This is a genomic window from Mucilaginibacter sp. (assembly GCF_025362475.1).
Classification (GTDB): Bacteria; Bacteroidota; Bacteroidia; order Sphingobacteriales; family Sphingobacteriaceae; genus Mucilaginibacter.
Genome location: NZ_JANYGH010000058.1, coordinates 346027 through 403697 on the forward strand (window position 1 = coordinate 346027; position 57671 = coordinate 403697).

General features: G+C 40.3%; 52 protein-coding genes (2 of these 52 only partly in view). 28 read left to right on the top strand and 24 right to left on the bottom strand.

The window, feature by feature from the left end:
• Both Q0R88_RS20140 and Q0R88_RS20145 read right to left on the bottom strand, forming a co-directional pair.
• Positions 1 to 1642 carry the 5' portion of a TonB-dependent receptor gene (locus tag Q0R88_RS20140; protein ID WP_295719646.1) on the bottom strand. Its footprint begins 830 nt before the window's first position, so only the first 1642 of its 2472 coding nucleotides appear in the window; the start codon lies at positions 1640 to 1642; its stop codon lies off the left edge, out of view.
• 266 nt (positions 1643 to 1908) lie between these two features.
• The gene (locus Q0R88_RS20145; protein ID WP_295719648.1) at positions 1909 to 2322 is read right to left on the bottom strand and encodes an EamA family transporter; all 414 of its coding nucleotides are present in this window, start codon (positions 2320 to 2322) and stop codon (positions 1909 to 1911) included.
• 174 nt (positions 2323 to 2496) lie between these two features.
• Between Q0R88_RS20145 and Q0R88_RS20150 the strand changes: the two genes are divergently transcribed.
• From Q0R88_RS20150 to Q0R88_RS20190, 9 genes are all read left to right on the top strand, one after another.
• The gene (locus tag Q0R88_RS20150) at positions 2497 to 3174 is read left to right on the top strand and encodes a response regulator transcription factor (RefSeq protein WP_295719651.1); all 678 of its coding nucleotides are present in this window, start codon (positions 2497 to 2499) and stop codon (positions 3172 to 3174) included.
• Positions 3171 to 4418, top strand: coding sequence for a HAMP domain-containing sensor histidine kinase (locus Q0R88_RS20155; RefSeq protein ID WP_295719653.1), 1248 nt, complete (start codon positions 3171 to 3173; stop codon positions 4416 to 4418). Before Q0R88_RS20150 ends, Q0R88_RS20155 begins: the two co-directional genes overlap by 4 nt.
• A 79-nt stretch (positions 4419 to 4497) precedes the next feature.
• Positions 4498 to 5733 carry a TolC family protein gene (locus Q0R88_RS20160; RefSeq protein ID WP_295719656.1) on the top strand — a complete coding sequence of 412 codons (1236 nt, stop codon included), beginning with the start codon at positions 4498 to 4500 and terminating at the stop codon, positions 5731 to 5733.
• Position 5734: 1 nt separating this feature from the next.
• Positions 5735 to 6688: an HlyD family efflux transporter periplasmic adaptor subunit gene (locus tag Q0R88_RS20165; protein ID WP_295719658.1), complete on the top strand. Its 954-nt coding sequence runs from the start codon at positions 5735 to 5737 to the stop codon at positions 6686 to 6688.
• Entirely contained in the window at positions 6688 to 9789 is a 3102-nt protein-coding gene (locus Q0R88_RS20170) for an efflux RND transporter permease subunit (RefSeq protein WP_295719660.1), read from the top strand. The genes Q0R88_RS20165 and Q0R88_RS20170 overlap by 1 nt, the downstream gene beginning before the upstream one ends.
• Before the next feature lie 58 nt (positions 9790 to 9847).
• A complete protein-coding gene (locus tag Q0R88_RS20175) occupies positions 9848 to 10849 on the top strand; it encodes a hypothetical protein (RefSeq protein WP_295719662.1) in 1002 nt (333 codons plus the stop codon).
• Between the two features lie 120 nt (positions 10850 to 10969).
• Entirely contained in the window at positions 10970 to 11974 is a 1005-nt protein-coding gene (locus tag Q0R88_RS20180; protein WP_295719664.1) for a fatty acid desaturase, read from the top strand.
• 200 nt (positions 11975 to 12174) lie between these two features.
• Positions 12175 to 13002 carry a sterol desaturase family protein gene (locus tag Q0R88_RS20185; RefSeq protein WP_295719666.1) on the top strand — a complete coding sequence of 276 codons (828 nt, stop codon included), beginning with the start codon at positions 12175 to 12177 and terminating at the stop codon, positions 13000 to 13002.
• A 165-nt stretch (positions 13003 to 13167) separates the two neighbouring features.
• Positions 13168 to 14073, top strand: a complete 906-nt coding sequence (locus tag Q0R88_RS20190; protein ID WP_295719667.1) for a hypothetical protein — start codon at positions 13168 to 13170, stop codon at positions 14071 to 14073.
• A gap of 99 nt (positions 14074 to 14172) precedes the next feature.
• Here the strand turns inward: Q0R88_RS20190 and Q0R88_RS20195 are convergent, their stop codons facing one another.
• Positions 14173 to 16401, bottom strand: coding sequence for a putative Ig domain-containing protein (locus tag Q0R88_RS20195; protein WP_295719670.1), 2229 nt, complete (start codon positions 16399 to 16401; stop codon positions 14173 to 14175).
• Between the two features lie 599 nt (positions 16402 to 17000).
• Positions 17001 to 19013, bottom strand: a complete 2013-nt coding sequence (locus Q0R88_RS20200) for a glycoside hydrolase family 127 protein (protein WP_295719672.1) — start codon at positions 19011 to 19013, stop codon at positions 17001 to 17003.
• Positions 19014 to 19232: 219 nt separating this feature from the next.
• On the opposite strand from Q0R88_RS20200, the gene Q0R88_RS20205 reads away from it, so the two are divergent.
• The 4 genes from Q0R88_RS20205 to Q0R88_RS20220 all read left to right on the top strand — a co-directional run bounded on the left by Q0R88_RS20205 (position 19233) and on the right by Q0R88_RS20220 (position 21805).
• Positions 19233 to 19670 carry a hypothetical protein gene (locus Q0R88_RS20205; protein ID WP_295719674.1) on the top strand — a complete coding sequence of 146 codons (438 nt, stop codon included), beginning with the start codon at positions 19233 to 19235 and terminating at the stop codon, positions 19668 to 19670.
• Positions 19671 to 19911: 241 nt separating this feature from the next.
• The gene (locus Q0R88_RS20210) at positions 19912 to 20265 is read left to right on the top strand and encodes a hypothetical protein (RefSeq protein WP_295719676.1); all 354 of its coding nucleotides are present in this window, start codon (positions 19912 to 19914) and stop codon (positions 20263 to 20265) included.
• Between the two features lie 203 nt (positions 20266 to 20468).
• A complete protein-coding gene (locus Q0R88_RS20215; RefSeq protein WP_295719678.1) occupies positions 20469 to 20942 on the top strand; it encodes a hypothetical protein in 474 nt (157 codons plus the stop codon).
• 242 nt (positions 20943 to 21184) lie between these two features.
• On the top strand, positions 21185 to 21805 hold the full coding sequence (locus Q0R88_RS20220; RefSeq protein ID WP_295719681.1) for an L-threonylcarbamoyladenylate synthase: 621 nt from the start codon (positions 21185 to 21187) through the stop codon (positions 21803 to 21805).
• Positions 21806 to 22053: 248 nt separating this feature from the next.
• Here Q0R88_RS20220 and trpA read toward each other — a convergent pair whose 3' ends face one another.
• From trpA to trpD, 3 genes are read right to left on the bottom strand one after another with little or no spacing between them, the layout of a single operon-like run.
• Entirely contained in the window at positions 22054 to 22824 is a 771-nt protein-coding gene (trpA, locus tag Q0R88_RS20225; RefSeq protein WP_295719683.1) for a tryptophan synthase subunit alpha, read from the bottom strand.
• Between the two features lie 9 nt (positions 22825 to 22833).
• Positions 22834 to 24642, bottom strand: a complete 1809-nt coding sequence (locus tag Q0R88_RS20230) for a bifunctional phosphoribosylanthranilate isomerase/tryptophan synthase subunit beta (protein ID WP_295719686.1) — start codon at positions 24640 to 24642, stop codon at positions 22834 to 22836.
• A gap of 2 nt (positions 24643 to 24644) precedes the next feature.
• Complete coding sequence (gene trpD / locus Q0R88_RS20235) at positions 24645 to 25634, bottom strand: anthranilate phosphoribosyltransferase (protein ID WP_295719688.1); 990 nt, start codon at positions 25632 to 25634, stop codon at positions 24645 to 24647.
• A 390-nt stretch (positions 25635 to 26024) separates the two neighbouring features.
• On the opposite strand from trpD, the gene Q0R88_RS20240 reads away from it, so the two are divergent.
• Positions 26025 to 26966 carry an ion channel gene (locus Q0R88_RS20240; RefSeq protein WP_295719691.1) on the top strand — a complete coding sequence of 314 codons (942 nt, stop codon included), beginning with the start codon at positions 26025 to 26027 and terminating at the stop codon, positions 26964 to 26966.
• 108 nt (positions 26967 to 27074) lie between these two features.
• Here Q0R88_RS20240 and Q0R88_RS20245 read toward each other — a convergent pair whose 3' ends face one another.
• The 11 genes from Q0R88_RS20245 to Q0R88_RS20295 form a co-directional block, all read right to left on the bottom strand.
• The gene (locus tag Q0R88_RS20245; RefSeq protein ID WP_295719693.1) at positions 27075 to 27890 is read right to left on the bottom strand and encodes an SDR family oxidoreductase; all 816 of its coding nucleotides are present in this window, start codon (positions 27888 to 27890) and stop codon (positions 27075 to 27077) included.
• Positions 27877 to 28710: a glycosyltransferase family 2 protein gene (locus Q0R88_RS20250; protein WP_295719696.1), complete on the bottom strand. Its 834-nt coding sequence runs from the start codon at positions 28708 to 28710 to the stop codon at positions 27877 to 27879. Before Q0R88_RS20250 ends, Q0R88_RS20245 begins: the two co-directional genes overlap by 14 nt.
• A gap of 3 nt (positions 28711 to 28713) precedes the next feature.
• Positions 28714 to 29331: a recombination mediator RecR gene (recR, locus tag Q0R88_RS20255; RefSeq protein WP_295719698.1), complete on the bottom strand. Its 618-nt coding sequence runs from the start codon at positions 29329 to 29331 to the stop codon at positions 28714 to 28716.
• 118 nt (positions 29332 to 29449) lie between these two features.
• The gene (locus Q0R88_RS20260) at positions 29450 to 30304 is read right to left on the bottom strand and encodes an AMP nucleosidase (protein WP_295719700.1); all 855 of its coding nucleotides are present in this window, start codon (positions 30302 to 30304) and stop codon (positions 29450 to 29452) included.
• A 143-nt stretch (positions 30305 to 30447) separates the two neighbouring features.
• Positions 30448 to 31686 (bottom strand): ATP-dependent Clp protease ATP-binding subunit ClpX, encoded by a 1239-nt coding sequence (gene clpX / locus Q0R88_RS20265; RefSeq protein ID WP_295719702.1) that lies wholly within the window; start codon positions 31684 to 31686, stop codon positions 30448 to 30450.
• 164 nt (positions 31687 to 31850) lie between these two features.
• Positions 31851 to 32582 carry an ATP-dependent Clp protease proteolytic subunit gene (locus Q0R88_RS20270; RefSeq protein WP_295719705.1) on the bottom strand — a complete coding sequence of 244 codons (732 nt, stop codon included), beginning with the start codon at positions 32580 to 32582 and terminating at the stop codon, positions 31851 to 31853.
• Between the two features lie 262 nt (positions 32583 to 32844).
• Positions 32845 to 34200 carry a trigger factor gene (gene tig / locus Q0R88_RS20275; RefSeq protein WP_295719707.1) on the bottom strand — a complete coding sequence of 452 codons (1356 nt, stop codon included), beginning with the start codon at positions 34198 to 34200 and terminating at the stop codon, positions 32845 to 32847.
• Positions 34201 to 34302: 102 nt separating this feature from the next.
• Positions 34303 to 35292, bottom strand: a complete 990-nt coding sequence (locus Q0R88_RS20280; protein ID WP_295719709.1) for a cytochrome C — start codon at positions 35290 to 35292, stop codon at positions 34303 to 34305.
• Positions 35293 to 35332: 40 nt separating this feature from the next.
• Positions 35333 to 36055: a head GIN domain-containing protein gene (locus Q0R88_RS20285; RefSeq protein ID WP_295719712.1), complete on the bottom strand. Its 723-nt coding sequence runs from the start codon at positions 36053 to 36055 to the stop codon at positions 35333 to 35335.
• A gap of 124 nt (positions 36056 to 36179) precedes the next feature.
• Positions 36180 to 36785, bottom strand: a complete 606-nt coding sequence (locus Q0R88_RS20290; protein ID WP_295719715.1) for a DUF2807 domain-containing protein — start codon at positions 36783 to 36785, stop codon at positions 36180 to 36182.
• Positions 36786 to 37090: 305 nt separating this feature from the next.
• Positions 37091 to 37558 (bottom strand): hypothetical protein, encoded by a 468-nt coding sequence (locus Q0R88_RS20295; protein ID WP_295719717.1) that lies wholly within the window; start codon positions 37556 to 37558, stop codon positions 37091 to 37093.
• Positions 37559 to 37974: 416 nt separating this feature from the next.
• On the opposite strand from Q0R88_RS20295, the gene Q0R88_RS20300 reads away from it, so the two are divergent.
• On the top strand, positions 37975 to 38490 hold the full coding sequence (locus Q0R88_RS20300) for a hypothetical protein (RefSeq protein WP_295719719.1): 516 nt from the start codon (positions 37975 to 37977) through the stop codon (positions 38488 to 38490).
• 94 nt (positions 38491 to 38584) lie between these two features.
• Here the strand turns inward: Q0R88_RS20300 and Q0R88_RS20305 are convergent, their stop codons facing one another.
• The 3 genes from Q0R88_RS20305 to Q0R88_RS20315 form a co-directional block, all read right to left on the bottom strand.
• Positions 38585 to 39325, bottom strand: coding sequence for an SDR family oxidoreductase (locus tag Q0R88_RS20305; protein WP_295719722.1), 741 nt, complete (start codon positions 39323 to 39325; stop codon positions 38585 to 38587).
• Between the two features lie 36 nt (positions 39326 to 39361).
• A complete protein-coding gene (locus Q0R88_RS20310; RefSeq protein WP_295719723.1) occupies positions 39362 to 40198 on the bottom strand; it encodes an oxidoreductase in 837 nt (278 codons plus the stop codon).
• Between the two features lie 92 nt (positions 40199 to 40290).
• Positions 40291 to 40881 carry a TetR/AcrR family transcriptional regulator gene (locus Q0R88_RS20315; protein WP_295719724.1) on the bottom strand — a complete coding sequence of 197 codons (591 nt, stop codon included), beginning with the start codon at positions 40879 to 40881 and terminating at the stop codon, positions 40291 to 40293.
• A gap of 198 nt (positions 40882 to 41079) precedes the next feature.
• Here Q0R88_RS20315 and Q0R88_RS20320 point away from each other — a divergent pair, with 198 nt between their 5' ends.
• Positions 41080 to 42021, top strand: coding sequence for a TIM barrel protein (locus Q0R88_RS20320; RefSeq protein ID WP_295719726.1), 942 nt, complete (start codon positions 41080 to 41082; stop codon positions 42019 to 42021).
• Here the strand turns inward: Q0R88_RS20320 and Q0R88_RS20325 are convergent.
• Positions 42014 to 42934 (bottom strand): hypothetical protein, encoded by a 921-nt coding sequence (locus Q0R88_RS20325; RefSeq protein ID WP_295719728.1) that lies wholly within the window; start codon positions 42932 to 42934, stop codon positions 42014 to 42016. The two genes, Q0R88_RS20320 and Q0R88_RS20325, sit on opposite strands and share 8 nt — an antisense overlap.
• Positions 42935 to 43021: 87 nt before the next feature.
• Here Q0R88_RS20325 and Q0R88_RS20330 point away from each other — a divergent pair, with 87 nt between their 5' ends.
• From Q0R88_RS20330 to Q0R88_RS20350, 5 genes are all read left to right on the top strand, one after another.
• Entirely contained in the window at positions 43022 to 44179 is a 1158-nt protein-coding gene (locus tag Q0R88_RS20330) for a M28 family peptidase (RefSeq protein WP_295719730.1), read from the top strand.
• A 7-nt stretch (positions 44180 to 44186) separates the two neighbouring features.
• Complete coding sequence (locus Q0R88_RS20335) at positions 44187 to 44354, top strand: hypothetical protein (protein WP_295719732.1); 168 nt, start codon at positions 44187 to 44189, stop codon at positions 44352 to 44354.
• Entirely contained in the window at positions 44351 to 44734 is a 384-nt protein-coding gene (locus Q0R88_RS20340) for a GNAT family protein (RefSeq protein WP_295719733.1), read from the top strand. The genes Q0R88_RS20335 and Q0R88_RS20340 overlap by 4 nt, the downstream gene beginning before the upstream one ends.
• A gap of 141 nt (positions 44735 to 44875) precedes the next feature.
• Complete coding sequence (locus Q0R88_RS20345; protein ID WP_295719736.1) at positions 44876 to 45094, top strand: hypothetical protein; 219 nt, start codon at positions 44876 to 44878, stop codon at positions 45092 to 45094.
• A 238-nt stretch (positions 45095 to 45332) separates the two neighbouring features.
• A complete protein-coding gene (locus Q0R88_RS20350) occupies positions 45333 to 45626 on the top strand; it encodes a hypothetical protein (protein WP_295719738.1) in 294 nt (97 codons plus the stop codon).
• A gap of 14 nt (positions 45627 to 45640) precedes the next feature.
• Here Q0R88_RS20350 and Q0R88_RS20355 read toward each other — a convergent pair whose 3' ends face one another.
• Entirely contained in the window at positions 45641 to 46108 is a 468-nt protein-coding gene (locus Q0R88_RS20355; protein ID WP_295719741.1) for a CYTH domain-containing protein, read from the bottom strand.
• 160 nt (positions 46109 to 46268) lie between these two features.
• Here Q0R88_RS20355 and Q0R88_RS20360 point away from each other — a divergent pair, with 160 nt between their 5' ends.
• The 7 genes from Q0R88_RS20360 to Q0R88_RS20390 all read left to right on the top strand — a co-directional run bounded on the left by Q0R88_RS20360 (position 46269) and on the right by Q0R88_RS20390 (position 56916).
• Positions 46269 to 47213: a hypothetical protein gene (locus Q0R88_RS20360; RefSeq protein ID WP_295719743.1), complete on the top strand. Its 945-nt coding sequence runs from the start codon at positions 46269 to 46271 to the stop codon at positions 47211 to 47213.
• A gap of 250 nt (positions 47214 to 47463) precedes the next feature.
• A complete protein-coding gene (locus Q0R88_RS20365) occupies positions 47464 to 48738 on the top strand; it encodes a TolC family protein (protein ID WP_295719745.1) in 1275 nt (424 codons plus the stop codon).
• Positions 48739 to 48755: 17 nt separating this feature from the next.
• The gene (locus Q0R88_RS20370; protein WP_295719747.1) at positions 48756 to 49856 is read left to right on the top strand and encodes an efflux RND transporter periplasmic adaptor subunit; all 1101 of its coding nucleotides are present in this window, start codon (positions 48756 to 48758) and stop codon (positions 49854 to 49856) included.
• A 152-nt stretch (positions 49857 to 50008) separates the two neighbouring features.
• The gene (locus Q0R88_RS20375) at positions 50009 to 53149 is read left to right on the top strand and encodes a CusA/CzcA family heavy metal efflux RND transporter (RefSeq protein ID WP_295719748.1); all 3141 of its coding nucleotides are present in this window, start codon (positions 50009 to 50011) and stop codon (positions 53147 to 53149) included.
• A gap of 119 nt (positions 53150 to 53268) precedes the next feature.
• On the top strand, positions 53269 to 53685 hold the full coding sequence (locus tag Q0R88_RS20380) for a hypothetical protein (protein WP_295719750.1): 417 nt from the start codon (positions 53269 to 53271) through the stop codon (positions 53683 to 53685).
• Positions 53686 to 53815: 130 nt separating this feature from the next.
• Positions 53816 to 56407: a GH92 family glycosyl hydrolase gene (locus Q0R88_RS20385; protein WP_295719752.1), complete on the top strand. Its 2592-nt coding sequence runs from the start codon at positions 53816 to 53818 to the stop codon at positions 56405 to 56407.
• Between the two features lie 155 nt (positions 56408 to 56562).
• Positions 56563 to 56916 (top strand): hypothetical protein, encoded by a 354-nt coding sequence (locus Q0R88_RS20390; RefSeq protein WP_295719754.1) that lies wholly within the window; start codon positions 56563 to 56565, stop codon positions 56914 to 56916.
• 46 nt (positions 56917 to 56962) lie between these two features.
• Here Q0R88_RS20390 and Q0R88_RS20395 read toward each other — a convergent pair whose 3' ends face one another.
• A protein-coding gene (locus Q0R88_RS20395) for a polyphosphate kinase 2 family protein (RefSeq protein ID WP_295719756.1) crosses the window boundary here: on the bottom strand, positions 56963 to 57671 show its 3' portion. The gene runs 170 nt beyond the window's last position; 709 of the gene's 879 nt are visible here — the last part of the coding sequence; its start codon lies off the right edge, out of view; it ends in the stop codon at positions 56963 to 56965.

The following is a 57671-nucleotide window of genomic DNA, read 5'->3' on the forward strand; positions in this document are numbered from 1 at the left end:
TAATTTTATGTGAGAACACCAGCGACGGCACCAATATGTTATAATTAGGAATGTTTGTATTCTTAAAATCGGCCGTAGTTACTGTGTATTCGTCTCTCAAGCCTGCTTTAATATCCAAAAAGTTATTGAACACCGATGTAGTTGCCGATAAATAATAGGCATATATCTTACGGTCATAAGTAAAGCCGTAGGTTTGGTTATAGTTGGGTACATTGCCGCCATTAAGCAAGGTATCGGTAACTACATTGTTATTGATGTGGTTAAAATCGAGTTTACCACCCGTTTCGATGGTAAAGTTTTTACTTACCGGATGCGAGTAATCTACAGATATATTGGTTTCCCTATCCTTGCCCGGGTTGCTATTGGTGATACCTGTAGGTATGGTGCCCGGCTGCAAATTCTGCAATAACTGCGATGAGCTAAAACTGTTGTTACCAAAGCTGGATGAATACAATATATCAAGCTCCTGCCCTTCTTTATCAAATGTTTTTTTGTAGGCTAAACTTACGTCTGTGGATGTTCCGCTAAACTTACTGCTGGATGTGCGGAGGGTTTTAAGATCAGAAAGTTGGGTGCCATCGGCGCTCACTGTATTTTCGTCCTGGTTGGTTAAGCCATTACCATGATTGCCAAAATGATTGAAGCCCACAGATGCGGTAAGATCGTCATGCTTGCTGATATTCCACGTAAAATTCAGGCCCGATTGATAACCGTTACGTTTAAAATTATTGCTCCCCTGCTGAAACAAAGTTGTGGTTTTGCCCAATGAATCTTTAGATACACGATTGCTCGTGTTCGGTGAGTTACTGTTAATCTGGGCGTTGCCGCTAAAAAATGCATTTACGCCAAAGTTACCTTTACGTACATTGAGGTTAAATGACCCGTTTTCGCGACGGGTACCAGCCGATAGGTTAACGCTGCCGTTTACTCCTTCAACTTTACTGTCTTTTAAAATAATGTTGATGATACCTCCAGTACCGGCGGCGTCATACTTGGCACCTGGACTGGTAACTACCTCAATGCTTTTGATCTGGCTGGCCGGGATACTTGCCAATGCATCGGCAAGGCTGGCGCCAAAGATGCTTGATGGTTTTCCGTTTATTAAAAAGCGGATATTGGCGTTCCCCTGCAACTCAACATTACCATCAATATCTACAGTAATTTGAGGCACTTTTTTCAATATATCGATAGCTACACCGCCTTGCGCGCTCAGGTCGTTTTGCGGGTTGTATACCATTTTATCTATCTTGTTTTGAACGGTTGGCGTTGTAGCGGTAATATTTACATCCTTTAACTGGTGCGGCGAGGGCGATAATAATATTTCGCCTAAATTGATGGCAGCCCCATCTTTAACTATAATATGCTCCAGGGTAGCACGCTGATAGCCTAAAAAATCGGCAGTAACTTTATATTCGCCTGCAGGTATTTTATCAACCGTAAAATTTCCTTTAGGATCGGTACTAATACCGTTAAATGGCGATTCAACTCCTTGTTTATAAACAGATATAGTTGCATAATCAACCGCTTGTTTGGTTGTAGCATCGGTAACTTTACCAATTATTTTACCCTTGCCGGCAGGAGCCTGAGCATGTAAATTTATTGTAAACAGAATAAAAATAAATAATATATAGTACGCTTTCATTATCCTTAAAAAATCCATGATTTGGGTGCGAATTTGAAAAGAAACTTTGGATTAATTCTGATTACTGGTGTGTTTGTTACAATAAGGTTAACTTATCAACATACTTGTTACAATATGAGACGGATGGACAAAAGATAAATGACGAATGGACAAAGGACTATCAGACAATGGACAAAAGATAAAGGACGAATGGACAAAGGACTATCAGACAAAGGACGAAAGATAAAACTTTATGGCAGTGTTGAATTTTGATTCTTAATTCTGCCTCAAAAAATCAGGACCAGAGTGCCTGCGATGATTAATAAGGCACCAATACCATTTTTTAAGGTAAGCGGTTCGCCCAAAAACACAACGGCTAAAACAATGGCCAATGCCACGCTCAATTTATCAACCGGTGCCACCTGGGATACTTTACCCAATTGCAAAGCCCGGAAATAGCAGATCCAGGATAGCCCTGTTGCACAGCCAGACAGGATGAGGAATGTCCAATTCAGGCGGGTTAAACCTTCAATCCCTTTATTGCTGCCTTTAAACAACACAATAGCCCAGGCCAGTATTAATATTACTACCGTGCGTATGGCGGTAGCTAGGTCGGTATCAACCCCTTTTATACCTATTTTGGCAAAAATTGCAGTAAGCGCGGCAAATAAAGCCGATAGTAGAGCGTATATCCACCACATAATTTTAAAGTTTTAAGTTTTACCCTGTATTTTTTAATTTAACGTTAACATTATAAACGCAAATTTGCTTTATCAAACTGTAGTAAATCTGGTTAAATCCAAAATGTGTACAAAATGGATGGCTACCTTTAGCCGGAATATATAAGTTGCATATCAAGTAAACAGATAGCCCAAATGAAATTACTGATTATTGAAGATGAAGAAGGCCTGCGGGAAAGTATTGAAGAATATTTTGCCGAAGCAGGAAATATCTGTGAAACAGCCGCTACCTATTCTGCCGCCCTAACCAAGGTTGAGTTATATCGTTATGATTGTATCCTGCTGGATATTACTTTACCCGGCGGCAATGGCATCAGCATCCTCAAAAAATTAAAAGAAAATAATTTTACAGATGGTGTGCTTATCATATCTGCCAAAAACTCACTTGATGACAGGCTGCAGGGCCTTGACCTTGGCGCGGATGATTACCTGGTGAAACCATTCCACTTATCCGAGTTAAAGGCACGCGTATCTGCCATCATCAGGCGTAAAATGTACAATGGAAGCAACCTGTTGGTCTTTAACGAAATCAGTATCGATCTGCAGGCCAAAACAGTAAGCGTACATGACACCCCTTTAAAATTTACCCGCAAGGAATTTGCGCTGCTTATTTATTTTATAGCCAATAAAGGAAAGGTAGTCTCTAAAAACGCCATAGCCGAACACCTTTGGGGCGATGGTATAGACCTTGCCGATAATTTCGACTTCATTTACTCGCACATCAAAAACATACGCAAAAAGCTGGTAGAGGCTGGCGCTAATGATTATATCCAGGCTGCTTATGGCATGGGCTATAAATTCTCAGGCCAATGAAGCTGCTTACCTTATATAACCGCGTAAACATCATCACAACAGTAGTTGTAATGGTGATAACCGGAATCATCTACTACCAGGCTATTAGCTGGATATTGAATGATCAAAATGACAAGGCTTTAAAGGTAGAGGAAGATGAGGTTTTTGATTATGTAAAACTTAACCACCAATTACCACAGGTATTTGAATCCAAAGATCAACAGATCACTTTTAGCGAGGCTAAGCCAAATTCAATAACGCGCGAATTTATCAATACCGATTACCGCAGGGATAAAAATGAATACGAGTCGGGCCGGGGACTGATCAGTTCTATCACCGTAAACGGCAAATACTACAAGATACTTATTGTAGAATCAAAGGTAGAAACTGAAGATCTCATACAAATCATTTTCGGTATCACCATTGGCGTTATTTTGCTGTTGATGCTGGTATTACTTATTGCCAACCGTTTAATTTTAAATCGTTTATGGCAGCCCTTTTATAGCATTTTACGCGAAATAAAGCTGTTCAATATTACCGATAGCCGCGAGATACCCCAAACTACTACCCGTATTACTGAATTTGTGGAGTTAAACCAGGCTGCAGCTGCAATGACCACCAAAGCAAAATATGACTATAAAGAACTCAAAACCTTTACAGAAAATGCTTCTCATGAATTGCTTACCCCTATCGCGGTCATCAACTCTAAATTGGATACCTTAATACAATCCGAAAACTTTAACGACAGGCAAAGCAAACTTCTTAATGATCTGTACAGCGCGGTTGCGCGGTTGAGCCGGCTTAATCAATCGCTGTTACTATTGGTTAAAATAGAAAACAGGTTACTAACCGACCAGCAAAATATTAACCTGCGCCTGTTAATTGAAGAAATGGTTTTGCAATTGGAGGATATTTTTAGTGATAAGCAAATAACGGTAACGGTTGAACTGGAGGACAAGGAGGTCCTGGCAAGCCGGTACCTTATAGAGATATTGCTCAGTAACCTGGTCATTAATGCAGTAAGACATAATCATGCCAACGGTAATATTATCATTAAATTAACAGCCCATAATTTTTTTATCAAAAACACTGGAGATAGCAAACCATTGCCCGATGATAAAATTTTTACACGATTCCATAAATCATCCAACTCTGATGGCAGCGGGCTTGGGCTTACCATCAGCAAACAAATTTGCGAAAACTTCGATTTTTCACTCTCCTACCAATACCAGGCCCATTATCACACTTTTATTGTAACTTTTTAAATTGGCATTTAGCATCCTAAATTTTTACAGAATTTAGCTATAGTTTAGCTATGTTTAAAATACATTTATACCTCATTTAATGAAGTGGTTTTTCGGTTTTATATTATTCACACTCACCTATACTGCTGCCCGGGCACAAACTTATACGCTTGATCACTACCTGGAACTTGCAAAAAATAACAGTCCCTTACTTAAGGCTGTCAGAAATCAAATAGCGGCAAGCCAAATAGATAGTTTAAGATTAAGGGCCGGTTTAAGGCCACAGGTAAACGTAAACAGCAACGGCTATTTTGCACCTGTTGTTGGTGGTTATGGTTATGCAGGCGCTATTACTAATGTGCAAACCTTTAATGCACTTTTAGGAGTAAACAAGCAGCTGATAGGTAAACAATATTTAAATACACAACTGGCAGCCATAAACTTACAGCGCGATTCTATCATCAACAGCGGGGCAGTATCTGAACAAGACTTAAAAAAGACCATCACCGGTCAATACATAACCGCTTACGGCAGTTTGCAGCAGGTTAAATTTAATCGCGACGTAGTTAAATTGCTTACTGAAGAAGAAGGCCTGCTCAAAAAACTCACCCGAAACAATGTTTACAAACAAAGCGAATATCTTGCCTTTTTGGTTACCTTAAAACAACAGCAGCTACAGCTTTTGCAGGCACAAATACAATATAAAAATGACTATGCCACACTAAATTACGTGGCCGGTGTTGTTGATACTACAACGGTTGAACTAAGCGAGCCTGTTGTTCAAACAACAATTACGCCCGATGCTTCCATGAGTATATTTTTCAGGCAATTTAAATCTGATAGTTTACGACTTGTAAACACGAGGAGCTTAATTGATTATAGCTACAGACCTAAAGCTAATATTTTTGCCGATGGCGGATATAATACTGATTTTACCACCCAGGCCTATAAACACTTTGGTACCAGCTTTGGCTTTAGTATTTCTATGCCAATTTACGATGGCGGCCAGCGTAAACTTCAATACAAAAGGTTAAAACTGGAAGAGGAGACACGCTTAAACTATAAAGCGTTTTTTAATTCGCAATACCGGCAGCAAATTGCGCAGCTTAATCAGCAGATAAACGAGAATGATAACCTGATTAACCAGATAAAGGAACAAATAAAATACGCTGAAAGCTTAATAAAGGTTGATACTCAACTGATGCAAACCGGCGATGTAAAAATTGCAGATCTTATACTGGCTGTTAATAGTTACTATACCATTACCAACCTGCTTACACAAACTACCATAACAAAGCTCCAGCTCACTAATCAATTAAATTACTGGAATAAATAACATGAAAATATATAAAACAGCCTGTTCCCGTTCAAAAAACATTTTAATAATTTTAGCAGTAGCACTGGTGTATTCTTCATGTAAAGGTAATTCTGATGCAGCAACTGCAAGCGATGCAGAAGTTGTAGTACCCGAAACACCTGTACAGGTTACCACCATTGACGAAAGTTCACTTACAGATTACATTGAACTGAATGCCACATCATCATTCCTTCAAAAAAACTATGTAAAAGCTAACGCCATTGGTTACATACAAAAAGTAAATACGCAAATTGGCCATTACGTAAATAAAGGCGCGGTTTTATTTACTATAAAAACCAAAGAAGCGCAAAGCATTGGCAATAGCATAAACATACTTGATACTACCTTCAAATTTTCGGGCGTAAATAAAATCAAAGCCTCTGAACATGGTTATATTACACAATTAAATCACCAGGTAGGTGATTATGTACAGGATGGTGAACAATTAGCCATCATAAGCGACAGAGGAAGCTTTGCCTTTATCATGCAGCTGCCTTATGAATTGCGCGCATCTGTATCCAGCAACCAGGACGTATTGCTTACCCTGCCTGATGGGGTAAAATTAAATGGCAAAGTAGCCTCTTTTATGCCCGTTGTTGATACGCTATCACAAACCCAGGGCATCGTGATCAAAGTAAATTCGGCCGATCAAATCCCCGAAAACCTGGTAGCCAGAGCACGGATAGTAAAAACATCGAAAACAAACACCACATCCCTGCCAGCTTCAGCCATACTATCAAACGAAACACAAACAGAATTTTGGGTAATGAAGTTAATCAATGCTACCACAGCGGTTAAAATACCTGTAAAAAAAGGAATTGAAAGTGGAGGCAAAGTAGAGATCCTATCGCCAAAGTTTTCTCCCCGGGATAAAATAGTTATAAGCGGTAATTATGGTTTGGCAGATACAGCTAAAGTTAAAATTGTACAGTAATGGCTAAAGTTGTAGAAACAAAAATAGATAAGGTAGAGAATTTTTTTATTTTTTATCGCAAACCCCTGCTACTGGTATTATCGCTGATATTAATAGGTGGCATATTTGCTTATACCAAACTTCAAACTTCCCTTTTTCCCGAGATTACTTTTCCTAAAATTAAGGTAATTGCCGATGCCGGTTTACAACCGGTAAACAAAATGATGATAACGGTAACCAAACCGTTAGAAAACGCAATAAAACAGGTACCGGCCTTACAACTAGTAAGAAGCACCACAAGCCGCGGAAGTGCCGAGATATCGGCCTATATGGATTGGAATGCTGATATTGACCTGAGTAAGCAACAAATAGAATCACAGATTGCTAAAATTCAAAATACCCTGCCACCGGATGTAAACATATCCGTCGAAAAAATGAACCCTTCTATTTTACCGGTAAGCGGGTACACGCTGGAGAGTCATGATAGATCACCAATTGAATTAAAGCAATTAGCAACCTTTACCGTAAAACCATTTTTATCACAAATAAACGGCGTATCCGAAATAAAGGTTATTGGCGGTAAAACAAAAGAATACTGGCTTGTGCTTAATCGCGAAAAAATGACGGCACTGTCATTAACGCCGGATATGGTCAGCAGCGCATTAAGCCAAACCAACTTCATAAAATCAGAAGGTTATCTTTCTGATTATAAAATGCTGTATCTCACCGTAACCGATGCTACCGTAACTGCAAAGGATCAGCTGGAAAATATGGTGATAAGCAATAACAGCAAAAGAGTTATCCAGGTAAAGGATATTGCATCAGTACAAATAAGCGAAGGCATTGAATATACCAAGATAAATGCCAACGGTCATGATGGGGTATTAATAGCAGTTATTAAACAACCCAACGCCAACCTGATATCCTTATCAACAGATATGGCGGCAAAAGTGGCGGCCCTTCAAAAAATACTCCCCAAAGATGTTACTATAAAACCCTACTATATACAGGCCGATTTTGTAAACGATTCTGTTAAAAGTGTCACCGATAGTGTTTGGATAGGTTTATTGCTGGCAATAGTTGTAGCTATTATTTTCCTGAGATCATTTAAAGCAAGCGCAACCATTTTAATTACAATTCCGGTTACGCTTTGCCTTACACTTATTGTGCTTTACATAATAGGGTACACTTTCAATATCATGACACTGGGTGCTATAGCAGCAGCTATAGGATTGATCATTGATGACGCCATTGTTGTGGTTGAGCAAATCCATCGCACGCACGAAGAGCACCCTGATGAACCCACCAGCAGGCTGCTTAAAAAAGCTATTGATTACTTGTTCCCGGCTATGCTTGGCTCATCTATAAGTACCATAGTTATTTTTGTTCCCTTTTTATTGATGACAGGTGTTGCCGGGGCCTATTTTAAGGTAATGACCAATACCATGATCATTACCCTTATCTGCTCGTTTTTTGTAACATGGATAGGTTTGCCTGTTATCTACCTGTTTCTTACACGTAATCAACACGCGCATTCAGCAAACGTAAAGGAAGAAACACACGAGGTAAAAAGGCAGGGTTGGGTCTCTTTTTTCATTATGCAGCCAATAATCAGCATTGTTATCATGATGGCGTTGATTGCAGTGATCGTTTTTATACCCTCAAAATTAGAAACCGGTTTTTTACCGGCTATGGATGAAGGCAGTATAGTATTGGATTATAGTTCGCCGCCGGGAACATCGCTGCAGGAAACCGACCGCATGTTAAGAGAGATAGAAAAGATCATCACCAAACATCCTGATGTGGCCGCCTACTCCCGCCGGACCGGAACACAAATGGGTTTCTTTATAACTGAGCCTAATACCGGCGACTACCTGATTCAATTGAAAAAAAGCCATAAAAAAACAACTGAAGAGGTAACCAGTGATATAAGAAGTGAGATTGAAAAAACACAACCTGCCTTACGGGTAGATTTTGGACAAGTGATAACGGATATGTTGGGCGACCTTATGAGTTCAACCCAGCCTATCGAAATCAAAGTTTTTGGCGATGATCAACGCATCCTTCAAAACCTTTCCAAACAAATTGCGGCCGAAGTTACCGCGGTTAAAGGTACTGCCGATGTGTTTGATGGTATCGTGATTGCAGGTCCTTCTGTAAGTATCGTACCTGATTATAAAAAACTGGCACAGTATAACATTACACCGGCCGCGCTGCAATTTCAGGCCCAAACTGCACTGGACGGCAACGTGGTAGGTAATTTGTACGAAACTCAGCAACTATCTCCTATCCGCATGGTTTACCCGGGTAACAGGTCGTTAAACATAGCTGATATTAAAAAACTAAATATATTCCTGGGCAACGGCAAATTAATACCGATAAGCCAGTTGGCTACAGTTGATATAAAAGCCGGCGATGCCGAAATTAACCGCCAGGACCTGCAATCAATGGGCGTTATCACCGCTAGGTTAGAGAACAGCGATTTAGGAACGGTAATACCGGCCATACAAAAAAACATAGCCCAAAAAGTAAACTTCCCCAGGGGCTATCATGTAGAATATGGCGGTGCATATGCCGAGCAGCAGCAATCATTTAAAGAGCTGCTGATTATCCTCATCACATCGAGTCTGTTGGTTTTTGGGGTGATACTGTTTTTGTTTAAGCAGTTCAGAATAGCAATATTAATTTTGGTGATGGCAGTTTTGGGTATTTCGGGAAGCTTTTTGGCTTTATATATTACAAATACTCCACTAAATGTTGGCAGCTATACAGGATTGATTATGATAGTTGGTATTATTGGCGAAAATGCCATATTCACCTTTTTACAATTTAGGGAAAGCGCAAGAGAAAAAAGCGTGAATGAAGCTATAGTTTATTCTATCTCAACACGGTTAAGGCCCAAATTAATGACGGCATTAGGAGCAATAATTGCATTAACTCCACTGGCTTTAGGTATCGGCGCCGGGGCTCAGTTACATCAACCTTTGGCTATAGCAGTTATTGGCGGTTTCTTAGTTGCCCTGCCTTTGCTTTTAATTGTTTTACCAAGTATGATGCGTATTTTATATCGTAATGGCTTCACCGTACCGGCTATTGAACAACATACAGATCATCCGCAATAGCACAATATTTCTCCAGATTTAAAGCCTAATTTCATTCGTATAAACAGACCCAACAAAAATGAAAAAGCAAATTTTAATTCTTGCATTACTGGCAACGGCCTTAGCTCCTATGGCCTTAAAAGCTCAAACCTATGTAGCTGATAAAACCATATCCCTACCCGGCGACGGTGGTTACGACTACCTGGCTATTGATAAAGTAAATCACCGTTTATATGTATCACATGGCACACAGGTAAATGTTATCAATTTAATTACCGAGCAACCCGTAGGTTCCATTGACAACATGAAGAGTGTACATGGCATTGCCATTGTAAATAAATTGAACCGTGGCTTTATTACCGATGGCAAATCAAACTCGGTTGTAGCTTTTGATTTAAAAACACTGAAAATTATTGCAACCATCCCGCTTAAGGATGCAAACGGCCCGGATGCTATTATGTATGATCCCTACTCCGATCGAGTTTTCAGTTTTAACGGCGAAAGCAACAATTCATCCGTTATCGACCCTAAAACCTTGAAACAGGTAGGCACCGTAGCTTTAGGCGGCGGCCCTGAATTTGCCGTATCAGATGGCAAAGGCAAAATCTACAACAACCTGGAAGATAAAAGCAGTCTGAATGTAATTGACAGCAAATCACTTAAAGTGGTAAAAAACTATCAGCTTGCGCCATGTGGCGGTCCTACAGGGCTGGCATTGGATGCCGCCAGTCAACGCCTGTTTACCGTTTGCCGCGAAAACAAAGGTATTAGCGTAATTAATATCAATACCGGCAAAGTTACAGCAACCCTTCCTATTGGCGCCGGTGTTGATGCAGTAGCTTATGACCCCGAAACTAAATTGATATTTTGCTCATGCGGTGATGGTACAACTACCATAATAAAACAAAAATCGGCAGATGAATACAGCGTTGTTCAAGTACTAAAAACTCCTGTGCGTGCCAAAACTCTGGCTTTAGATACCGAAACCCATAAAATTTATTTAAGCGTTGCAGAATTTGAACCCGGTACCCGCAAGGCGTTACCAAATACATTTAAAGTACTGATTTACAAACAACAATAAATAAAAATCCTTATAAAATCTTTATGAAAACGGCATGAAGATTTTATAAGGATTTTTTATTTTGACTACTAAATGATATTTTCAAAAACGTTATTGCTATCTTTAACGTTTATATATTATATGATTAAGAGAACTGATTTTGTTTATTCCCAGGAGTCTGAACCACATCGTATTCGTACAAAAAAAATTCTAAAGCAGTTTCCGCATCTTCGCAAACTGATAGGTAAAAATCCAAATACTATATTTGCTATTATTGGTTTAGTGGCTTTCCAGGTGGTTTTAGCCTGGTTTTTGCGCGATCAATCCTGGTGGTTTGTTTTTGGCGCGGCCTATTTATTGGGCGCCTTTGCTGATCATGCTTTGTTTGTGATGATTCACGAATGTACTCACCAACTGCTGTTTAAAAACCGTAATGCAAACCGCTGGGCATCTATGTTTGCCAATTTGCCGCAAATATTGCCAAGCGCTATATCTTTTGAAAAGTACCACATTAAGCACCACTCTTTTCAGGGTGTGCATGAGTTGGACGCCGATTTGCCAAACAGATGGGAGGCTAAACTGATAAGCAATTCATTTTTTGGTAAAGCGATATGGCTGTTATTTTTCCCGGTGTTTCAACTGTTCCGTTTATCAAGGTTAAGAGAGATTCATCCTATTGACGGCTGGATAGTTACCAACTTTGTTTTGCAGGTGATCTTCACCACGGCGATAGCTTATTTTATGGGCTGGCATTCAGTTGCGTTTTTACTATTAAGTTTTTCTTTTTCGGTAGGCTTACACCCGCTTGGTGCACGCTGGATCCAGGAGCATTATCTTACTCATACTATTGAACAGGAAACTTACAGTTACTACGGTAACTTTAACGCGGTAGCGTTCAACGTAGGTTTCCACAACGAGCACCATGATTTCCCCTCAATACCTTGGAATAAACTTCCTGAGATAAAGAAAACTGCTCCTGAATATTACGACACATTACACTTCCATACTTCATGGACCAAGTTATTTTTCCAATTTCTTTTTGATCGGGAAATATCACTATTCAACCGTATCCTCCGTAAAGATCGGGGCCGGGTTGCATTAACAGATGTTTCAAAACCCGATGTGGAAATGGAGATGACTAAATAGTATTAAAATGAAAGGGCTTTGAAAAGAGCCCTTTTTTATTGCCCTATAATAACACTGAAACAGAAATACTTACTGCATTAAACAGGGAAATATTATCGTTATTTTTTTGCTCAGAAAGATGAATAAATAATGAAGAATTAACGTGGGGTTAAGGAAACGGTAACATATTCACTACCTTTAGGTCCCTATTTAATTTAACTATGCACAAACTGAGCTCATTTTTTTCTCAGCACGAAGATCTGACCCAAGTACTCTTATATGCCGGTGTAATAACAAGCTTATGGTTTGCCGAAATGATAGTATCATTTGATGGTATTAAAACCAAATGGAAGCATTCATCAGTTAACACGCTTTTTATTTTTACGGCCTTACCATTGCAACTGCTGTTAACAACTTTTGTTGTTTTAATATCCGGATGGGCTACTGTTCATCATTGGGGACTTATCAATTTTATACCCTACCATACAAATCCCTGGGTTTACTACATCGGTTTATTTGTAATGCTTGACTTTTGCGAATATGTATATCATGTTACGATGCACAAAGCCGAGCCATTGTGGAAATTTCACCTGGTTCACCACAGCGATCTTAGGGTAGATGTATCAACCACGCTAAGAGAACATCCGTGCGAAACCTGTATACGCACCTGCTTTTTAATGCTTTGGGTATTTATATGCGGCCCTGCTATTGCCGCCCTTATTTTAAGGCAAACTTTCCAATCATTCTCCAACATCATTGCACATACTGAGTTTAGACTACCGGCAAAGGTTAACAAGATTGTTGGGCTGGTATTTATTACACCTAACCTACACCATGTACACCACCATTACCAATTACCTTATACAGATTGTAACTATGGGGATGTATTAAGCATCTGGGACGGAATTTTTGGCACCTACGGCAATTTAGAAAAAGAAGACACAGTTTTCGGCATTGACACCCACATGGACGAAAATTTGAACGGAAAGTTTGTAAATGTGATAAAGATCCCTTTCCAAAAATTCGATCATCCTCAAAGGCAGCGATAATTATCAATTATTACATAAACACAACTTGTGTTTAAATTCCTTAAGCTAAATTTGCGCAAGTAACTTGTTGGCAGCATTTTTGTGCAGATGTACAAGAATACCATATAATTAATGCGAACTTCATAATAATATGATTTATTTGCGTTATTATTCTTAACAATTTAGATGAGCAGAAGAAGAAAATTAAAAATCCTTATACCCCTGATTATGCTGCTCTTTTTGGGGTCATATGCCAGGCACCGTTTGCTTGATAAAAAGGATATAAGTGGCACGCTCAACAATAAGCAAATGGATGAAACTTCGGGCATTGCCGCTTCATCCATAAACCCAGATATTTATTATGTGCACAATGATAGTGGTGATACAAGCCGCTTTTTTTCTATAGATGAAAAAGGAGAACTAAAAAGCACTATTTATTTTACCGGCGACAAAACCGAACGCTTAGGCGTAAAAGATTGCGAAGATATAGCCGTAGGGCCGGGGCCAAAAAAAGGTAAAAGCTATGTTTACCTGGGTGATATTGGTGATAATAACGGTTCAAGAAAATACATTACCGTTTACCGTTTTATGGAAAGTACTTCATGGGCCGGCGATACCATAACCCATGCCGTGCCGGTAGCTATCCATTTTAAATACACCGATGGGCCAAAGGATGCGGAAACTTTAATGATAGACCCCGTTGAAAAACTATTATATATTGTTAGCAAACGAGGCGATTCTGTAGCAGTTTATACGTCGCCATTAAATTTTACCGCCAATGATACACTTACCCTAACCAAAAGGGCTAAGTTATTTTTCCCGGGCTTCAGACCTTTTAAATGGATCACGGCGGGCGATATATCAAAAGATGGACAGCAGATTGTACTAAAGAGCTACGAAAAGGTTTACTACTGGCGCCGCCTGCCTAATGAACATGCCTGGGATACCATGGTAAAACAACCAAGAGAATTACCCTACGTAGCCGAAAAGCAAGGCGAAGCAATAGGTTTTACACCCGATGGTAAAGGATATTACACCACAAGCGAGGGTGTATTTTCGCCTGTTTACTATTACAATAGTCCGCAGAAATAAAAACCATATTGCTATAAACAAAGCAATCGCGAACTATACAGATCAACTCTGCAAAGTTCGCGATTGCCATACTCCAATTGCTATAATAGTATACTGATACTATTTCTCTACCCTCACCAACAGTACGCCATGCGGCGCTACACTTGCAGTTAAGGTTTTACCACTACTAATGATATATTTCTGCTGCCATACATCCCTGAATTTGGTATAGCCGCTTATCGCCGGATCGCTTTTATCAAGACTAATAGTTTGGTATTTATCAGATGTGTTAAACAAACCAATAGCTTTGCCGCCGTCTTTTAATTCCTTTACCCAAACCTGGTAATCATCTTTTTTAACGTATTGACTTGCTCCTTTGCCTAAAGCATCCTGATCAATGGCCAACACTTCATCATTTGTTAACAGGCTCAATGTAAAGCTATCCAGATGGCCCATATCGCAACCAATCAATAATGGCGATGCCAACAGGCTCCATAAGCTGATGTGTGTATACTGCTCATCAAAAGTAAGGCGTGTATTATGCAGGCTTGGCCCCCATCCTACTTTACCTACAACTAACATATCAGGATCATTAAAATGACCTGGCTGTGCATGCAATGCAGCCGGCCCCTGGTTAAAACCTATGGTTGACATACTTTGCCATGTATCCTGGATATCTCCTGTTGTACGCCAGCTATTGCCGTTAACTTCGGCACCCCACTCCCATACATTGCCCCAACCGTACTGGCAAAGGCTATACATGATATCGCGGTTTACTTTACCCAATGAAGCCTGCATTACCTGGTAAGGTTTTTTCAATTCGGCCAGGTCGGGCTTTGGAGCTATTTCAGAGTATGAGCACCAGTCGTATTTTAAATAATCAATGCCCCAATCAGCATAAGTTTGTGCATCCTGATCTTCATGTTGCCAGCTGCCTAAATAACCGCCGCAGGTACGCGAGCCCGGCGATGAATAAATCCCCATCCGCAAACCTAAGCTATGTACATAATCGGTTAGTCCTTTCATATCCGGGAATTTGCTGTTGGTAACAATTTTACCATCTGATGCCCTTTGTTCTGCTTCCCATCCATCATCTATATTAATGTAAGCCCAGCCGTGCGCGCTCAGCTTATCAATCATTGCTTTCGCCGATATACGCACTTTACTGTCATTTACACTTAAGCCCCATGCGTTCCAGCTGTTCCAGCCAAGTGCTGGTGTTAAACCTATATTGTCGCCAATACTAATCGTAAATTTTTTAACTTTTGCACCCAGTGTATTACTTACTGTAAAAGTAACCGGGTAATCTCCTTTTTGAGCTACAGTACCGCTTATCACCCCTGTTGCAGCATCAAGCTTCAAGCCTTCGGGCAAACCGCTCACCTTATAGGTTAAGGGCTTTTTACCAGATGCTGGTATCAGGTACAAAAACGGGTGACCCGGACGTGCGCCAAATACATCAGCTCCATTTATTTTCACCTTGGCCGATGGATAAGGGGTAAGGATATAGGGAGTAGTTTCGGTTTGCACAATCACTTTACCCGATTTAGTATCTGTAAACGTATAGCTAATGGTGTATGATTTTTTAGCCAAACGCGCTATAGAAAATGAATAGGTGAACGGTTTCCCTTTAGTAAAGGTAGCATCGTTAGTCTTTTCATACAATACAGCGTTGGTTTCGGGATCGGTTACTTTGAAGGCCAATTTTCCGGAGTATTGGTACTGGTTTGTGGTAAAGAGCTTAACACTTTTACTAAGGCTGTTATTGTCGCCATATTCAAAATCAGCATCGGTATTAACGGCTACATGATCCATCACATCGGCCATGGTAATACTAAACACACTGCCGTAACCGCTGCTAACCATACCGCCATCGCCGCCTGTATCAAATATCCGTACGGCCAGTACATTTTCTTTATCCCACAAAATAGCCGGATTGTTTGCAGCTATAGTATAGGAGCGACCTCCGTAGTGTCCATCTTTTATAGTACCGCCATTGCCGCCATATTTAGCTATCAGCTTACCATTCAGGTATACTTCATCGTTATCGTCAATAGTACCCAGGTTTAAGCGAAGGCTATCTTTCAGGAAAGATTTTTCTTTTAATGATGATGGGATCACCACTTTGGTACGATACCAGCCAAAGCCATCATAATTGGGGTGACCCTGGCGCTCCCAGTTGTCATTAAGGTTAGCAGCCTGCCAGTGCTGATCATTATAAGTTGGTGATGCCCATTGCACCGAATCCCCAACAGCCAATTTCCAGCCTTTGCTTATGGAAACTTCTTGTGCCGATGCGCCTGAAAAAAACGCGCCAAGCAGTAGCATTGTAAAAATCTTTCTTATCATAATTAATTGTTTAATGATACAATCACAAGCCGCCTTAAAACTAAGGGTAGCTTATAATTGATTCAGAATGGTTTACTGGTTGTTTATACTTTTTAAAGGTATAAAGTTTTCAAGAAAATAGAAATGTATACATAACATTTATTCAATAAAAAGCACAAGGGACTTTAATTGAAACAACCACCATGTCATTGAGTGGTAAAATCCAGGGGACACTGAACGGACAATGACGTTAAAAAGGTTTGTCATCCTGAGTGATAAAATCCTGTGGCTCTAAAGAAGAAAATGACGTAACAAAAATGGCTGTCATCCTGAGCCTGTCGAAGGATAGTGGGCAAAGGCCTCTCCGCGCGAGTCTTCGACAGGCTCAGACTGACAGGCCCACACGCCTCAAAACCCAATACGTCATAGGCAGGAACGAAGGATCTATTCGCAAACTTTACAGGGCGAAGAAGCATGGTGAAGAGTAGATCCTTCGTTCCTCAGGATGACAAAAAGGGTTTTAGCAAATACCTCATGGGTATTAGATATATACTTATATCAACAAGCTTACAATCATCTCATTACAACACACCTCGAAATAACGATGAAATTAAGTTCCTCTACTTACTCAGCAGGTCAACAAATTTTACCTGCTCAGGAAACCATACTGTCATCTCTCCTTTGCCCCTATTTGCCCATGAATAATATGGAATAGCTGTTAAAGTGCTGTTACCTGTGCTTACATTTTGAGCAGCCTCATCAACATTAACACTTTTCACTTCGGCCTTTAAAGTCATAACGCCATTTAGCAAATTAGCATCATATGATGGGGTAAAAACAACATCCTTAGGTATAATGAAACTACTGGGTTTACCAGCATTATCCTTCCACTCGGCGCAGTACATGATAGGGCCGCGCTGGATAGCAACTTTACCATTATCGTCATTCAATTTTTGGTTGGCAATAACGCGCTGCACATCCATAGGCAGGGTTAGTTCCACTTTATCGCTCTTTTTCCATTTTTTGCTGATTACCGCATATCCGTGCTCCATTTGGTAATCAATAGCTTTGCCGTTCACTTTGATTGCTATTTTTTGTGCCGATGATTTTTCATAGCTGTACAGATCAGACGGGATAGCTTCATTTTGCGCCCATCCCGGTATACGGATCCTAAGATTCATATCCATAGCCGCGGTAGGATCAATATTGAATACCAAGCCGCCATCCCATGGGTAATTATTTTGCTGGGTTATTTTAAGCGCTTTATCATTCACTTTTAAATTTGCCAATCCGCTGATGAACAGATTCACATAAACATCCTTTCCGTTTTGAGCGTACATATAACCGGGGATAGACGGAATAAGACGTACAATATTGGTTGGGCAGCATGAGCAGGTAAACCAACCAGAACGCTCACGCTCAATATCCGGATGCGTAAAGCTATCGCGGATCTGCATGGCATTGGTGTAAAAAAAAGATTTACCATCAAGGCCTACACCCGATATTAATCCATTATATAGGGTTTTCTCCAACAGATCTATGTATTTAGAATCGCCATGGAGTAAAAACATACGTTGGTTCCAAAACACATTGCCTATGGCCGCACAGGTTTCATTGTAAGCTGTTGTATTAGGCAACTCGTAATTACCGCCAAAGCGTTCTCCATCTCCAACAGCACCAATACTGCCTTGCACGTATATTTTTTTGCTTACCATGTTCTCCCATATCTTATCAATGGCAGCTATGTATTCTTTATCACCGGTAAGCGCGGCAACATCTGTCATTCCCGAGTATAAGTACATAGCCCTTACAGCATGTCCTTCGGCTTCATCCTGGTTGGTAACAGGTGTATTATCCTGCCAGTAAACACCATTCTCGAATGGATTTTTGCTTTTTGTATTATATTCCTTGTGACCACGGGCATCAATAAAAAACTTGGCCAGGTCAAGATATTCTTTTTTGCCGCTGATGCGATACAGGCGTACCAGGCCCATTTCCACAATCTCGTGCCCCGGTGCTACAGTTCTTTTACCCGGGCCAAAAGTGCGTACCAGCAAATCGGCATTTTTTAGGGCGATGTTTAAAAAGTTACGCTTGCCTGTGGCCATATAATGAGCTGCAGCGGCTTCAAACATGTGACCGCAGTTATATAGCTCGTGGCTCATATTCTGCTCGTTAACCCATCTTTCCGGCCCTGCCCAGGCTTGTGGATGTATGGGATCAATGGTACGGGCGGTGTATAGGTAGCCATCTGGTTCCTGCGCCTTGCCAACTATGGTAATAAGCGAATCAAGGTAATGATCCAGCTGCTTATCGGGATGAACTGCTAAAGAGTAAGAAGCTCCTTCAATGGTTTTATAAATATCGGTATCATCAAACGGATAGGTAGTACAAAACTTGCCCGAGTGAGCAGCCGCCATTTGAAAGTTTTTAACCCTGCCTGTGCTTTCGCAACGTGCAAAAGATGCCGGAATTGTTGCTGTTCGATTGGTTTCGATACGCGAGGTCCAAAAATGATCGGTAAGCTTTACACTGGTAAACGAAACCGGCTGTATGGGGTAATCCTGCTGTTTTTGTGCAAATGCCGAAAAGCTGCAGCATACAGCTATTAATAAACATATTTTTTTATTCATAACGGGTTAAAATAATAGGCTACAATAAAAGGTACTATATTTCAAATGTACATTAATTGTTCTTTTTACAATAATTAATTTTTAGCCTGTAGAAGCCTAAAATTAGCTCAATGGAAAATCAATTTAAAACACTGACAATAGATGTAATTTATATAGTACTTTGTATTGCATAATACTATATAAAACATTTATCTTTATTTAAAATTTAATAATCAACAAATGAAAACAGCATTCAACTTAAAAAAAACGCTTATCATCATCTTTTTGATGGTAGCCGGCACCACAGCAGGTTTTGCACAGTGCGACCAAACCGTGACCTTAACATCATCAAAAACAAGTCAGCTTGATGATCAGGGCAACATTGACAGCAGGGATGAACACACGGTTATTACTATTTCTAAAACAGAAATAACCATTGTTCCCGGAGGTGAGGATCATAAGATGTCGGGACAAATCAGCTCAAAAACCTGCGACTGGAAAACGCCTTTTAAAGAAGGTAAAACAGTTATTAAAGCAAAACTTAGTGATGAAAATGGCGACCACGAAAAAAACGCCACTATAACTATTACCGGTGCAGCGGGCAAAGTTACGCTTACGTTTGAAGCCGAGGAAAAGCCAGGAAAGAAGATCCAGGTAATAGCCGATAAATTTGAGTAGCCTTAATAACTTCTTTGCGTGAGATGAATGCCTTTCACCTCACGCTTTTTTATGGCAATATCTGCCCTCCTCTCCTAACAAGGCGCCGTCCGCATTCTGCCCAAATCTCCATTTGAATCATTTATAAATTTGGCAAATCCGGCACATTTTCTTCACGGGTAAATTGAATGAAACTTAACCTATTGTTCATGATAAATTTTAATAGGGATTTTACTTTTACCGGCAGATAAAAACAACATCCATGAAAAGAAAATTTTTAACAACTGCCTTGTTATCATTATGCTTTTTAACCTGTTTTGCTGCCTTTGCCGATTTCGCCGGCAAATGGGCGGGCATCCTCACCACAGACAATGGTGATCAATATCCACTGGTTTATAACTTTAAAATTGATGGCGATAAATTAACCGGCACCGCACAAACACCTAAAGGCGAACTACCTATTGATGACGGTAAAATAAACGGCGATAAATTCACATTCACCGTAACGTTAGGCGATATGGAGATTCCGCATAGCGGCAAGTTTTATGGCGACTCAATCGGGGTTGATATTGCGGTAAATGGAGCTAAGGCGCACACCACATTGAAAAGGAAATAGGCAATTTATAAAAATCCTTTACATGGGCTTTTATAGTTTTTTTTCTGCACGTAACGTTTGTTTACCGCTGTGTAATCGAGAAATTAATAACACATTTCCAGCAATCGGTAGGTATTAACTTCGTCTTAATAGCTTTTTATATAAACCTAAGAGTTATTATTATTGTGATATATTTATGGCATCTTAAAACATATCACAACTAAATGAAAAAAATTCTGCCTGTATTATTACTTATTACGATCTTATTTTCTTGTAAAAAAAATCAGGGACCACAACCGGCAACTACTAATCCAAATGCCACACTATTAGTAGGAAAATGGGTTTATACCCAGGATACTGTAAAAGTATACGAAAACGGAGTAGTAACCGGCATTTTTACCGACGGCGGAGGTGTTAAATTTGACGGAACCTTCTTTGAACAATTTGATAAAAATGGAGGGGGACTAACTCAAGGGCCTACTGATTTCGCATCTAAATATACTTACACAATAGACGGCAATATTATCACAGCCATTCATCAGAAACAGGTTATACAAGGGTATACAACAGCAGCGGTAACCAAGACTTATACTATAAAATTCATTAGCTCATCTAAAATGGTGCTTTATAACGAAAACTTCACACCTCCTGGTGCTACCGACAAAATAACCGAAATATCGTACTTTATAAAAGAATAACACATTCAACCTTATTATTCTGTTCAACTTGGGATAGACCTCCCGCAAAGAAATATTCTTATTTATAATTAGAAGTGTAAATGGCGAGCATAATAATGCTCTCCATTTGCATTGCTAACATTTCTTGTTACCCAATAGCGAAACACTACTACCTTATAAAGTGAAATTAAACTCACTGTGCTTTATTGAAGCGCAATTACACATTTTTTAAACTAACTTAAAGGTATATTTGTCTAACTATTATGCTCATTAAAATATACCCCGAAAACCCGAACCCCAAAGCAATAGAACAGGTTGTGGATGTGTTGCGCAAAGGCGGCCTGATCATTTATCCTACCGATACTATTTACGGTTTAGGTTGCGATATTACCAATCATAGAGCCATAGAAGCTATCTGCAAGATCAGGAATATTAAACCCGAAAAAGCTAATTTTTCCTTTATCTGTTATGATCTGAGTCACATATCTGATTATATCAAACCAATAGATAATACCACCTTCCGGGTGCTTAAAAAAGCGTTGCCGGGGCCGTTCACTTTTATATTTAATGCCAGCCACATGGTGCCAAAGCTTTTGAGCTCCAACAAAAAAACGGTTGGTATCAGGGTGCCCGATAATAATATAGCCCGCGAAATTGTACGTGTTTTGGGCAATCCCATACTTTCAACCTCTATAAAAGACGACGATGAAATTATGGAATATGCTACCGACCCGGAACTGATCCACGAGAAATACGAAGACCTGGTTGATATAGTGATTGACGGCGGCTATGGCGATAACGTGGCATCAACCGTAGTAGACTGCACAGCCGGCGACTTTGAAATTATCCGTGAAGGTAAAGGTGATTTGGAGATGTATTTGTAGTAAAAGATGTCTCATTACGAAGAACGAAGAAAATGTAAGCAATTGATTACTATTGAGTACTTATACCGTTTTTTTTAAAATTTTTGTCATCCTGAACGCAGTGAAGGATCTATTATTCACCATGCTTCTTCGCCCTGTAAATCTGCGAATAGATCCTTCACTGCGTTCAGGATGACAAACTTTTTAAAACATCTATTCTCCTTCAGAGTCAGGGAGTTTTATACCTCCTGCAATGCCATTTTTATAATTTACGGCCTTATCGATTTTATAAATCCCGGAATCTTTTCCATATAATTCTCTTCTTCCAGCAATTTTACAAACTTGCTGCCCACAATGGCACCGTTTGCGTAAGTGCAGGCTTGTTTAAAGGTGTTATTGTCTGATATCCCGAAGCCAATTATTGTTGGATTTTTTAACTCCATAGCTTTAATACGTTTGTAGTAATCCTCAATGCTATTGGTAAGCTGCAAACTACCGCCGGTTATAGATGAGGAAGATAAAAGGTAAATGAAGCTATTGCTCAATTCATCAATCTTGCGGATACGATCTTCGGATGTTTGAGGTGTAACCAGGAATATATTGCTCAGGTTATTATCAATAAAATAACTGGAATACATTTGCTCATATTCGTACATAGGCAAATCCGGAACTATAATACCATCAACACCCAGTTCGGCTGCTTTTTTGCAGAAACGTTCGATACCGTATTGTACTATAGGGTTAAAATACCCCATCAGCAGGATAGGGATTGTTACCCTTTTTCGCAGCTCGGTTAGTTCCTCAAATAACATATTTAAGGTCATTCCGTTTTCTAAGGCCCGTTCAGAACTATGCTGAATGGTGGGTCCGTCGGCAACAGGATCAGAATATGGAAAACCTATTTCCAGGAAATCAGCTCCGGCTTTTTCCAACGCCGCGGCAATATCAACTGTGGTATTTATTGCAGGATACCCGGCTGTAAAGTAGATGGATAACAGGTTATCCTTTTTTGATGTGAAAAGCTGGTTTAAGCGGTTCATTATATCGAACTAAAAATTAAAATATTTTATATATGTATCCAGATCCTTATCTCCTCTGCCCGAAATACAGATCACTACCGTATCATCGGACTTAAATGTCATTTTCTCCAGCTGCGCCAATGCGTGTGCTGTTTCAATTGCCGGTATAATGCCTTCCATTTGTGAACACAGTAAACCTGCCTGCAAAGCTTCGTCATCGGTAATGCTGGTATATTGCGCGCGGTTTATCTTATACAAATGCGCATGCTGCGGACCAATACCAGGATAATCTAACCCTGCCGAAATAGAATATGGCTCTACAACCTGCCCGTCCGGCGTTTGCATTAGTATGGTACGGCTGCCATGTAATACTCCTTCATGGCCCAAAAAGGTTGTTGCTGCCGAGTGGCCGCTATCAACACCTTTACCTGCTGCTTCAACAGCAATCAGTTTTACCTGCTCATCATCTAAAAAATGGTAAAACATCCCCATTGCATTACTGCCACCGCCCACGCAGGCCATCACATATTCCGGGAGCTCTTTACCAGTTTGTTCAAGTAACTGTTTTTTTGTTTCTTCGGATATAACCGATTGAAAACGGGCCACCATATCGGGATATGGGTAAGGACCAACAACCGACCCAATGATGTAATGCGTATCAACCGGGTTAGCAATCCAATCGCGCATGGCTTCGTTTGTAGCATCCTTAAGTGTTTTACTGCCAGATGAAGCCGGTTTTACCGTAGCACCCAACATTTTCATGCGCGATACATTAGGAGCCTGGCGGGCCATGTCGATCTCGCCCATATAAACAACACACTCTATACCCATCAGGGCACAAACTGTGGCTGTAGCTACACCATGCTGCCCGGCACCGGTTTCGGCAATGATGCGTTTTTTACCCAGGCGTTTAGCCAGTAAAATCTGCCCTATGGCATTATTGATCTTATGCGAACCTGTGTGATTCAGGTCCTCGCGCTTAAAAAATATACTGGCACCGTACTTTTCAGAATATCTTTTAGCATGATATAAAGGCGAAGGCCGGCCCACATAATTTTTCAGCAGGTCGTTAAATTCAGCTTTGAAACCGGCATCGTTAATGATGCTGAGGTATTGCTGTCTTAGTTCCTCCACGTTTGGGTACAGCATTTCGGGGATGTAGGCGCCGCCAAAATCGCCGTAATAACCATGTTCGTTAACTCCGTACTTCATTGGTAATATTTTGTTTCTGATAATATCAAATGCTTGTTTTAGCTTGCTGATGTCTTTTACACCAGGCGCCGTTTCAAAACGACTATTCAGATCAACCCCATAAAATTGCGGGTGATCAATTTTTTTTATTTCATCCATGTTATCCAAACTGACGCCGCCCGATAAAAAAAATGGGACAGCCAGTTTGTAATTATTCAACATATCCCAGTTAAATGTTTTACCCGAACCACCATAAGCAGCGGTTTTGGTATCGAACAGAAAATAATCAACTTTGTTCTCATAAGCTGTAAGTTGGTCGAAATTAAAATCATCATTCAACCCAAAAGCTTTAAAAACAGTAACCCTATTCCTGAAACTGTTGCTAAACTCCGCACTTTCATCGCCATGCAACTGGATCACATCAAAAGCATATTTATCTATCAATGAGTTTATAGTCTCCGCACTTTCATTTACAAAAACTGCAGTTTTCCGGATGTTCGCGGGCAAAGCTTTCAATACATCCCCAGGTAGCTCAGCAACGTATCTTGGCGAAAGGCCGTAACATATAAAGCCTACGTAATCCGGCCCTAAGGCTGCTACGGCTTTTATATTTTCCGGATCTCTTAAACCACAAACTTTTATTTTCATGCTTAGTTCTGCAATAAAAGATTAAAACTATTAAGGGCCTTTTTAGTTAACAAAGCTTCTTCAGCCTCATAAAAACAATCGGCAAAAGTTTTTTCGGGGCAGATGGTTTTTATGGCCAGTGCAGCGTTTGAAAGCACTACATTATTTTGTGCCGTGGTTCCGTTGGCATGAAGCACACTGCTAAATATCGCAGCTGATGCGCTTACTGTATCTCCACCGGCTATATCAGCGGGATTCAATTTTTCGAACCCTAAACTTTCAACACTATTTATCTTTTCACCTTCGGCAGAAAATGTTTTAAAATCGCAGGTGAGCGAAACTTCATCATAACCTTCCAAAGCATTTACTATAGTGTATTTAATGCTTGATTTTTGGTAAAGATAAGCATATACCCGCGCCAGCTCCAGGTTAAACACACCCACCAGTTGATTTTCTGGCTTTGCGGGGTTAACAAGGGGACCAAGCATATTAAAAAAGGTTTTTACAGCCAATTCTTTGCGGATGGGAGCCACAGTTTTCATAGCGGGGTGAAATAACGGTGCATGCAAAAAACAAATATTTGCCTTATCAATTCCTCTTTTCAGCTTATTGGCATCATTGGTAAACTGGTAGCCTAAATACTCCATCACGTTTGATGATCCGCACCCCGATGATACGCCATAGTTACCGTGTTTGGCCACTTTGTAACCCGCGCCGGCAACCACAAATGAAGCCAGTGTGGAGATATTGAACGTATCCTTTCCATCGCCACCTGTGCCGCAAAGATCTATCAGTTCTCCTGTTTCCAGATCAATTGGCAGGCAAAGCTCCAGCATGGCGTCCCGGAAACCTTCCAGCTCATTTACGGTAATACTGCGCATGCAATAGGCCGTCATAAAAGCTGCCATTTGCGAGTTGTTGTACTTGCCCTGCGCAATGTTCATCAAAATAACTTTCGACTGCTCCCTGCTGAAGGTTTTGTGTTCAAAAAGATGATTAAGTATCTGTTTCATATGCTCGCCCCCGCCCTCCCAAAAGGAGGATTTTTTGATTTACGTTATTTATTATTTGCCCCGGTTTATCGCTCCCCCTTCAGGAGCCCGTGAGGCATAAAAAAAGGGTTACCGTATGGCAACCCTTCTGAATATTGTGTTTAAAAAACAAAAAAACGGAATTGCCTCACGATTACTCGTTAAGCCACCACCAATTGTTATTTAATGCGTTCATTTTCATTTACGCCACAAATATGGAAATAGTTTTTATAAAAACAAACAGATTGATAAATTTACAGAGAAGCAATTATTGAATTACTGAATTATCGATTTACTGAATTGGCAAAGGCGGCCCCCTTTCGTTATAAAAATCAATAATTCACTAAATCACTAATTCATTAATTAAAAAAAATGGCTATACAAACGCAAAAAATAAACCCCGAAGATGACCTTGGCTTTGGTACGCAGCCAGTTGTTAAAAGCCAGCCGGTTATTAATAAGGATGGTTCTATTAATGTAAAACGTACCGGGCTGCCATTTTTTAATACCTCAAATAACTACCACGCGCTTATTACCATGAGCTGGAGTAAGTTTTGGGCAATAGTTTTAAGCGGTTATTTAACAGCCAATATTATTTTCGCCTTCATTTATGTTTCGATTGGCCCGGACGTGCTTGATGGCAAAAGTGGTAATACCAGTTTTGACCACTTTATGGATGCCTTCTTTTTTTCGGCGCAAACCATTTCAACAGTGGGTTACGGACATATAAGCCCCAGGGGGATGGCTGCAAATAGTGTAGCCGCATTTGAATCGATGATGGGTTTGCTGGCTTTTGCCCTGGCAACTGGCTTACTTTACGGGCGCTTCTCCAGGCCATCGGCTAAAATACTGTATAGCGATAAGGTGCTGATTGCCCCATATCGTGAAAATGGCCGCGGATTAATGTTCCGCCTGGCTAATATGCGCCGCAATATTTTGATCGACCTGGAAATGGAGGTTGTATTTAGCTATAACGATGAAGTTAATGGTAAAGTGATTCGTAAATTTTTCCAGCTGGAACTGGAACGTAAGTCTGTAAGCATTTTAACCCTTAACTGGACGGTGGTACACCCGCTTGACGATAACAGCCCGCTAAAAGACATTACCCCCGAAGAACTGGAAAGAACCCAGGCAGGGCTATCCGTTATTTTAAAAACATTTGATGATACTTTCTCCCAAACGGTTCACTCGCGCACATCTTATCAGTATGATGATATTATATGGGGTGCCAAATTTAAACCAGCCTTTCAGCGTAATGAAGAAGGACGGGTGGTGCTGGATCTGAGCACAATTAGTGACTATGAGCTGGTTTAGCAGCTTGTTGGCGCTTATATTTTTCTGAACCGATATTTATCGAATTTGTAGAATTACACGAATTTTAACATTCTGCAAATTCAATAAATTCCGGTTCAGACACATGAATTATCTCAACAGCGGGTTCTTCTCCTTTGCAAAAACATTATACACCATCTTATCCAAAAAAGCTGGCAATAACTTGCTCAACAATACGGTTAGTTTTCCCTGTGTGGTCATGATAAGGGTACGTGAGCGATTTTCTACGCCATCAACAATAATTTTAGCCACCTGGTCAGATGTCATCATCTTGTCCTCTTCCAATGTACTTTCTCTTTGCTCTATGCCTTCATTATTAAGCGCTGTATTGCGAATATTGGATGCAGTAAAACCGGGACAGGCAGTCAGGATATGAACACCGGTTTTCAGGTTCTCCACTCTAAGCGAATCCAGAAACCCATTCATGGCAAACTTTGAAGCGGAATACCCAGCACGGCCGGGCAGGCCTTTATAGCCGGCAATAGATGATACGCCAACTATACTGCCCTGGGTTTTGGTGATTTCGGGCAGGGCATACTTGGAACAATATACTGTTCCCCAAAAATTAACATCCATTAAGGATTTTAATACCTTCAGGTCAACATCTTTAAACAAGGCCCTCATGGATATGCCCGCATTGTTGATCAGTACATCAATTTTACCAAAAGTTGTAAGGGTTTGTTTAATGAGTTGAGCGCAATCATCCTCAACTGTTACATCGCATTGTATGGCTAATGCTTTGGTTTGATAACGCCTTTCAATATCTGCCGTTATAATACAAAGGGTTACATACTGGCGGGCGGCAAGTACAACGGTGGCGCCACGTTTGGCACATTCAATAGCTAATGATTTTCCGATGCCTGATGACGCGCCGGTAATAACTATAACTTTATCATTTAACTTCATAAGTAGACGGGAATAGCTGCGGTAGTCCCTCCACTTTAATTTCGGGCACCCTAAATAAATATTTGGTGGCGAAGATAATCATCGCGCCATAAAATTCCTTAAGGTAACTCCAGCTAAATTTAGTCCTGTTTTTAATGTTGAAGTTTATAATATATGTTTTAGAGAAATAGTAATTTTTAAAACCGGCAAGCCTGATCCGATAGCTCAGATCAATATCATATCCATAAGTATGGAAGCGTTCATCAAACAACCCGGCATGATTAATAGCCTCTTTGCGCATGAGCATAAAAGCGCCATTCAGCACATCAGTTTCTGATGTTTGAAACTCCTCTACCCAATCCTTACGCTGCATATCTGTTAAACGCGATTTTGAAAAATGTTTTGCCAAGCCCGTAAGCTTGAAAAACACCTCCCATGGTTGTGTAAAGCCATGTTTTGATTCTGTTAGAAACCTGCCATCAGGCGTTATCATACGCACCCCCACGCCACCGGCATCTAAATGCAGATCCATAAATTCAAGCGACTTCTCAATTGTTTTTTTGCCTGTAATAGTATCCGCATTGACTACTAAAATATACTCTCCTGTAGCTTCTTTGATACCCTGGTTATAAGCCTTAGCCATGCCGGCATGGTATGTATTAACTATTACTTTAATATCAGGAAACTCACTCTTAATCATATCTACAGATTTATCTGTAGATGCATTGTCTATCACAAAAATCTCGTACTCAATACCCAAAGCGGCCCTTACAAGCGAATTAAGGGCAATCCTGAGCATATGACAGGTATTGTAATTTACAATGATTAAGGATAGTTTCATATCTTACTTTGACAGCGAATTTTCATACGGAACACGTGTAGCAATGGACCGCCCTAAGGTGATCTCATCTACGTACTCCAATTCACCCCCAAAGGCTATGCCACGGGCTATGGTTGATATGGTAATATTGAAAGATTTTACTCTCTTATGAAGATAGAACAAGGTAGTATCCCCTTCCATAGTTGCGCTAAGGGCAAAAATGATCTCTTTGGTTTCATTTGCCTTTAAGCGCTCTACCAAAGTATCAACCTGCAAGTCTGATGGGCCTACCCCATCCATTGGGGATATTAAGCCCCCAAGTACATGATATACCCCGTTATATTGATTGGTATTTTCAATAGCCATTACATCCCGGGTATCTTCAACAACGCAAATCAGGCTCTGATCGCGCTTGTGGGATGAACAGATCTCGCAAACTGAATTATCAGATATATTGTGACAAACGGAGCAAAACTGAATTTCATTACGCAGTTTGCTGATAGTAGTACTAAACCGCTCCACTTCCTGCTTATCCTGGTTCAGCAAATGCAAAACCAAACGCAGGGCGGTTTTTTGGCCCACCCCCGGTAGTTTAGCAAACTCGGCAACAGCGTTTTCCAGTAATTTGGACGAAAAGTTCATTTTGCGAAGTTAACAATAAGTAAGGAAGTCTAAAAGCAGGGGTAAGCCCGAAAGAACCAAATCGTTTTAAAACAACCGGCCTTTCCAACCACTCACCTAATCAACCCGTTCACCATCCTTAGAACTTCAGGTGCTTCACTGTTAAGCCGTTATTGATCAATTGTTTTAATGATTCGATACCTATTTTCAAGTGCGTTTCAACAAATTGCTCACTTACTGCAGAATCACTTTCGGCGGTTTTTACACCTTCAGGAATCATTGGCTGGTCTGATACAAGCAGTAATGCACCTGTTGGTATTTTGTTAGCGAAACCGGTTGTGAAGATGGTAGCTGTTTCCATATCAACGGCCATGGCACGCAAATCCTTCAAATATTTTTTAAACACTTTATCGTGTTCCCAAACACGACGGTTGGTTGTATAGCATGTACCTGTCCAGTAATCGCGTGAAAAATCACGAATGGTGGTAGATATGGCTTTCTGCAGGGCAAACGACGGCAATGCGGGCACTTCTGGTGGCAGGTAATCGTTTGATGTTCCTTCGCCTCTGATGGCCGCTATGGGCAGGATAAGATCGCCTACGTTGTTCTTCTTTTTAAGACCGCCGCATTTACCTAAAAATATAACCGCTTTGGGGTGAATAGCAGTAAGCAAATCCATTACAGTAGCTGCAACCGAGCTTCCCATACCAAAGTTTATGATAGTTATACCGTTTGCTGTAACGCTTTGCATCGGTTTCTCTAAGCCCATAATTGGCGCATCATCGTTCCACTGGGAAAACAGCTGGATGTATTTAGAAAAATTGGTCAATATGATGTAATCACCAAAAGCTTCGAGCGGTCTGCCTGTATAACGCGGAAGCCAGTTGGCAACAATGGCCTCTTTTGTTTTCAATCCCGATTTTACGGGGGTACCTACTTCTTTTACTACACCAGCATCAGTAGGATTTTTTTTAACATTTAAATTTTCGTTCATATACGTAATATTTTTGCTTTTAATCTCCAATGGCAGCCCTGAAGCTGCCTGTTGAAAATTTCTGCATATACAACAAACCCCGGCGTTGCACCAGGGTCTGCATTTATTTTAATAAAGATAGCTACCTCAATTGGTATTAATTGTTAAGCTACTTTTAATTTTTTCAGATCCGATTTTTCAAATTTTTCATGTGCATAATCAAGCGTGATATGCAAACGTTTTATATCTTTTTTTGATGGGAACTCAAACATAGCATCAATCATGATAGCTTCACAAATTGATCGTAAGCCCCTTGCTCCAAGTTTAAATTCCATTGCTTTATCAACAATAAACTCAAGCACTTCATCTTCAAAATCAAGCTTTACACCCTCATATTCAAACAATTTCTTGTACTGTTTCAATAATGAGTTTTTAGGCTCTGTTAATATATCGCGTAATGCTTCCCTATCAAGCGGGTTTAAATACGTTAAAATAGGTAAGCGGCCAATAAGCTCAGGTATCAAGCCAAATGATTTCAAATCCTGCGGGGTAATGTACTTGTACAGGTTTTTCATATCCACCTCACCATCATCACGCTTCAATTTATAACCAACTGTTTGGGTACGCAGGCGGTTTGCTATTTTACGATCGATACCATCAAAGGCGCCACCGCAAATAAATAGTATATTACTGGTATTAACCGTGATCATTTTCTGATCCGGATGTTTACGCCCACCCTGAGGGGGTACATTAACCATAGTACCTTCCAGTATTTTCAATAACGCTTGCTGTACACCTTCGCCGGATACATCCCGGGTGATACTGGCGTTATCGCTTTTGCGGGCAATTTTGTCAACCTCGTCAATATAAACAATACCTTTTTCGGCAAGGGTTACATCATAATCAGCGGCCTGCAGTAAACGGGTAAGTATGCTTTCCACATCCTCGCCCACATAGCCAGCTTCGGTTAACACGGTAGCATCGCAAATACAAAACGGAACATTAAGTACTTTAGCCAGTGTTTTTGCAAGCAGGGTTTTACCCGTACCTGTTTCACCAACCATAATGATGTTTGATTTTTCAATCTCAACTTCATCTTTATCAATACGCTGATTAAGGCGTTTGTAATGATTGTATACGGCTACGGATAATATCTTTTTGGCATCGTCCTGCCCGATAACATATTGATCCAGGTGAGTCTTGATCTCGTATGGTTTAAGCAAAGCCGGAGCCAAAGGCGAGGCTTTTACTTTACGTACCTTTAACTCCTCAGCTAATATTTCATTAGCCTGGTTAACGCACTTATCACAAATATGAGCGTCGAGCCCCGCAATCAACATCAGGGAATCCTGTTTACCAGCGCCACAAAACGAACATCTGATTTCCTTACTGTTCTTATTCATCTGATTCTTTACTTAATCAAAATTAGTTAATTGGAGTGATAAAAAAAAACATCTCGGTTAGTAAGTCCACGAAAGTCAGTAAAGTCCGGAATGAAAAATCTCAATCCGGACTTTCTGACTACTTATCTTTTGTTTTCCAGAACAAGTCCTTCAAACTTTCAGATTTATACTTTCTTACCTTTGCTGCCTTTTAAAATCTCATCTACCATTCCAAACTCTTTGGCTTCTTCGGCAATCATCCAGTAATCACGATCAGATGCATCCCAAACTTTTTCATATGGTGCACCGCTATGATCGGCAATTATCTGGTACAGTTCCTTTTTCAGCTTAGTGATTTCATGGTAAGTGATTTCAATATCTGATTGCTGGCCCTGCGCGCCTCCCGATGGTTGGTGGATCATTACCCTTGCATGTGGCAATGCGGCCCTCTTACCTTCGGTACCTGCACATAATAATACGGCAGCCATTGAGGCAGCCATACCTGTACAAATTGTTGCTACATCATTTGAAATGAATTGCATGGTATCATAAATACCTAAACCTGCATAAACCGAGCCTCCAGGTGAATTGATATAGATCTGGATATCACGTTTACTATCTGCCGATTGCAGGAATAGCAATTGAGCCTGAATAATGTTTGCAATATTTTCATAAATAGCATCACCCAGGAAAATGATTCGATCCATCATCAAACGTGAGAACACGTCCATCTGGGCCACATTTAGCTGGCGTTCCTCAATAATATAAGGAGTCATGCCGGTTGGTACAGTTGCAATACCACTTGGGGTACGACTGTGCTCAATATTTGAAATATATTTATCTACGTAAATACTGTTAATACGGTGGTGTTTAACAGCGTAATTTCTGAATTCGTTCTTATCGATGTTACTACTCATGGTTTTTGTGTATGTTAATTTTAGGTGCAGGCTTTTTGCCTGCGATAAATATAGTTTTTAGTTGAATACAATTTTAGAAAGATAGTTTGTATAAAGTAAAAATTATTTTTGTTGATGAAGGTTAAGGGACTACCATTAGGTTCCGTTTTACCGGTTCTTCGATACCGTCATTGCGAGGTACGCCTTTTAACAATATGCTATTATACACCAAAAGCAACCTTGTGAGTTGCTTTTGGTAAATTTTATATTCAAAATTGGTTTCTTATTTTTCAGAAACCAATTTATTAAAATCGGTAAACAAAATATCCTGTTTATCTAAAGTGATAACACTTTTAATAAAATCAAATACCCTTAATGCTTTTACCTCTTCAAATATCTTGTTAGCATTCTCTTTGTTTTGCAGGTATTGAACAGTGTACTGCGCTAACTGATCTTCAGGGATCGGCTGCGGGCTGTACATTCTGAATTGCTGATCTAAACGTTGTTTAGCCAAAGCGAAAACTTCATCGTATTTTAATTCGATCTTGTTATCAGTAATTATTTTGTTCTCGATCAAAGTCCATTTAAGGTTTTGAGCAAAATCATTATAACCGCCTTCCAGCTCTTCTGCAGTCAGTTTTTCGTTTGTAGCTTTTAACCAGCGTTTTAAAAATTCGTCAGGTAAATTAAAATCAACTTTAGCAATGCTTGTTTTGTAGATATCATCCTGCAATTTGCGTTCAGAATCCTGCACCATCATTGTTTCAAGCTCTTCGGTAATTTTAGCTGTAAATTCCGCTTCGGTTGTTACTACACCTTCACCAAATAATTTGTCAAAGAACTCCTGGTTCAAATCGCCTTCTTCTAACCTGTTAACATTTTTAACAGTTAACTGAAAGTTCGATTTTAAATCAGCCGCCTCGTCTTCTTCTATCTTTAATAACCCTGCAACCTTAGCTGCATCGTTATCATAAGCTTTCTGAATATCAAACGTTAATACATCTCCTTTTTTAAGGCCAATCAATGAAGCTTTAATGGCTTCATCCTTGATCTGATCTAAACGTACGGATGCCGTATTGTTTATCCCACCCTCAAAAACACTACCATCCGGAGAAAGCTGTACTAATTCACTATAAAGAACGTCATCATCTGCCGATACGTCAGGATTTGTCATTTTGCCATAGCTACGGCGAATATTTTTGATACGTGAAGCCAATGTTTCATCATCAACTTTGATCACATACTGGGTAACTTTATCATTTGATGAAAAGTCGATATTAAACTCAGGCGCTAAACCCAGTTCATAGTTAAACTCAAAATCATCGTTAAAATCCCAGTTATATTCTTTTTCACCATCAACCTTAGGCAATGGCTGGCCTAATACCTGCAGCTTTTGCTCGTCAATATAGTTTGTTAATGTATCCTGTAATAAGTTATTGATTTCTTCAACCAGTATACTTTTACCATACATTCTTTTTATATGTGATGCGGGAACCATACCCGGGCGAAAACCTGGCAATTTTGCTTTTTTTGCGTTTTCCTTTATCGCTTTATCAACACGTGGCTGATAATCTTCGGGGTTAATGTTGATTTTAACAACAGCATTCAGGGCATCTACTTTTTCCTGTGTAATATTCATCTTTCTACCGGGTATGTTAATTTGATCTATTGAAACTGTAGACCGAAAATCAATTGCGGACTATACAAATTTCGAGGCGCAAAAGTATGAATTTATTTTAATTTAATCCCTAATTTCCGTGGGCGTAAATTTACTTACCTTATTTTTTATCGGTTTAATTGTTCGCATATAGGCGTATATAGCTTCAAGATCGCCGGCCTTCATACCTGCATATCTATACCACGGCATAATTGACTGAAATTCAGCAGGTCCTACGTCAACCGGTTTCCGTGAGCTATCCGCATAGGTTTTAAAACGATTAACAAATTGCTCCTTTGTCCATGAACCAATACCGGTGACTTTATCAGTAGTGATATTGGCCGACCGCACAGTTCCATTACCAGGTATTTTAAACTCGCGGCCACCGGCATATTCCAACCCGGCTATTGCTTTACCCTGGTTAACCTGGCTGTGGCAATCTTTACAGGCTGCAATGGTTACCAGGTATTCGCCGTATTTCAGTGTGTCTTTTTCATTTGGTACGGCACCCAAAGTTGCTTTCTGAGGCATGGTGTGTACTAAAACGTTCAACGGAAAATCAAGCTTACGTTCGGGATAGTCTGTTTTGATCGGTTTAAGGCTGCGCAGGTAGGCTATAATAGCATAAACATCTTCCCTGCTCATTTTTGAATAGCCCGGCCAGGGCATCAGCGGAAATATAGCCGAACCATCTTTTTTAACGCCCGTGGTTATAGCACGAAATAATTCGCCGTCGGTCCAGTTACTTAAATGATATGGGGTTATATTGGGCACTTGTACGTTGCCTGGAAAATCCACTTTGTTATCAAATTTTTCGCCGCCCATACCATCGGTGCCCTCAACCATTGGACCTGCAAACTTGCTCCAGTCGCGGGTGGAGTGGCAGTCCATACACAAGGTTACGTGATTAGCCAGATATTTACCGCGTTCAAGGCGTTGCGGCGTTATTTCAACTTTAATATTTTCGGGTTCGCCAACATTGGGCAGGGCCAATGTAACGTATGATACACCGGCAATTACAATTAAAATTACAGCTACTACAAGGTAAGCTGTATACTTTAAAAACTTTTTCATGATAAGGCAAAAGGTTGTGGGTTTTACTTACAGGCCGGCATCAATCAACCTTTTTTACAGTTGATGCCCCTGACTTATCATTATTTACTGTTGATGGCGAACCTTTATATTCAATATCGGCAGCACCGCTTGAATGTATGTTTAACGTTTTTAATACGTTGATCCTGCAATGACTTACCCCCGAGGTATTTATCTCATAATCACCAACCACAAAATCAAAGGCGTTGATCTTTGATACCCCGCTTGATTCTACACGGTGTGATGCAGCCTGTCCGGTTAAATTAAGTTCGCTCATACCACTGCCTTCGGTTATTACATTGGCCGCGTTGAGGTCAAGGTTTATCTTAGTAGCTCCCGACAGATCAAATTTAATATCGCCGGTATTTATTTTCCCGTTCGATGATACGCTTACCGCGCCCGATGCGCCAATTTCTTTCAGGGAACGAATTCCTATGTTGACAACAATACTATCATCAGTGCAGAAATTCTTTTTAGATTTAATAGTTAACAGATTCCCCTCAACAGAGGTTGATACATATTTAAGGAGATTATCATCGCCGGTGATGCTAAGGGTTAATGAGCTATCCTGTTTTAAATGAACCCTAAATTCTCCAGAAATGTCCAGTTTATTAAATTCATTGGCCTTGCGGTTTTCGGTAGTAATATTACCAGAACCATGCACACACCGGTAACGGCATGATGTAAATATACTTACCGATACCATAGCAATCAGTACCGCAATATTTAAACTGAACTTTTTCATAGTGTTTCTTTTTTATGACGTTGTTTATAAACAGGAAGTTACACCAAAAATAAAAAAAGCTACCGCATTTGAGCGATAGCTTTTCAGAATATATGATGGACTTTTGCAAAAGCTTTTTTATATATTATATACCGGCTAAATCATTTTCGTTTTTGGCAGTAGTACCGTTGGTTACTCTATCATTATAAGTACCGGCAACAAAGTTATTGTTGTTTACACTTGATTGCAGGTTGTGGTTTAAGTTATACACGGTAGCTGTACCTGTAAGCTCAATTTTAGCATTGTCGCTTACGTTAACATTGGTATTGTAAGTTTCCAATTTCAGTTTAGCAGTAGCGTTGTTGTGCAGGTTAACTTCCAGATCGATAGCAGATAAGTTACCAAATGATTTTACCTCGGCATTATCATAAGCACTGATGGCACGCAGATCATTTGCTGTTACCCATACTACCAATTTTTCTGCAGTGTATGATGCAATGCGCAATACACCTTTTGAGCTTTGCACCAAAGCGCTTTCGGCATAATATTTATTGTAAACCTTCACCTGGTCGGTTGTGCCGGCAGATACGTAAAGCTCCACATTACCGCGGATTTCGATTTTACTGATGTTGCTTACATCGGTTAAAACAGTAGCAACAGTTTGAGTATTTTTTGTAGATGCGAAAGTTGAAGTTGATAAACCAGCTACTAAAACTAATGAAGCGGCGATGGTAAAGAATGTTGTTTTCATGATATTAATATTTTGATTGTCAAGTGATTGTGTTTTTATATTTTTAAATACACCAATAAGACGCCACCATTTTTAAAACGTTACAGCCATTTTGGGTGAATTAGATGTACACCCTGTTTTCATCGGCCAACGGGGTGAAAACATCGGTGAATGGCGGAAGATTTTTTTGGAGGGAGAGACGCAGCACTATAACTATAGATGTTTTATGAGAATACATCTACCTGAAAACAATAATTTCAGTTACAACTTAGAAGAACAGCGATGAATTTGATCCTTAACCTGGGAATTGTTTATTAAAGATCTGCTTAAAAAGTTACACCCAATTGCAGGCCGGTAGTTACAGAAGCTGGCTGGTTATTGCCAAACCTTACCGGCAATGGTACCGAAACAAAAAAGCCGGCATCTTTTCCCTTAACAATCATCTGGTTAAAAACGGGTGTAAACCCAAAACGGCCATTTGTTTCAAAAGCCATGCGACCGATAAAGGTAAAGCCATGTTTAAACCGAAACATGGCACCGGGATGAAATAAAACAGAATTGACCTTTGATATATTTTTTTCTGTGCGGATTGCCGGCGCAACCTCAAAGCTCACCCCAAAGTGGTCGCTTTTTAAAATATTAACTCCAAACGGAAAGCAAATGGTATATACATCGGAGAAATTACTGGTGACACCATCTTTATTCCAGGTTGCAACGGGATTAAAAACACTAAAGTAACCCGTCACTTTAGGATAATTTGTCGGTTGCTGTGCATGACTGATTTTAGCCGTCACTAATATGAATATTAAAAGGATTGTATACGGCTTGTAAAGCTTTATAAGTAAATGCATGCACAATATTATAAAAGCAGCACCGGCTAAAATTGTATAAATTTAACTATTGGTATCCTTTTTACTTTTCGGGTGATTTTTTATATCAAAAGGATTTCTCCCTCCTTGTACAGTGCATTTAATCTACCTTATATTTAATTAAAATGCATTCCTCCTACGCAATAAAAAACTCAGTTTTTAATGTAACAGATAAAACATTTATATTTTTAAATACAGTATAATAATTTAAAGAATCAATTATTTAACATATAATAAAAGATATTTAAGTTATTATTAAATATCTTTGCGCGATTATCAATAGATTATTGAATAATAAAACATATAACTAAACAATATCACTTAACAAACCTGCACAAACAATGAAATCAATTAAAGCAATTATCCTATTAACCTTAACATTTGGCGTAATAACCCTAAATTCATGTAAAAAAGATGATAAGGAAGCAACAGTATCAACCTCAATTTCAGCAAGTATTGACGGAACGGCCACAACATTTAACAACAACGCGATTGGCCTTACAGGCACCGTTGGCGGCGTAAAATTCACAAGCGTAACGGGTACCGCGTCAAATAAGGCGGTTATCTCGATAACTTTAAATGGCACCATAACAGCCGGCAAAACATATTCTGCAGCAGCAGCCAATGCGAACGACAAGCCACTGCTGTTATATGCACCTGATGACAACAATGACTATTTTAATGATGATAGTAACACTGCTAAACTGGTATCAGTTACAGTAACATCAATAAGCGCAACCAATATACAGGGTACCTTTAAAGGTAACGTTACCAATACAATTTCTATAGGCAACGGAACCGGCAAAATTAAATCCATCACCAACGGAAAATTCAACGTTACAATAACCGGAAAATAGTTTCCTGTTTTAAACAAGATTTCCGATGTATAATAAAAGAGGGCGCTGTTTTAAAAACAACGCCCTCTTTTATTACATGGTATATTTTGCCTGATTACCAGGGCATCTCTTTACCCAAATGGTAAAATTTACCGTTAGGGCCATCTTCGCCAATTAAAGCCATCTCTACGCTGGTTTTAGCACCATCCGGAATTTCCATTGGAGCATGTTCTGTTCCTATTTCGGTTTTAACCCAACCCGGGTGTACCGAGTTTACTTTAATACCTGTACCCTGTAATTCCTGGGCCAAATGCACCGTAAAAACATTTAAAGCGGTTTTTGAGGCATTGTATGATAACCTCTTGGCTGCATCTATAGGACCATTAGGTATAGAATGTACAGTAAGCGACCCCAATATGCTTGATAGATTAACTATGCGGCCGGCATCGCTTTTCTTCAATAAAGGAAGCAAGGCATTGGTAAGGTAAACAACACTAAAAAAATTGGTTTCAAAAACATACTCAAATTCATCTGCAGTAGTTTCAACGTTTTTCTTTACAAATGCCGAATCATTTTTAGGCCCCACACCAGCGTTGTTTACCAGGATATCCAGCTTGCCAAATTTATTTTCAATATAGGCCGCAGCAGCTACCCTTTGTTCAGGGTTTGTAACATCCAGCTGAATGCCATAAGCCTCAATACCCTGGGCGGCTAACTCAGCTGCCGCAGCTTCGGCGGCACTTAACTGGCGTGCTGCTAATATTACAGCGATTCCATTTTCTCCTAATTGTTTTGCGGTTTCAAATCCTAAACCGCGGTTTGCGCCTGTTATTAAGGCTACTTTTTTTGTTGACATGATTTTTGTTAATGGTTGTTTGTTAATTTTTAATTATTAGTGATCTGTACTGGTTGAAACTTCGATCCATTGATCAATTTCTTTACCTGTTTTTTCCGCATTGTTTTTGTAAGTACCAACAGCATCTTTACCAATTGGCAAGAGTAACGGAGGGTTTTCTGTATGGGCAATGTCAACAACAACTTTAGCCAGCTTTTTGGGATCGCCCGGCTGGTTGCCGTGTAATTGATCGGCCATTGCCCTCATTGGGCCCACGGTTGCATCATAATCGGCAATGATATTTTTTGATGCGGTATATGATTCGGTGCTCAGAAAATCAGTGCTGAACAAACCGGGCTCAACAACGGTAACTTTTATGTTTAACGGAGCCAATTCAACAGCTAATCCTTTTGAAATTCCTTCAACTGCAAATTTGGTTGATCCGTAGAGTGCCCAGCCCGGTATTGCATCAAACCCAAACAATGATGATACATTAATGATATGCCCGGAGCGTTGTGCACGCAAATGAGGTAAAACCGCACGAATCACGTTTAATAAACCGAATACATTGGTTTCATATTGATTTTTCACTTCGGCATCTGTAGCTTCTTCAATGGCGGTAACTATGCCAAAACCAGCATTGTTGATCAGCACATCAATCTTACCAAAATGATCGATGCTTTGCTTTACTGCAACTTTTACCTGCTCTTCGTTGGTTACATCCATAGTTACCACCAACAAATTGGGGTTATTGCCAAGGGCTGCCGCTAATTGATCGGCCTTACTGCGCACGGTTGCTACAACTTTATCGCCTGCAGCTAAGGCTGTTTTTGTGATCTCTAAACCAAAACCTTTTGAGGCGCCGGTTACAAATAATACTTTTTGAGTTTTCATTTTGTTTATCAATTTATTTTTTTTAGACTTTTTGGTCTATTTTTAGCATTTAAAAAAACCTTTATCAGGTTCGGTATATTTAATCTTTATAGTTATTTTAATTGGTAGCTCTTCAAATCAGCCTTAAGCATTTTGATAATGTCATGCATATATTTAGTGTTGCCTGTAACACGAGACATCATCATGCCGCCTTCCAGCATAGTAAAAATCTTCATGGCCATTTCTGCCGGATTAATATCTGCAGAAAACTCTTTATTCGCTACCCCCTCATTAATGATATCGCGAAAGCCTTGCTGCCCTTCTTCAATCATGACCTTTACTTTTTGTTTAATAGCAGGATTAGTATCATCCGCTTCCACACCAAAGTTGAGTATCGGACAGCCACCGGCTATATACGAGTTGATGGGATCCTTATACACATCAATAAAAGCAAAAAGCTTCTTGATGGCTGTTTTCTCCTTGTTTATTACCGAGGCGATTTTATCACCCAGTTTATTTAGCAGGTAATCAACCATTACCGTTGCAATTTCCTCTTTGTTTTCAAAATGACCATACAGCCCGCCTTTTGCCATTTTGGTAGCGGCAAGTATATCATCAATTGTGGTGCCGGCTATCCCCTTCTCGTTAAAAAGCGGTGCAGCCTGCTCTATAATAAATTGCCTTGTTCTTTCTGCTTTGCCCATATTGTTGATGATTGACAGAACAAAATTAGACCAAAAAGTCTAAAATTCAAATTATTTATTAAGGTTTTATTTGTTGTGACATTAGGATGAAGAAACCCATTAAATCCCCGTTTTATCACCCGCATTTTCTTTTATCTATAAATCCTTTGTCCTTTATTCTCAAAAAACTATCTTGCTTGCTCAAACCAATCAAAACCTATGAAACGCAGAAATTTTGTGCAAAGCTCGGTACTTGCGGGTGCATCATTACTTACAACCGGTGTTTTAAAAGCGGCCACGCTTACAGGCAGTACTGATCCAGCCAGTTTAACCGCAATAGCTACCGATAAACCATTCAATCTTAATTATGGCATTCATGATGGCATGTTTAAAAACCATGCTGGTGATGATTTTATTGAGCAGATAAAATTTGCATATGACAAAGGCTTCCGGTCAATAGAAGATAATGGGATGAGCGGTCGCCCCGAAGATCAACAGAAAAAAATAGGCGATACACTGGCCAAACTGGGTATGGGCATGGGGGTTTTTGTGCAACCGGGTTTGGGTAACGATAGTAATATGCTGGCATCGGGCAAAGCCGACCAGGTTGAAAAATTCATAGCCTCCTGTAAACAGGCTGTTGAAATTGCTAAACGCATCAACAGCAAGCTGGTTACGGTAGTACCCGGCGATTTTGTGCGCAACCTGCCCATTGGCGTACAAACGGGCAACGTAATAGAAGCGATTAAAAAAGGGACAGCCATATTGGAGCCGCATGGCGTTATTATGGTATTAGAGCCGTTAAGTGATAATCCCGACCTTTTCCTGCGTACTCCTGATCAGGCTTATGCTATTTGTAAGGCTGTGGGCAGTCCGTCATGCAAAATCCTGTATGATATGTACCACGTACAGCGTAACCAGGGCAACATTATCCCTACCCTCGATTTGGTTTATGACGAAATTGGTTACTACCAGATAGGCGATAACCCCGGCCGTAAAGAACCAGGCACCGGCGAAGTAAACTACAAAAACATATTTAAGCATATTTATAACAAAGGCTACCGCGGCGTTTTGGGCATGGAGCACGGCACAGCCGGACAAGGTAAAGAAGGTGAGCTTGCTTTGATAAAAGCTTACAGGGAAGCGGATAGTTTTATGTAGAGAATCGCCCCTTTAACTCCCTCCCTATCCCCATAAAACTGCGGTGATTAAGCGGAAATTCTAATATAACGTGCGCCAGGCTAAGTATAAACAACCATTTAATGCCTAAATTATAATTATAAAAATATAAGCCAACGGAGGCTACCCAGATAAGCCCTGCAATAACCGCTTTTGTCACCGAAATGCGATGCCATTTAATCACTTTTGTTTTGGTAAACCAGTTAATATAATGATAGGTGTAGGCAAAAGCAATAAGCCTGGTTAATACAATACTGGCCTGGTTGGTGTAAATATTTATGGCCTGGTTGCGCAGTGTTACAGTATTGAGGTGTGCAAAATGTTTATAATTACTCATGGCCCATTGCGTTGGCGCCTGGTGCAAATTGGTAAACAACAGGCACAACAATACCGGGCAAACCAAAAATATAAATAATGCCAGGTAACCAGAAAAATGGCGGTTCTTTAATGCGCCCAATAATAAAAAAGCCCCGGTGAAGATATAAACATGAATAAGTGTAGGGATATATAGCCCAAAAATGGTTCGCAGTAAATTGTTGCTGAGCAAGAAGTACCCCAGTGCTACAAGTAAGGCAAAAGCAAACAGGCGTGTAAAAGAATTATTGGTTACCAGCATAATGAACGACAGACCAAAGGCATAGTAAACAAGATTGGCAAAAGGCAGTTTAAGCAAAACCGTGACTATAACTACACTTACTATCAACAGAAAATCATACTTTTTCAGCGTAAAAAATTGTCGCCCGTTTAGCCATGAAATCTCGGTAAGGTAATGCGCCGGGCCAAGTATAGCGTATGATAGCAGCACCAGTTCAAACGGAATAAACAAGGCAAGGCATGAGGCAACCAACATGGCAAGTATATTGTAATAATTGATGTGGTTAATATTGAAATTCATTTCGCGTGCTTATCCGTTTTTTTACCAGGGCAATTTAAACTAATCAGCCCGTTCAACAAAAAGTAAACTAAATACATAATTTTATAAATGAAATTTAAACTTACAATCCTATTACTTTTCATATCCAGCCTTAGCTTTGCCCAGGACAGCCTTTTTGCCCGTAAGTTAGTTGATACCCTTACATCACCCTACTTTTGGGGGCGCGGTTATACGCACGATGGCGTACACAAAGCCGCGGCTTTTATATCGGCACAATTTAACAGCTACGGTGTAAAACCTATGGATGGCAAAAGTTACCTGCAGGAATTTAGTTACCCGGTTAATATATTCCCCGGCAAAATGGAGGCTACTATAAATGGGATTAAGCTCATCCCCGGTAAAGAATTTATTGTAAGCCCGGAGAGTAAAGGTGTAACCGGCGCAGGCAAACTGGAGCAAACGGATAGTACACACTTTGTTGATCGCAAAAACAGGATTATTGTTTCGGTAGAGGATAAACTTACCTGGTCTGTTGAAGGTAAAGCGCTTGATTTTACACTGATACAAGTTGATAAAAAGGCTTTGAAACAAATGCCGGCGTCCATTAAAGTTGCTATTGAAAACGAGGTTATCCCCAATTTTAAAACCGCTAACGTTTGTGGTTTAGTAAAGGGCACAGTAAAGCCCGATTCTATAATTATGATTACCGCGCATTATGATCATTTGGGAGGCATGGGCAGCGATACCTATTTCCCCGGCGCAAATGATAACGCCAGCGGGCTTACCCAATTGCTAAGTCTGGCCAAATATTACGCGGCAAATCCGCAGCCTTATACCATGGCGTTCATTGGTTTTTCTGGCGAGGAAGCCGGCTTACTTGGGTCCAAATATTTTACAGAAAACCCGCTTATCCCTTTAAAAAGCATCCGCTTTCTCATCAACCTTGATCTTAATGGCACGGGCATAGATGGAATCACGGTAGTAAACGCAACAGTATATCCAAAGGAGTTTGCCGCCATACAGCAAATTAACAACGAGGGTCATTACTTTGTAAAGGTGATGCCCCGCGGAAAAGCCGCCAATAGCGACCATTATTTATTTACAGAAAAAGGTGTGCCTGCTTTTTTCATATACACCTTGGGAGGTATAAAAGCGTACCACGATGTTTTTGATATCAGCGCCACCTTACCACTCAATAAGTATAAAGATCTGTTCTGGCTGATTGTAAAGTTCAACAGTTCGCTCATGCAAAACGTTAAGCCATAATCAGGATATGCTCAATCCAAACTTTTCACCATTTCCGGTTTTAACTACAGAACGTTTGATACTTCGCCGGTTTATTAATGCCGATGCAGCCAACCTTTTTAAATTGCGCGGTGATGCGGACGTGATGCAATATATCGGTCGTCCGTTGGCCAAAACGGTGGATGATGCTGTATGATAAATGTAATTGATGAGTTGCTGGCAGGCAACAATGGCATTACCTGGTGCATATCGTTTAAAACCGATGCCGAATTTATTGGAAGTATAGGCTTTTGGCGGATAGAAAAGGAAAATCACCGGGCCGAGATTGGGTATCTCTTAAACCCGGTACACCAGGGTAAGGGTATTATGCAGGAAGCTGTAGCGGCTGTTTTAAACTTTGGATTTGAAGTCATGCACCTGCACAGTATCCAGGCTAATGTTGATCCCCAAAATACAGCATCACTTAAACTGCTCGAGCGCAATAATTTTGTACGTGAGGGTTATTTTAAGGAAGATCATTTAGTTAATGGAAGCTTTGCCGATACGGTTATTTATTCATTATTAACAAAAAAGTAAATGTGTTAACAAATTATTTATACGAAACATTTTGAATTAAAAAATTTTAATGCATGTTTACAACTCGAAACCAATTATATCTAAGCTGAAAACAATTCAGTATAAATGGAGTTAAACTAAAAAACAAAAAAGAAACTTATCATGGCAACAGAAAAAGGAAGCGGTATTACCGCGTATTCAGTAAAAACAAAAACTAAGAATGTACCGATGATTGATCCTGTGATTGATATTAAATCGGGAAGGTACATTGCTACCGGCAAAGATGCCGCAGGAAACAAAATGGCTGCTATTATGGGCAAAGCTACAGCCGAAGAGCATATCAGCAATGGTAATGCAAAAAAAGGCACTGGCTGGGCTTAATATTTTATTAACCTATAAAGCCCTGGCTTAATTTTGTTTAAGCCGGGGCTTTTGCGTTTTCAAAGTTTTACCACAAGCCCTTATCATCACTTTACCAAAAAGTTTTAGCTAATCGGTCGCAGGCAACCGCCTATCTGGTTAAGTAATTATACGTACGTTAAAATGGGTGAAAACACCTATTCCATCGCTTTAACATTTGCTTTAATTTTATAGCACCTAATAATTAAAGCAATTTGATATGGCTGTACGTATACTTTGTATTAAAACCGATGCTAAATTGCATCACAATCCGTATGTGGCTATCGATTCATTGGAGTGGGTGAACGAGCGCATAAACGTAAAGGGAATAACAGAGCGGACCAAACTGCATGACTGGATAAAGAATAAAGAGGGCGAAGCCTATATTTTAGATGATAGCGGAAACAAAACCTGCCTCATCCCAGCCCTCTGCCCCGAAGGAAATAAATACGTAAAAACGGTTAATGATGAATCCGAATCTGAAATATTGTTTGGCTTGCCGGAGTGCGCTTAAAATATAGCACACATTTACCATTTACCGAACGGCTTTACAGCCAGGTTTGAATTGTAATACCTATCGTCGCCGGTAACCTCTTTGGTAACCCATGGCGGGAGTATGAACTTTTCATCTTCGCTGTCAAGCTCAATTTCTGCGAGCAGCAAACCTTTATTTTCTCCTAAAAACTCGTCAACTTCCCAAACCTTACCCGCAACTTCAATACAGTAACGTCGTTTCCTTAATTCAGATACTGCAAAATTATCCAGCAATTCTTCCCCTTCAACAGCAGGTATGGTGTACTCATACTCAAGGCGGCTAATACCTTTTGTACTACCCTTTATGGTGATAAAACCCTGGTCGGGCGTTACGCGTATGCGGATGGTTTTAGTATCATCACTTAAAATGTATCCTTGTCTAAAATACGTCCCTATCGGCTTAGGCATTTGCTGCCATTGTTCCTGATCAACCAAAAACTTTCGCTCAATTTCAACTCCCATCGGTTTGCTGTTTTTTAAATTTAACCTGCCTTTTAGCAGATGGTTTTAAATTCTGTTAGGTAATGGTACTCTTATTTTAAAATATTCACAAATATTAACTTTTTAAAAATCAATAGCCTATATTTAATGTATATTCCTTTAACCTAAATTAAATAGCCTTATGAAACCGATAATAAAACTTTCAGGGTTAATTTTGATATTATCAATTAACTTTTTTAATCAGGGCTGCAAACAACCTTCCGTAGTTAAACATGATGGCGAAAAGGACCGGATATCGTTTAAACCAATATTCGGTAGCACTTATACAGAAATTTCACGGCGCACTGCAAATGGGCTTTCTTTTAATAATTACGGCTACCAACTGGAACCTCAATGGCAAATGAATTTTGTTTCAGACGATTCAGTAAGTATCTACAGCCCAACAAAAGGCCGGTTTATAAACTTTCCGCTTACCAGGGGATATGATTCTGTTTTTAACACAGCCAGAACATGGCTCAAGGTAAAAAAGATGAACAAAGATAGCCTCAGGCTCGAAGTACTTGAAGCCTACGGTGATTCGGTTGATACAAAAGGGGTCCGGGTATTCATGACCTTTTATAACAATGATTACATAAAAAACACACTTCATAGCGATACCGGGGTATTAAGAAGACCCAGCCGTAAAGATTCTTTATATGTCAGATCATTATCAACTGTGGCAAATAAAGATTATAAAAAAGCCTTTTCTGCCAGGGAACCAGTTGTTTTCACAAGCAAAAGCCCAAATGTAAAAGTTAAAAAATGGATTACCGAGGGCGACATGTTAAATCATTTTAGTACAAGTGATGATTATATGAATCCCACATATGATATTGCCATTAGCAAAGCTTACGCTAATTTTTATTATTCCTTCACCGTTTTTGTTACCGTAGATGGGCAGATGTATTACGGCAAGCCTTTAATACCATTTTTCAATCAGTCATTTAAAGATAATTATCTCCGTCTTTCGCATTCGGTAATGGATAGCTATCTTAAATATTACCTGCAGGTAATTCCTGGTAAAACACTTGGAATGCCCCATGCAAGTGAGGTAAATGTACACGTTGAAGGAAAAACTGGAATTTAGGGTTTCTGTGATTTATTTCGTATTACAATAAAAAAAATGTGGTTGTGGCAGCAGCGAATCACTTGATTCGTAGCTGCTAATAATAAATTACTTACTGATTTACAGATATTTAAATAGCTCTACAGCAACCTACAATTATTGTAGACATTAAAAGATTCAACCTTTATTTTAATTTATATTGTTAAAACGATCTTCATAGAAAATTCATACCTGTTACTAATGTTTGCAAAGTTGAATTGAATTGAGGACAATGTATAAAATAAAAACCCTGCTATTTTTATTAGTTGTATTTTTTTGCTGTAATACAAACCGGGCCACCGCCCAAACCGACACGGTTAAAATTAACTTTCAGGACGCCGAAAAACAGTTTTTGGAAAACAACCTGAGTCTATTAGCCCAAAAATATAATATTGAGGCGTCAAAAGCGCTCATACAGCAAGCCAAACTTTGGGATAACCCCGTACTTAGCACCGACCAGAACATATGGGATGGTGGCAGCCGCAAATTTTTTAACCACAACAATGGTGGCGGGCAAGTTTTTGTGCAGCTTAGCCAGGTATTTGCTACTGCCGGCAAACGCGGCAAACAGGTACAGGTGGCGCAAGATGATGCCAAAGTTCAGGAAGCTGCATTTGCCGACCTGATGCGCAACCTGCGATACAATTTGCAGTTAGATTTTAGCCAGCTGGCTACGCTTAACGCGCAGGAGAAGGTTTATCAAAATGAAATTAACTCGGCAAAAAACCTGGTAGGCGCTATCCAAAAATCATTTGATGCGGGTAATACCTCTATGAAGGACCTCATCAGGCTTAAGGCTTTGCTTTTTGGCTTGCAAAACGACATGGTGGAAAACAACCGCCAAATCAACAGCCTGCAAACCGAGCTAAAAACTTTATTACAAACCAAAGAAACAGCTTTTGTTTACCCACTGATAAATGATAAACCGGTAGAAACCGTAGTGCTTGATATACCAACACTGATTGAACAGGCCAAAACCAACAGGCCCGATTATTTATCTAACCAATATCAATTAAGCTCGGCAACCCATAACCTGGCTTTTCAAAAAGCACTTGCTGTGCCCGATGTTACCATAGGCGCTGCATATGATCAAAACAGCAGCTATGCCAGAAATTACTATGGCTTACAAATTGGCTTACCCCTGCCCTTCTTTAACCGCAACCAGGGCAATATCAAATCGGCTAAATACAATATCCAAAGCCAGGAAAGTACGGTAAAACAAAATGAGCTCCAGCTTAAAAATGATGTTGTTGCAGCTGTAAACCAGTATAAATTAAACCAACAGTTGTTTTCAACCCAGCAACTGGAGTTTAATGAGCAGTATGATAAACTGTTTAGCAGCATGCTTAAGAGCTTTCAGCAAAGGCAAATTAGCCTGGTGGAGTTTGTTGATTTTTTTGACACCTATAAGGATACCAAACTTAAAGTACTTCAACAGCAATATAACCTGCAAAAGGCTATCGCCGATCTAAACTTCGCCACCGGCACCACTATAATTAAATCTTAAAACACTTTATACTATATATGATGAAAAGAGAAACGCTGATACCTGTTCTTTCGGCTTTACTGTTTTTGGCTGCCTGCAAAGGAAAAACTCAGCCCGTTGCAGAAAACAAACCAATATGTGTAAGCGATTCAATGGCCAAAATAATCACCATTGATACTGCCAAAACTACCGCTATAAAAAACGAGCTCACGCTTTCGGGCCAGGTATCAAATGATGAAAATACCGTTGTTAAAGTTTTCCCTTTTTCAAGCGGGCAAATATTGGATGTGAAGGTTTCCTTAGGTGATAAGGTAAGCAAAGGTCAAACCCTGGCAATTATGCGCAGTGCCGACGTGGCAGGTAACTATACCGATCTTACAGCTACTAAATCCGACCTGGCGATATCAAAACGCCAGCTTGAACAGGCCGAATACCTATACAAAAACGGTATCTCAAGCGAGCGCGATTATACCGAGGCAAAAGAAAATTTCAATAAAGCCCAAGCCGCCAATAGGAAAATACAACAGCAGATAGCTATCAATGGCGGTGGCAATACCAATGCCGGTGGCACCCTGGTAATAAAGGCGCCGGAAAGTGGCTATATCGTTGAAAAAAATGTAACTACAGGCAGCTTTATCCGCCAGGATAATAACGGAAGCCTATTCACTATATCAAATATGAAAGATGTGTGGATTTGGGCCAACGTATTTGAATCAGACATCAGTAAAGTTAAAACCGGCTACACAGCCAAAGTAACCACAATAGCCTATCCGGGTAAGGTTTTCGACGGTAAAATTGATGCGGTAAGTTCGGTGCTTGATCCGGACAATAAGGTAATGAAAATAAAAGTGGTATTGCCCAATAAAGACATGCTTTTGAAGCCGGAAATGTTTACCAATGTGGTTATCACCAATAACGATGCGGCAACAGCGGTATCCATACCTGCAAAGGCGGTAATATTTGATAGCAGCAAAAATTTTGTAATTGTATATAACGACAAATGCAATTTAAAGGTGCGCGAAGTAAGCGTCATTAAAACAGTAGATAATGTAAGCTACATAGCATCAGGGTTAAACGCGGGTGATAAGGTGATTTCAAAAAATGGTTTGCTTTTATACGATGCTTTAGCAGGAGATTAATTTGAGAAGTATCAAGTCGCAAGTATCAAGTATCAAGATTTTGATCCTGTATATTGATATACGACTTAACTCTGAAACTAATAAAAAAGTCTTGCTACTTGATACTAAATACTTGATACTAAAAAAGAATCTAATTACCTGATACTATCAAAATGAATAAATTCATTAAAAATACAATCTACTTTTCGCTAAGGCACCGCTATTTTGTGTTTTTTATGACACTGGTACTGGTTGTGCTTGGTATATGGAGTTACATGAATACGCCCATCGAGACGTTTCCCGATGTAACCAACACGCAAATCATCATTATCGCCCAGTGGCCTGGCCGCAGCGCCGAAGAGGTGGAGAAAATGATCACCATCCCGATGGAGACCGTTTTAAACTCGGTACAGAAAAAGGCCAACCTGCGTACAACTTCCGCTTTCGGTTTATCATACGTGCGTATCATTTTTGATGATGATGTGGATGACGCCTTTGCGCGCCAGCAGGTGTTGAGTCGTTTGGGTAACGCCGATTTACCCGATGGCGTTAAGCCTGAGGTTGAGCCACCTTATGGCCCAACAGGTGAAATTTACCGTTACACACTTAAAAGCCATACCAAATCAATCCACGAGCTTACTGCTATTCAGGATTGGGTGTTGGACAGGCAATTCAAATCCGTTCCGGGAGTTGCCGATGTTAACAGTTTTGGAGGCGAAGAAAAAACTTACGAGGTTAGTGTTAACCCTTCTCTTTTGCAAAAATACGGGCTAACATCGCTGGATGTTTACACCGCCATTAACCGCAGCAACATCAACGTGGGTGGTGATGTGATTGAAAAAAATGACCAGGCCTATGTAGTGCGTGGCATCGGGGTTATCAACAATATTGAAGAGATTCAGAACATCATCATTAAAAACGTAAACAACGTACCTATCCTGGCCAAGGATATTGCCGATATTAAAGAAGCTGGTTTGCCGCGTTTAGGGCAGGTAAGCCGCGATAAGCAGAAGGATGTGCTGGAAGGTATCATCGTAATGCGTAAAGGCGAAAACCCTGCCGAAGTTTTAGATCGGATACGTGATAAGGTAAAAGATCTGAACGAGAATATTTTACCAAAGGATGTAAAGATTGATACCTTTTATGATCGTACCAACCTGATGGATTTTTGTACCGAAACGGTGATCCATAACCTTTGCGAGGGTATTATCCTGGTAACCGTTATCGTGTTCCTGTTCATGGCCGACTGGCGTACTACCTTAACTGTAGCCATCATTATCCCGTTGTCGTTACTTTTTGCCTTCGTATGTATGCGAATAAAAGGAATGAGCGCCAACCTGTTATCAATGGGGGCAGTCGATTTTGGTATTATTATAGATGGTGCGGTTGTAATGGTCGAGGGTATTTTTGTGGCGCTTGATCATAAGGCCAAAGAAGTGGGCATGCAAAAATTTAACGGGCTCGCAAAACTTGGCCTCTTTAAAAATGTAGGCGCCGAAATGGGTAAGGCTATCTTCTTTTCAAAGCTTATCATCATTACCTGCCTCATTCCTATCTTTGCATTCCAGAAAGTTGAAGGTAAAATGTTTAGTCCGCTGGCTTATACCTTAGGCTTTGCACTCCTTGGAGCACTGATATTTACACTTACATTAGTACCTGCACTATCAAGTATCCTGTTGCAAAAAAATGTGCGGGAAAAACATAACCCGGTTGTTATCTTTTTTGAAAACGGCATCCGCCGGATGTTCAACTTCACATATAAAAATCAGAAACTTAGCCTTATCGTAGCGGTAGCCTTTATGGCCATCACGTTCTTCTCGGCCAGGTTTTTAGGTTCGGAGTTTTTACCTGACCTTAACGAAGGCGCCCTGTGGGTTGAGGCCGAACTACCGATGAGCGTTTCACTGTCTGAAGCGGAAAGCATCAACCAAAAAATGATGCAAATACTGCATAAGTTCCCCGAGGTAAAACAAACCCTGGCACAGGTTGGCCGTACCAATGATGGTACCGACCCTAAGGGCTTCTTTGATGTACAGATCCAGGTGGATTTAAGGAACAAAAAAGAATGGCCCAGCGGCTTAACCGAAGACCAGCTGATTGACCAGATGGATAAGCAGCTGAGCAAAATCCCCGGTACCGTATTCAATTACTCTCAACCCATCCGTGATAACGTAGAGGAAGCCGTAGCGGGTGTTAATGCGGCATTAGCTGTAAAAATATTTGGGCCAGATTTTCAAACGCTTGATCATAAAGCAGATAGTGTATTAAAAATCCTGAAAACTGTTCAGGGGGTCGAAGATCTTGGTGTACTGCGCAATTTAGGTCAGCCGGAGTTCAGGATTGAGCTTGATCAGCGTAAAATGGCGCTGTATGGCGTTTCAACAGCCGATGCCAACTCGGTAATTGAAATGGCTATAGGTGGTAAAGCCGCAACTGAATTATATGAAGGCGAACGCCGGTTTGATATCAGGATAAGATACCAGCAGCAATACCGCGATACAGAAGATAAGATAGAAAACCTGATGGTGCCTACCCTAAACGGATCAAAAATCGCGATAAAGGAAATTGCCACTATTAAAACCATCACCGGCCCTGCCTTTATTTACAGGGATAATAATACCAGGTACATTGCCGTAAAATTCTCTGTTCGTGGCCGCGACCTGGGCAGCACTATCAGGGAAGCTCAGGATAAAATTCACTCAAAAGTTACCTTTGGGCATGGATACACCGATGTTTGGGCTGGCGAGTTTGAAAACCAGATCCGCGCATCAAATACATTGGCGCACGTAGTGCCTATATGTTTGCTGGTTATATTCCTTATTTTGTTTATCACGTTTGGTAACGCTAAAGATGCCACACTGGTTATCATGAACGTACCGTTCGCGTTAATAGGTGGTATACTTGCATTGCACATAACCGGTACCAATTTCAGTATCTCGGCAGGTATTGGTTTTATAGCCTTGTTTGGGGTATGTATTCAAAATGGGGTAATCCTGGTATCCGTTTTCAAAAAGAACCTGGAAGAACACATCCCACTTGATAAAGCCATATTAGATGGGGTAATAAGCAGGGTAAGGCCGGTAGTAATGACTGCGCTGATGGCAGCTATAGGATTGATGCCTGCAGCGGTATCAACGGGTATTGGGTCTGAAACGCAGAAACCATTAGCCATTGTGGTTATCGGTGGTTTGGTTACATCAACCATATTAACCTTACTTATATTGCCTATTATATATGCTATAGTTCACCGTTTGATTCATCGCCGGGAGAACCGAAAACTATTGAAAAAAATGGGCGTTGTAAGAAATGCCTAACTCCTAATACAAAACGCCCGGGCAAACACCGGGCGTTTTTTTATTAGGAGCTTTAGGTCTTGCGGGGTATCAGATGAATCTATATTTTAGAGGCTTATTACCACACACCCATTCCTTATATGAAAGTATTTTGTTCGCTCCTGGTTATCCTGCTATCCGCAACGTCCTGCAAAACCTATTACATGACCCCTGCCAGTTTAACAACCCAGCTCGAAAATATTAAACCGGAAAAAATAACCGATGCTTACGATTTCAGGCTCGGTCTTACAGGTGTTTTGTTGAAAAATGGAAAAAACTTTTACAACGGAATTGATAGCATCCTGGTAACGGATAAGGACGGAAAGCAAGTTAAAATACCGGTTACGGTTCATACAAGCCTTCGGTTGACGGATAATACGGGTCAGAGCGTTACCGTGTTTTTTGACTCAATGTTTAAGAAAGACAGCTTGATCTTTGCAAGTAAATCTCATTTTTTTAATTTGCCCGTTAAACGCAATATCAATAGTATCAAAAAAATCGAAACTCAAATAAATTAAATCTTTCCTCCTTAAAGGAATCCATCCTCACCTGCGTATCCACATCATTGCTGTATAAAATTTATGGTAGCAGTACATTGTGGTATTTAAGTTTTATTTTGCGTGATATAATAAAACAGTATTTACCCATATGTCAGCCATCAGATCTGTACTTTGTAATGCTTTTGCACTTACTTTATTATTAACCATAACGCTAACTGCATCGGCACAAAAAAGAAAAGATAAAGACTTTGCCCAGCTGGTTGACCCCTTTATTGGCACCGGCGGGCATGGGCATACTTACCCCGGTGCTGTGCTGCCTTTCGGGATGGTGCAGCTTAGCCCCGATACCCGGCTGGATGGCTGGGACGGCTGCTCGGGTTACCATTATACAGATACGGTGGTTTACGGGTTTTCGCATACACACTTAAGCGGTACAGGCATCCCCGATTATTGCGATGTATTATTTATGCCAACTACCGGCGACCCGCAGTTTAAAAATACCGAATATCGTTCTGTATTTAAAAAGAAGAACGAGTCAGCATCCCCCGGCTACTATAAAACCCTGCTGGATAAATACAACATCGGCGTTGAACTTACCGCGACCACACGTGTTGGTGTACACCGATACAATTACCCCAATGTCGAAAAAGCCAATATCATCATAGATCTTCAACACCGCGATGAAGTGCTTGATTCATGGATAGAGGTGATCAATAATCACGAGATTCGCGGTTACCGCAAATCAAAATCGTGGGCTAATGACCAGCAGGTATACTTTTATGCCAAATTCTCTAAACCGTTTAAAACATACGGCATTGCCCTTAATGATAAACTGCAAGAGGGAAAAAACAAAGTGGAAGGCAAAAACATCAAAATGTATTTACAGTTTGATAACCCCGGCGAAGTAATTTCTAAAGTAGGGATCTCGGCTGTAGATGCAGATGGGGCCTTAAAAAATCTGGATACCGAGGTACCCGATTTCGACTTTAAAAAGATCCAAAAGGCAGCCAAAGCAACCTGGAATACCGAACTAAATAAAATCCAGGTAGAAGGCGGCGGACTATCATCTTCGCAACAAGCTGAACTTAATGATCAGCCAGGGGTCACCAATCCGTCCAGCCCAATGCTTAAAGGTAAAAAAGCCCGCCCGGTTGATGAAGTTAAAACCAAACAGACCATTTTTTATACCGCTTTATACCACTGTATGCTGGCGCCCAGCATTTATAATGATGTAGATGGTAAATACAGGGGCTTAGATCAAAAGGTGCATACCGCGCAGGGATTTAATTACTACACCGTATTTTCTTTATGGGATACCTACCGGGCAGAAAACCCACTGCTTAACCTCATTGACAGAAAACGTACGCTCGACTTTGTTAAATCATTTTTGGCGATGTATGACCAGGGCGGGCTGCTCCCGATATGGCCATTGGCCAGTACCGAAACATATTGCATGATCGGTAATCATTCCATCCCGGTTATAGTAGATGCATACGCAAAGGGGATTCGTGATTTTGATGCGGAGAAAGCCTTTACAGCTATGAAAGCCGCGGTAAACCGCAATCAATTTGGATTAGATATCTATCGTAAAAATGGCGCGGTACTTTCTGATCAGGAAGAGGCATCTGTATCTAAAACACTGGAGTATGCTTATGACGATTGGTGTATTGCCCAAATGGCTAAAATGCTCAACAAACCAGAGGATTATACAGCGTACATAAAACGTGCGCAATACTGGAAAAACGTTTACAACAATCAGAACAGTTTTATGCAGGCCCGCAGCAATGGCGGCTGGTTAACCCCTTTTGACCCTGCCGAGATCAACAATAATTACACCGAGGGCAATTCCTGGCAGTACTCTTTTTTTGTTCCGCAGGATGTGGAGAGCCTGATGGCAGCGATGGGTGGCAAGGAAGCTTTTGAAGCAAAATTGGACGAATTGTTTACCACCGAATCAAAACTAAAAGGAAGTGATATACCCGATGTAAGCGGATTGATAGGCCAATATGCACATGGTAATGAACCAAGTCATCATATGGCCTATCTGTACAATTTTACCGACTCGCCGGATAAAACCCAGTTTTATATTGACCGCATCTTGCGCGAAGAATACAGCAACAAACCCGATGGATTGGCCGGTAATGAAGATTGCGGACAAATGTCGGCCTGGTATGTAATGAGTTCACTCGGCATCTATAACATTGCGCCGGGACAACAGCAATTCCAGGTAGGTGTGCCGCAGTTTGATAAGGCTGTTATTAATCTGGAGAACGGAAAACAGTTCACCATCATTAACTCCGGCGCAAGCATAGGCAAAGGAAACATCTATCTGCAGGGGATGAGCCTGGCAAAAAAGGCATATAATAAATTATACTTAAACTTTGCTGATATTGCCAATGGTGGCGAATTTGAGGTATTTGCAGGCAAACTGGCCAATAAGATGTTCATACATGACATTGAAAAACCAACATCAAAGATCACCGATAGCCTCATCGTGGCTACTCCTTACATCATAGCTCCATCCAAATCATTCAAAACGCCCATCAGCATCCAAATAAAAAGCGCCGGGCCCGGTGCTAAAATTTATTACACCGTGGATGGATTAACGCCAACAGCAAATTCATTGCTTTATACCCAGCCTATTATAATTTCGGCCAATACAACAGTTAAGGCAATAGCTATCAGCAATGGCAACAGCAGTTTTGTTGACGAGGCAACCTTTATAAAACTAAAAAACTAAGAAGGGGACATTAAAATCCGGAAGTTATTAAACTGATAAACTGTACATTTTGCGATGGAAATCACAGTGGAATAAATTAGCTCACAAGCTAAACATTTGATAATAAATATGGTTAGCTTTAATAATTAGTTATCACTTAAATTAACCTTCACCTCATGGACGATTTCTCATCAAAAGATGACGGCAAATTAGCGGGCATCATTAGTTATTTTACAATTGTAGGGTGGCTTATAGCATATTTTGCGCTTTATCAAAACAATAAAACCGCGCTTGCAAGTTACCAGATCAGGCAAACCCTGCTTTTCCACCTGGTTTCAATGATTGTTTCTTATGCTGCCGGCGCCCTTTTATTTTCTCCGGGTGCATCTTTCAGTTTAACAATACTTTGGCTGGTAAGAGTAGCCCTTTTTATAATTTGGGTAATTGGGCTTATTGGCGCCATCGGAGGTCAAAGAAAACCAATGCCGCTAATTGGTGAACCAGCCCAATCAGTTTTTTCGGGTATATGATGGAGATAAAGGCCTTACATAGTTTTTAACCTATGTAAGGCCTCTATTACTCTTTTAACAGCAATTTTTTTGATTCATCCAGTTTTTTCTTTTCCTCTTTATCCAATACCGGATAATTTAATTTCAAACCCTTTAAAGTGTCCAGAATAATGGATGAAATAGCTATCCTGGTAAACCATTTTTTATCAGCTGGGACTACGTACCAGGGGCAATCTTTGGTAGCTGTTTCCTGGATAGCTGTTTCATAAGCTTCCATATAATCGCCCCACCTTCCCCGTTCCTCAATATCTGCCGCCGCAAACTTCCAATTCTTTTTCGGATCGTCTATCCGTTCTAAAAACCGCTCCTTTTGCTCATGTTTAGAAACATGGAGAAAAAACTTAATGATCACAGTGCCATTATTAACTAAATGGTTTTCAAATGAGCGGATGCTTTCATAGCGCTTAGCCCAAAACTTTGGATGAATATCTTTAACTTCTGTTATTCCAGGTAAATGTTCATTCAGCAAAAGCTCGGGGTGAACTTTGGTTACCAACACATTTTCGTAATGCGATCTGTTATGGATCCCTATGCGGCCCCGCTCTGGCAATGCACGGTAGTGTCGCCATAAAAAATCATGTTCATAATCTTCGGTACTGGGCTGCTTAAAGCTAAAAACCTGGCAGGCTTGGGGATTTAGTCCCGATAATGTATGAGCTATGGCGCTGTCCTTTCCGGCCGCATCCATCGCCTGGAAAATGATGAGCAGCGCATAT

What these genes read in the sequence shown, in the direction of transcription:
- Q0R88_RS20345 (WP_295719736.1), top strand. Translation starts at nt 44,876, where the DNA reads ATGGCAACAGAAAAAGGAAGCGGTATTACCGCGTATTCAGTAAAAACA.
- clpX (WP_295719702.1), bottom strand. Translation starts at nt 31,686, where the DNA reads ATGAATAAGAACAGTAAGGAAATCAGATGTTCGTTTTGTGGCGCTGGT.
- Q0R88_RS20250 (WP_295719696.1), bottom strand. Translation starts at nt 28,710, where the DNA reads ATGAAACTATCCTTAATCATTGTAAATTACAATACCTGTCATATGCTC.
- Q0R88_RS20315 (WP_295719724.1), bottom strand. Translation starts at nt 40,881, where the DNA reads ATGGGCAAAGCAGAAAGAACAAGGCAATTTATTATAGAGCAGGCTGCA.
- Q0R88_RS20280 (WP_295719709.1), bottom strand. Translation starts at nt 35,292, where the DNA reads ATGAAAAAGTTTTTAAAGTATACAGCTTACCTTGTAGTAGCTGTAATT.
- Q0R88_RS20355 (WP_295719741.1), bottom strand. Translation starts at nt 46,108, where the DNA reads ATGGGAGTTGAAATTGAGCGAAAGTTTTTGGTTGATCAGGAACAATGG.
- Q0R88_RS20145 (WP_295719648.1), bottom strand. Translation starts at nt 2,322, where the DNA reads ATGTGGTGGATATACGCTCTACTATCGGCTTTATTTGCCGCGCTTACT.
- Q0R88_RS20370 (WP_295719747.1), top strand. Translation starts at nt 48,756, where the DNA reads ATGATGAAAAGAGAAACGCTGATACCTGTTCTTTCGGCTTTACTGTTT.
- Q0R88_RS20155 (WP_295719653.1), top strand. Translation starts at nt 3,171, where the DNA reads ATGAAGCTGCTTACCTTATATAACCGCGTAAACATCATCACAACAGTA.
- Q0R88_RS20300 (WP_295719719.1), top strand. Translation starts at nt 37,975, where the DNA reads ATGAAATCAATTAAAGCAATTATCCTATTAACCTTAACATTTGGCGTA.
- Q0R88_RS20350 (WP_295719738.1), top strand. Translation starts at nt 45,333, where the DNA reads ATGGCTGTACGTATACTTTGTATTAAAACCGATGCTAAATTGCATCAC.
- Q0R88_RS20385 (WP_295719752.1), top strand. Translation starts at nt 53,816, where the DNA reads ATGTCAGCCATCAGATCTGTACTTTGTAATGCTTTTGCACTTACTTTA.
- Q0R88_RS20205 (WP_295719674.1), top strand. Translation starts at nt 19,233, where the DNA reads ATGAAAACAGCATTCAACTTAAAAAAAACGCTTATCATCATCTTTTTG.
- Q0R88_RS20305 (WP_295719722.1), bottom strand. Translation starts at nt 39,325, where the DNA reads ATGTCAACAAAAAAAGTAGCCTTAATAACAGGCGCAAACCGCGGTTTA.
- Q0R88_RS20365 (WP_295719745.1), top strand. Translation starts at nt 47,464, where the DNA reads ATGTATAAAATAAAAACCCTGCTATTTTTATTAGTTGTATTTTTTTGC.
- Q0R88_RS20285 (WP_295719712.1), bottom strand. Translation starts at nt 36,055, where the DNA reads ATGAAAAAGTTCAGTTTAAATATTGCGGTACTGATTGCTATGGTATCG.
- trpD (WP_295719688.1), bottom strand. Translation starts at nt 25,634, where the DNA reads ATGAAACAGATACTTAATCATCTTTTTGAACACAAAACCTTCAGCAGG.
- Q0R88_RS20170 (WP_295719660.1), top strand. Translation starts at nt 6,688, where the DNA reads ATGGCTAAAGTTGTAGAAACAAAAATAGATAAGGTAGAGAATTTTTTT.
- Q0R88_RS20375 (WP_295719748.1), top strand. Translation starts at nt 50,009, where the DNA reads ATGAATAAATTCATTAAAAATACAATCTACTTTTCGCTAAGGCACCGC.
- Q0R88_RS20180 (WP_295719664.1), top strand. Translation starts at nt 10,970, where the DNA reads ATGATTAAGAGAACTGATTTTGTTTATTCCCAGGAGTCTGAACCACAT.
- Q0R88_RS20240 (WP_295719691.1), top strand. Translation starts at nt 26,025, where the DNA reads ATGGCTATACAAACGCAAAAAATAAACCCCGAAGATGACCTTGGCTTT.
- Q0R88_RS20165 (WP_295719658.1), top strand. Translation starts at nt 5,735, where the DNA reads ATGAAAATATATAAAACAGCCTGTTCCCGTTCAAAAAACATTTTAATA.
- Q0R88_RS20310 (WP_295719723.1), bottom strand. Translation starts at nt 40,198, where the DNA reads ATGAAAACTCAAAAAGTATTATTTGTAACCGGCGCCTCAAAAGGTTTT.
- recR (WP_295719698.1), bottom strand. Translation starts at nt 29,331, where the DNA reads ATGAACTTTTCGTCCAAATTACTGGAAAACGCTGTTGCCGAGTTTGCT.
- Q0R88_RS20335 (WP_295719732.1), top strand. Translation starts at nt 44,187, where the DNA reads ATGCTCAATCCAAACTTTTCACCATTTCCGGTTTTAACTACAGAACGT.
- trpA (WP_295719683.1), bottom strand. Translation starts at nt 22,824, where the DNA reads ATGAACCGCTTAAACCAGCTTTTCACATCAAAAAAGGATAACCTGTTA.
- Q0R88_RS20330 (WP_295719730.1), top strand. Translation starts at nt 43,022, where the DNA reads ATGAAATTTAAACTTACAATCCTATTACTTTTCATATCCAGCCTTAGC.
- Q0R88_RS20320 (WP_295719726.1), top strand. Translation starts at nt 41,080, where the DNA reads ATGAAACGCAGAAATTTTGTGCAAAGCTCGGTACTTGCGGGTGCATCA.
- Q0R88_RS20325 (WP_295719728.1), bottom strand. Translation starts at nt 42,934, where the DNA reads ATGAATTTCAATATTAACCACATCAATTATTACAATATACTTGCCATG.
- Q0R88_RS20260 (WP_295719700.1), bottom strand. Translation starts at nt 30,304, where the DNA reads ATGAACGAAAATTTAAATGTTAAAAAAAATCCTACTGATGCTGGTGTA.
- Q0R88_RS20195 (WP_295719670.1), bottom strand. Translation starts at nt 16,401, where the DNA reads ATGATAAGAAAGATTTTTACAATGCTACTGCTTGGCGCGTTTTTTTCA.
- Q0R88_RS20200 (WP_295719672.1), bottom strand. Translation starts at nt 19,013, where the DNA reads ATGAATAAAAAAATATGTTTATTAATAGCTGTATGCTGCAGCTTTTCG.
- Q0R88_RS20230 (WP_295719686.1), bottom strand. Translation starts at nt 24,642, where the DNA reads ATGAAAATAAAAGTTTGTGGTTTAAGAGATCCGGAAAATATAAAAGCC.
- Q0R88_RS20380 (WP_295719750.1), top strand. Translation starts at nt 53,269, where the DNA reads ATGAAAGTATTTTGTTCGCTCCTGGTTATCCTGCTATCCGCAACGTCC.
- Q0R88_RS20290 (WP_295719715.1), bottom strand. Translation starts at nt 36,785, where the DNA reads ATGAAAACAACATTCTTTACCATCGCCGCTTCATTAGTTTTAGTAGCT.
- Q0R88_RS20175 (WP_295719662.1), top strand. Translation starts at nt 9,848, where the DNA reads ATGAAAAAGCAAATTTTAATTCTTGCATTACTGGCAACGGCCTTAGCT.
- Q0R88_RS20210 (WP_295719676.1), top strand. Translation starts at nt 19,912, where the DNA reads ATGAAAAGAAAATTTTTAACAACTGCCTTGTTATCATTATGCTTTTTA.
- Q0R88_RS20150 (WP_295719651.1), top strand. Translation starts at nt 2,497, where the DNA reads ATGAAATTACTGATTATTGAAGATGAAGAAGGCCTGCGGGAAAGTATT.
- Q0R88_RS20215 (WP_295719678.1), top strand. Translation starts at nt 20,469, where the DNA reads ATGAAAAAAATTCTGCCTGTATTATTACTTATTACGATCTTATTTTCT.
- Q0R88_RS20340 (WP_295719733.1), top strand. Translation starts at nt 44,351, where the DNA reads ATGATAAATGTAATTGATGAGTTGCTGGCAGGCAACAATGGCATTACC.
- Q0R88_RS20270 (WP_295719705.1), bottom strand. Translation starts at nt 32,582, where the DNA reads ATGAGTAGTAACATCGATAAGAACGAATTCAGAAATTACGCTGTTAAA.
- Q0R88_RS20245 (WP_295719693.1), bottom strand. Translation starts at nt 27,890, where the DNA reads ATGAAGTTAAATGATAAAGTTATAGTTATTACCGGCGCGTCATCAGGC.
- Q0R88_RS20190 (WP_295719667.1), top strand. Translation starts at nt 13,168, where the DNA reads ATGAGCAGAAGAAGAAAATTAAAAATCCTTATACCCCTGATTATGCTG.
- Q0R88_RS20390 (WP_295719754.1), top strand. Translation starts at nt 56,563, where the DNA reads ATGGACGATTTCTCATCAAAAGATGACGGCAAATTAGCGGGCATCATT.
- tig (WP_295719707.1), bottom strand. Translation starts at nt 34,200, where the DNA reads ATGAATATTACACAGGAAAAAGTAGATGCCCTGAATGCTGTTGTTAAA.
- Q0R88_RS20360 (WP_295719743.1), top strand. Translation starts at nt 46,269, where the DNA reads ATGAAACCGATAATAAAACTTTCAGGGTTAATTTTGATATTATCAATT.
- Q0R88_RS20220 (WP_295719681.1), top strand. Translation starts at nt 21,185, where the DNA reads ATGCTCATTAAAATATACCCCGAAAACCCGAACCCCAAAGCAATAGAA.
- Q0R88_RS20185 (WP_295719666.1), top strand. Translation starts at nt 12,175, where the DNA reads ATGCACAAACTGAGCTCATTTTTTTCTCAGCACGAAGATCTGACCCAA.
- Q0R88_RS20160 (WP_295719656.1), top strand. Translation starts at nt 4,498, where the DNA reads ATGAAGTGGTTTTTCGGTTTTATATTATTCACACTCACCTATACTGCT.